General features: G+C 68.7%; 57 protein-coding genes (2 of these 57 only partly in view). 37 read left to right on the plus strand and 20 right to left on the minus strand.

Going from position 1 to position 56,157, the window contains the following annotated elements; all coding sequences use genetic code 11:
* Together Q1A87_RS00300 and Q1A87_RS00305 are read right to left on the minus strand one after the other, a co-directional pair.
* On the minus strand, positions 1 to 407 hold the 5' portion of the coding sequence (locus Q1A87_RS00300; protein WP_299645873.1) for a hypothetical protein. 331 nt of this gene lie to the left of the window's left edge; the window shows 407 of its 738 coding nt (coding positions 1–407); it begins with the start codon at positions 405 to 407; its stop codon lies off the left edge, out of view.
* A 119-nt stretch (positions 408 to 526) separates the two neighbouring features.
* Complete coding sequence (locus Q1A87_RS00305) at positions 527 to 2,818, minus strand: NADP-dependent malic enzyme (RefSeq protein WP_299645875.1); 2,292 nt, start codon at positions 2,816 to 2,818, stop codon at positions 527 to 529.
* A 141-nt stretch (positions 2,819 to 2,959) separates the two neighbouring features.
* Here Q1A87_RS00305 and Q1A87_RS00310 point away from each other — a divergent pair, with 141 nt between their 5' ends.
* The gene (locus Q1A87_RS00310) at positions 2,960 to 3,850 is read left to right on the plus strand and encodes a DMT family transporter (RefSeq protein ID WP_299645877.1); all 891 of its coding nucleotides are present in this window, start codon (positions 2,960 to 2,962) and stop codon (positions 3,848 to 3,850) included.
* Here Q1A87_RS00310 and Q1A87_RS00315 read toward each other — a convergent pair.
* Positions 3,831 to 4,487, minus strand: a complete 657-nt coding sequence (locus Q1A87_RS00315; protein ID WP_299645879.1) for an NUDIX hydrolase — start codon at positions 4,485 to 4,487, stop codon at positions 3,831 to 3,833. The genes Q1A87_RS00310 and Q1A87_RS00315 overlap by 20 nt on opposite strands.
* Positions 4,484 to 4,894 (minus strand): DUF983 domain-containing protein, encoded by a 411-nt coding sequence (locus Q1A87_RS00320; RefSeq protein ID WP_299645881.1) that lies wholly within the window; start codon positions 4,892 to 4,894, stop codon positions 4,484 to 4,486. Before Q1A87_RS00320 ends, Q1A87_RS00315 begins: the two co-directional genes overlap by 4 nt.
* Positions 4,895 to 5,076: 182 nt before the next feature.
* On the opposite strand from Q1A87_RS00320, the gene Q1A87_RS00325 reads away from it, so the two are divergent.
* The 4 genes from Q1A87_RS00325 to Q1A87_RS00340 are packed head-to-tail and all read left to right on the plus strand — an operon-like array spanning position 5,077 to position 6,940.
* A complete protein-coding gene (locus Q1A87_RS00325; RefSeq protein ID WP_299645883.1) occupies positions 5,077 to 5,580 on the plus strand; it encodes a hypothetical protein in 504 nt (167 codons plus the stop codon).
* Positions 5,581 to 5,625: 45 nt separating this feature from the next.
* Positions 5,626 to 6,204 (plus strand): sigma-70 family RNA polymerase sigma factor, encoded by a 579-nt coding sequence (locus Q1A87_RS00330; protein ID WP_299645885.1) that lies wholly within the window; start codon positions 5,626 to 5,628, stop codon positions 6,202 to 6,204.
* Positions 6,204 to 6,503 carry a hypothetical protein gene (locus Q1A87_RS00335; protein ID WP_299645887.1) on the plus strand — a complete coding sequence of 100 codons (300 nt, stop codon included), beginning with the start codon at positions 6,204 to 6,206 and terminating at the stop codon, positions 6,501 to 6,503. Before Q1A87_RS00330 ends, Q1A87_RS00335 begins: the two co-directional genes overlap by 1 nt.
* A complete protein-coding gene (locus Q1A87_RS00340) occupies positions 6,500 to 6,940 on the plus strand; it encodes a periplasmic heavy metal sensor (RefSeq protein WP_299645889.1) in 441 nt (146 codons plus the stop codon). Before Q1A87_RS00335 ends, Q1A87_RS00340 begins: the two co-directional genes overlap by 4 nt.
* A 12-nt stretch (positions 6,941 to 6,952) precedes the next feature.
* On the opposite strand, the gene Q1A87_RS00345 is transcribed toward Q1A87_RS00340, so the two are convergent.
* Positions 6,953 to 8,389 carry a diguanylate cyclase gene (locus tag Q1A87_RS00345; protein ID WP_299645891.1) on the minus strand — a complete coding sequence of 479 codons (1,437 nt, stop codon included), beginning with the start codon at positions 8,387 to 8,389 and terminating at the stop codon, positions 6,953 to 6,955.
* Positions 8,390 to 8,479: 90 nt separating this feature from the next.
* Between Q1A87_RS00345 and Q1A87_RS00350 the strand changes: the two genes are divergently transcribed.
* Complete coding sequence (locus Q1A87_RS00350; RefSeq protein WP_299645893.1) at positions 8,480 to 8,755, plus strand: DUF3572 domain-containing protein; 276 nt, start codon at positions 8,480 to 8,482, stop codon at positions 8,753 to 8,755.
* 160 nt (positions 8,756 to 8,915) lie between these two features.
* Here Q1A87_RS00350 and Q1A87_RS00355 read toward each other — a convergent pair whose 3' ends face one another.
* Positions 8,916 to 10,766, minus strand: coding sequence for an extracellular solute-binding protein (locus Q1A87_RS00355; RefSeq protein ID WP_299645895.1), 1,851 nt, complete (start codon positions 10,764 to 10,766; stop codon positions 8,916 to 8,918).
* 557 nt (positions 10,767 to 11,323) lie between these two features.
* Between Q1A87_RS00355 and Q1A87_RS00360 the strand changes: the two genes are divergently transcribed.
* The 19 genes from Q1A87_RS00360 (at position 11,324) to Q1A87_RS00450 (ending at position 27,113) form a co-directional block, all read left to right on the plus strand.
* Positions 11,324 to 12,097 (plus strand): 3-hydroxybutyrate dehydrogenase, encoded by a 774-nt coding sequence (locus tag Q1A87_RS00360; RefSeq protein WP_299645897.1) that lies wholly within the window; start codon positions 11,324 to 11,326, stop codon positions 12,095 to 12,097.
* A complete protein-coding gene (locus Q1A87_RS00365; protein WP_299645899.1) occupies positions 12,094 to 12,444 on the plus strand; it encodes a pentapeptide repeat-containing protein in 351 nt (116 codons plus the stop codon). Before Q1A87_RS00360 ends, Q1A87_RS00365 begins: the two co-directional genes overlap by 4 nt.
* Entirely contained in the window at positions 12,441 to 13,454 is a 1,014-nt protein-coding gene (locus Q1A87_RS00370) for a patatin-like phospholipase family protein (protein ID WP_299645900.1), read from the plus strand. The genes Q1A87_RS00365 and Q1A87_RS00370 overlap by 4 nt, the downstream gene beginning before the upstream one ends.
* Positions 13,455 to 13,522: 68 nt before the next feature.
* Positions 13,523 to 13,870, plus strand: coding sequence for a hypothetical protein (locus tag Q1A87_RS00375; protein WP_299645902.1), 348 nt, complete (start codon positions 13,523 to 13,525; stop codon positions 13,868 to 13,870).
* The gene (locus Q1A87_RS00380; RefSeq protein ID WP_299645904.1) at positions 13,867 to 14,250 is read left to right on the plus strand and encodes a hypothetical protein; all 384 of its coding nucleotides are present in this window, start codon (positions 13,867 to 13,869) and stop codon (positions 14,248 to 14,250) included. Before Q1A87_RS00375 ends, Q1A87_RS00380 begins: the two co-directional genes overlap by 4 nt.
* Positions 14,251 to 14,431: 181 nt before the next feature.
* Positions 14,432 to 15,763 (plus strand): NAD(P)-dependent oxidoreductase, encoded by a 1,332-nt coding sequence (locus tag Q1A87_RS00385; protein ID WP_299645906.1) that lies wholly within the window; start codon positions 14,432 to 14,434, stop codon positions 15,761 to 15,763.
* Positions 15,760 to 16,293: a hypothetical protein gene (locus Q1A87_RS00390; protein ID WP_299645908.1), complete on the plus strand. Its 534-nt coding sequence runs from the start codon at positions 15,760 to 15,762 to the stop codon at positions 16,291 to 16,293. The genes Q1A87_RS00385 and Q1A87_RS00390 overlap by 4 nt, the downstream gene beginning before the upstream one ends.
* 9 nt (positions 16,294 to 16,302) lie before the next feature.
* Entirely contained in the window at positions 16,303 to 17,091 is a 789-nt protein-coding gene (locus tag Q1A87_RS00395) for a DNA-formamidopyrimidine glycosylase family protein (RefSeq protein WP_299645910.1), read from the plus strand.
* 24 nt (positions 17,092 to 17,115) lie between these two features.
* Complete coding sequence (preA, locus tag Q1A87_RS00400; protein WP_299645912.1) at positions 17,116 to 18,420, plus strand: NAD-dependent dihydropyrimidine dehydrogenase subunit PreA; 1,305 nt, start codon at positions 17,116 to 17,118, stop codon at positions 18,418 to 18,420.
* 78 nt (positions 18,421 to 18,498) lie between these two features.
* Positions 18,499 to 19,140: a MarC family protein gene (locus Q1A87_RS00405; RefSeq protein WP_299645914.1), complete on the plus strand. Its 642-nt coding sequence runs from the start codon at positions 18,499 to 18,501 to the stop codon at positions 19,138 to 19,140.
* 160 nt (positions 19,141 to 19,300) lie between these two features.
* Positions 19,301 to 20,557 (plus strand): Zn-dependent hydrolase, encoded by a 1,257-nt coding sequence (locus Q1A87_RS00410; RefSeq protein ID WP_299645916.1) that lies wholly within the window; start codon positions 19,301 to 19,303, stop codon positions 20,555 to 20,557.
* A complete protein-coding gene (locus tag Q1A87_RS00415) occupies positions 20,554 to 20,802 on the plus strand; it encodes a hypothetical protein (protein ID WP_299645918.1) in 249 nt (82 codons plus the stop codon). The genes Q1A87_RS00410 and Q1A87_RS00415 overlap by 4 nt, the downstream gene beginning before the upstream one ends.
* A 16-nt stretch (positions 20,803 to 20,818) precedes the next feature.
* Positions 20,819 to 22,282, plus strand: coding sequence for a dihydropyrimidinase (gene hydA / locus Q1A87_RS00420; protein ID WP_299645920.1), 1,464 nt, complete (start codon positions 20,819 to 20,821; stop codon positions 22,280 to 22,282).
* Between the two features lie 311 nt (positions 22,283 to 22,593).
* Positions 22,594 to 22,926: a hypothetical protein gene (locus tag Q1A87_RS00425; protein ID WP_299645922.1), complete on the plus strand. Its 333-nt coding sequence runs from the start codon at positions 22,594 to 22,596 to the stop codon at positions 22,924 to 22,926.
* A 4-nt stretch (positions 22,927 to 22,930) separates the two neighbouring features.
* Entirely contained in the window at positions 22,931 to 23,704 is a 774-nt protein-coding gene (locus Q1A87_RS00430) for an ABC transporter ATP-binding protein (protein WP_299645923.1), read from the plus strand.
* A complete protein-coding gene (locus Q1A87_RS00435) occupies positions 23,701 to 24,129 on the plus strand; it encodes a GNAT family N-acetyltransferase (protein WP_299645925.1) in 429 nt (142 codons plus the stop codon). The genes Q1A87_RS00430 and Q1A87_RS00435 overlap by 4 nt, the downstream gene beginning before the upstream one ends.
* Positions 24,126 to 25,118: an ABC transporter permease subunit gene (locus Q1A87_RS00440; protein WP_299645927.1), complete on the plus strand. Its 993-nt coding sequence runs from the start codon at positions 24,126 to 24,128 to the stop codon at positions 25,116 to 25,118. The genes Q1A87_RS00435 and Q1A87_RS00440 overlap by 4 nt, the downstream gene beginning before the upstream one ends.
* On the plus strand, positions 25,115 to 25,942 hold the full coding sequence (locus Q1A87_RS00445) for an ABC transporter permease (protein ID WP_299645929.1): 828 nt from the start codon (positions 25,115 to 25,117) through the stop codon (positions 25,940 to 25,942). Before Q1A87_RS00440 ends, Q1A87_RS00445 begins: the two co-directional genes overlap by 4 nt.
* A 181-nt stretch (positions 25,943 to 26,123) precedes the next feature.
* A complete protein-coding gene (locus Q1A87_RS00450; RefSeq protein ID WP_299645931.1) occupies positions 26,124 to 27,113 on the plus strand; it encodes an ABC transporter substrate-binding protein in 990 nt (329 codons plus the stop codon).
* A 752-nt stretch (positions 27,114 to 27,865) separates the two neighbouring features.
* Here Q1A87_RS00450 and Q1A87_RS00455 read toward each other — a convergent pair.
* Entirely contained in the window at positions 27,866 to 28,744 is an 879-nt protein-coding gene (locus Q1A87_RS00455) for an NAD(P)-dependent oxidoreductase (RefSeq protein WP_299645933.1), read from the minus strand.
* 73 nt (positions 28,745 to 28,817) lie between these two features.
* On the opposite strand from Q1A87_RS00455, the gene Q1A87_RS00460 reads away from it, so the two are divergent.
* Positions 28,818 to 31,271, plus strand: a complete 2,454-nt coding sequence (locus tag Q1A87_RS00460) for a penicillin acylase family protein (RefSeq protein WP_299645935.1) — start codon at positions 28,818 to 28,820, stop codon at positions 31,269 to 31,271.
* On the opposite strand, the gene Q1A87_RS00465 is transcribed toward Q1A87_RS00460, so the two are convergent.
* The 9 genes from Q1A87_RS00465 to Q1A87_RS00505 form a co-directional block, all read right to left on the minus strand.
* Positions 31,249 to 31,800 carry an RSP_2648 family PIN domain-containing protein gene (locus Q1A87_RS00465; RefSeq protein WP_299645937.1) on the minus strand — a complete coding sequence of 184 codons (552 nt, stop codon included), beginning with the start codon at positions 31,798 to 31,800 and terminating at the stop codon, positions 31,249 to 31,251. The genes Q1A87_RS00460 and Q1A87_RS00465 overlap by 23 nt on opposite strands.
* Positions 31,797 to 32,999: an RSP_2647 family RNA methyltransferase gene (locus Q1A87_RS00470; protein ID WP_299645939.1), complete on the minus strand. Its 1,203-nt coding sequence runs from the start codon at positions 32,997 to 32,999 to the stop codon at positions 31,797 to 31,799. The genes Q1A87_RS00465 and Q1A87_RS00470 overlap by 4 nt, the downstream gene beginning before the upstream one ends.
* Positions 33,000 to 33,073: 74 nt before the next feature.
* Positions 33,074 to 33,211 (minus strand): RSP_7527 family protein, encoded by a 138-nt coding sequence (locus Q1A87_RS00475; protein WP_299645941.1) that lies wholly within the window; start codon positions 33,209 to 33,211, stop codon positions 33,074 to 33,076.
* Positions 33,212 to 33,337: 126 nt separating this feature from the next.
* Positions 33,338 to 34,108 carry an aldolase/citrate lyase family protein gene (locus Q1A87_RS00480; RefSeq protein WP_299645943.1) on the minus strand — a complete coding sequence of 257 codons (771 nt, stop codon included), beginning with the start codon at positions 34,106 to 34,108 and terminating at the stop codon, positions 33,338 to 33,340.
* 53 nt (positions 34,109 to 34,161) lie between these two features.
* Positions 34,162 to 35,358, minus strand: coding sequence for a flagellar motor switch protein FliM (locus Q1A87_RS00485; protein WP_299645945.1), 1,197 nt, complete (start codon positions 35,356 to 35,358; stop codon positions 34,162 to 34,164).
* A gap of 69 nt (positions 35,359 to 35,427) precedes the next feature.
* Complete coding sequence (locus Q1A87_RS00490) at positions 35,428 to 38,088, minus strand: ATP-binding protein (protein WP_299645947.1); 2,661 nt, start codon at positions 38,086 to 38,088, stop codon at positions 35,428 to 35,430.
* A complete protein-coding gene (locus tag Q1A87_RS00495) occupies positions 38,085 to 38,348 on the minus strand; it encodes a hypothetical protein (protein WP_299645949.1) in 264 nt (87 codons plus the stop codon). Before Q1A87_RS00495 ends, Q1A87_RS00490 begins: the two co-directional genes overlap by 4 nt.
* A complete protein-coding gene (locus Q1A87_RS00500) occupies positions 38,345 to 38,749 on the minus strand; it encodes a response regulator transcription factor (RefSeq protein ID WP_299645951.1) in 405 nt (134 codons plus the stop codon). The genes Q1A87_RS00495 and Q1A87_RS00500 overlap by 4 nt, the downstream gene beginning before the upstream one ends.
* Entirely contained in the window at positions 38,746 to 40,068 is a 1,323-nt protein-coding gene (locus Q1A87_RS00505; protein ID WP_299645953.1) for a short-chain fatty acyl-CoA regulator family protein, read from the minus strand. The genes Q1A87_RS00500 and Q1A87_RS00505 overlap by 4 nt, the downstream gene beginning before the upstream one ends.
* A 221-nt stretch (positions 40,069 to 40,289) precedes the next feature.
* On the opposite strand from Q1A87_RS00505, the gene Q1A87_RS00510 reads away from it, so the two are divergent.
* From Q1A87_RS00510 to aat, 9 genes are all read left to right on the plus strand, one after another.
* Entirely contained in the window at positions 40,290 to 41,663 is a 1,374-nt protein-coding gene (locus Q1A87_RS00510; RefSeq protein WP_299645955.1) for a substrate-binding protein, read from the plus strand.
* 150 nt (positions 41,664 to 41,813) lie between these two features.
* Positions 41,814 to 42,845 (plus strand): branched-chain amino acid ABC transporter permease, encoded by a 1,032-nt coding sequence (locus tag Q1A87_RS00515; RefSeq protein ID WP_299645957.1) that lies wholly within the window; start codon positions 41,814 to 41,816, stop codon positions 42,843 to 42,845.
* A 73-nt stretch (positions 42,846 to 42,918) separates the two neighbouring features.
* Positions 42,919 to 44,127: a branched-chain amino acid ABC transporter permease gene (locus Q1A87_RS00520; RefSeq protein WP_299646513.1), complete on the plus strand. Its 1,209-nt coding sequence runs from the start codon at positions 42,919 to 42,921 to the stop codon at positions 44,125 to 44,127.
* A 5-nt stretch (positions 44,128 to 44,132) separates the two neighbouring features.
* Positions 44,133 to 44,891, plus strand: a complete 759-nt coding sequence (locus tag Q1A87_RS00525) for an ABC transporter ATP-binding protein (RefSeq protein WP_299645959.1) — start codon at positions 44,133 to 44,135, stop codon at positions 44,889 to 44,891.
* A gap of 9 nt (positions 44,892 to 44,900) precedes the next feature.
* Complete coding sequence (locus Q1A87_RS00530) at positions 44,901 to 45,656, plus strand: ABC transporter ATP-binding protein (RefSeq protein WP_299645961.1); 756 nt, start codon at positions 44,901 to 44,903, stop codon at positions 45,654 to 45,656.
* Between the two features lie 81 nt (positions 45,657 to 45,737).
* A complete protein-coding gene (gene acs, locus Q1A87_RS00535) occupies positions 45,738 to 47,687 on the plus strand; it encodes an acetate--CoA ligase (RefSeq protein ID WP_299645963.1) in 1,950 nt (649 codons plus the stop codon).
* A 249-nt stretch (positions 47,688 to 47,936) separates the two neighbouring features.
* Complete coding sequence (gene accB / locus Q1A87_RS00540; RefSeq protein WP_299645965.1) at positions 47,937 to 48,431, plus strand: acetyl-CoA carboxylase biotin carboxyl carrier protein; 495 nt, start codon at positions 47,937 to 47,939, stop codon at positions 48,429 to 48,431.
* Positions 48,432 to 48,434: 3 nt separating this feature from the next.
* Positions 48,435 to 49,781 carry an acetyl-CoA carboxylase biotin carboxylase subunit gene (accC, locus tag Q1A87_RS00545; RefSeq protein WP_299645967.1) on the plus strand — a complete coding sequence of 449 codons (1,347 nt, stop codon included), beginning with the start codon at positions 48,435 to 48,437 and terminating at the stop codon, positions 49,779 to 49,781.
* 70 nt (positions 49,782 to 49,851) lie between these two features.
* Positions 49,852 to 50,496: a leucyl/phenylalanyl-tRNA--protein transferase gene (aat, locus tag Q1A87_RS00550; protein ID WP_299645969.1), complete on the plus strand. Its 645-nt coding sequence runs from the start codon at positions 49,852 to 49,854 to the stop codon at positions 50,494 to 50,496.
* On the opposite strand, the gene Q1A87_RS00555 is transcribed toward aat, so the two are convergent.
* Together Q1A87_RS00555 and Q1A87_RS00560 are read right to left on the minus strand one after the other, a co-directional pair.
* Entirely contained in the window at positions 50,454 to 50,834 is a 381-nt protein-coding gene (locus Q1A87_RS00555; RefSeq protein ID WP_299645971.1) for a DUF2155 domain-containing protein, read from the minus strand. The genes aat and Q1A87_RS00555 overlap by 43 nt on opposite strands.
* The gene (locus Q1A87_RS00560; RefSeq protein ID WP_299645973.1) at positions 50,831 to 51,208 is read right to left on the minus strand and encodes an NADH:ubiquinone oxidoreductase subunit NDUFA12; all 378 of its coding nucleotides are present in this window, start codon (positions 51,206 to 51,208) and stop codon (positions 50,831 to 50,833) included. The genes Q1A87_RS00555 and Q1A87_RS00560 overlap by 4 nt, the downstream gene beginning before the upstream one ends.
* A gap of 179 nt (positions 51,209 to 51,387) precedes the next feature.
* On the opposite strand from Q1A87_RS00560, the gene Q1A87_RS00565 reads away from it, so the two are divergent.
* Positions 51,388 to 53,916 carry a hypothetical protein gene (locus tag Q1A87_RS00565; RefSeq protein WP_299645975.1) on the plus strand — a complete coding sequence of 843 codons (2,529 nt, stop codon included), beginning with the start codon at positions 51,388 to 51,390 and terminating at the stop codon, positions 53,914 to 53,916.
* A gap of 3 nt (positions 53,917 to 53,919) precedes the next feature.
* Here Q1A87_RS00565 and Q1A87_RS00570 read toward each other — a convergent pair whose 3' ends face one another.
* Positions 53,920 to 54,267, minus strand: coding sequence for an ArsC/Spx/MgsR family protein (locus tag Q1A87_RS00570; protein ID WP_299645977.1), 348 nt, complete (start codon positions 54,265 to 54,267; stop codon positions 53,920 to 53,922).
* Between the two features lie 154 nt (positions 54,268 to 54,421).
* Between Q1A87_RS00570 and Q1A87_RS00575 the strand changes: the two genes are divergently transcribed.
* Positions 54,422 to 54,631, plus strand: coding sequence for a cold-shock protein (locus Q1A87_RS00575; RefSeq protein WP_299645979.1), 210 nt, complete (start codon positions 54,422 to 54,424; stop codon positions 54,629 to 54,631).
* A gap of 84 nt (positions 54,632 to 54,715) precedes the next feature.
* On the opposite strand, the gene Q1A87_RS00580 is transcribed toward Q1A87_RS00575, so the two are convergent.
* On the minus strand, positions 54,716 to 56,157 hold the 3' portion of the coding sequence (locus tag Q1A87_RS00580) for an acyl-CoA synthetase (RefSeq protein WP_299645981.1). The gene runs 463 nt beyond the window's last position; 1,442 of the gene's 1,905 nt are visible here — the last part of the coding sequence; the start codon falls outside the window, past its right edge; the stop codon is at positions 54,716 to 54,718.

The raw sequence follows: 56,157 nt of genomic DNA on the forward strand, positions 1-56,157 counted from the left end.
GTCAGCGCGATCGACTTCTCCCAGACCGGGGTGTCGTGAAACAGGATCTTGGTGCTCAGGATGCCTTCGCTGGTGAACCGCTTGTCGGCGTCGAACTCGCGGGCCGCCATGAACAGGAGCGTCACCGGGATCGGCCAGAACGGCCTCGGACGCTTGATGAGATAGAGCACGATGGCGGCGAGATAGCCCAGCATCGAGAGCGCCTCGATGCCGCCGCCCTCGCGCGTCAGCGTCTCGTCCTCGGCGAGGATCGCGAGGTCGGTCGCGATGACGGCCCCGGCGAGGACGAGGCAGACGACAAGGCAGAAGACGGCTTCGGTCACGGCGGACATATGCCGGTGGATCATGGTGGGAACGACCTTCCGGATCGGGCTGGCAGGCGGACCGGCACGGCGCATGAAGCGCATGGTCCCGATCGTTGCGGCGGCCCTGTCTCAGAGATTGCCGCAGCGCGTCAAGCCGGTAGGTCGCGAAGGGGACAGCCGTGACCTATCGCCCACGCGCCACCCTTGGGACGTGATCCGCCCTAGCCGTAATGATCCACCGGCGTCCCGGCCAGCGCGCTCACGTTCAGGAGACCCCGCGTGGTGATCGAGGGGGTCACGATGTGCGCCTTGTTGCCCATCCCCATCAGCAACGGCCCGACCTCCAGTCCGCTCGCGCGGGCCTTCAGGATGTTGCGCGTGGCCCCGGCCGCGTCGGTGGAGGCGAAGACGAGGACGTTGGCCGGTCCCTCCATCCGCCCCTTCGGCAGGAACCGCGCCCGCAGCTCGGCGTCGAGCGCGGCGTCGGCGTTCATCTCGCCCTCGTACTGGAAGTCGAGATGCATCTCGTCGAGCAGCGCCAGCGCGGCGCGCATCGTCCGACCGCTGTCGGAATCGAGATTGCCGAACTGCGAGGCCGAGCAGAGCGCCACCCGCGGTTCGATCCCGAAGCGGCGGACGTGGCGGGCGCAGGCCACGACCGTCTCGGCCACCTGCGCGGGCGTGGGACGTGCGTGGACATGGGTGTCGGCAATGTAGAGCGGCCCGTCCTCGAGGATCATCAGCGACATGGCGCCCACCGGGTGCAGGTCGCCCTGCCCCAGGACCTCGGTCACGTAGCGCAGGTGCCACAGGAACTGCCCGAACGTCCCGCAGATCAGGCTGTCGGCCTCGCCGCGCGCGACCATGACCGCGCCGATCGCGGTGGTGTTCGTGCGCATGATCGCCCGCGCGATGTCAGGCGCCACGCCGCGCCGGGCCATCAGGGCGTGATAGGTCTCCCAGTAATCGCGGTAGCGCGGATCGTTCTCGGGATTGACGATCTCGAGGCTCGTTTCCGGGTCGAGGGTCAGGCCCGCCCGCGCGATCCGGGAGGCGATGACGTCCGGACGCCCGATCAGGATCGGGATGTCGGTCATTTCCTCGGTCATGGCCTGCGCGGTGCGGAGCACGCGCTCGTCCTCGCCCTCGGCGAAGACGATGCGGCGCTGCGCGTCGGCGGCCGCGGCGAAGACCGGTCGCATGATCATCGAGGACTTGAAGACCGACGCGTCGAGATTGGCCTTGTAGGCCGCCAGATCCTCGATCGGCCGGCGCGCCACGCCGGATTCCATCGCGGCCTCCGCGACGGCGGCGGCGACCACGCCCATCAGGCGCGGATCGAACGGCTTGGGGATCAGATAATCGGTGCCGAAGGTGAGCTGCTCGCCCTGATAGGCGGCGGCGGTCTCGGCGGAGGTCGTGGCGCGGGCGAGCGCGGCGATCCCCTCGACGCAGCCGATCTTCATCGCCTCGTTGATCTCGGTCGCGCCCACGTCGAGCGCGCCGCGGAAGATGAAGGGAAAGCACAGGACGTTGTTGACCTGGTTCGGGTAGTCGCTCCGCCCCGTCGCAATCAGCGCATCGGGGGCGGCGGCCTTGGCGACGTCGTAGGCGATCTCGGGGTCGGGATTGGCCAGCGCGAAGATGATCGGGCGCGGCGCCATCTTCGCCACCATCGCCGCCGTCAGTATGTTCGGCCCGGACAGGCCGAGGAACAGGTCCGCATCCTCGATCACGTCGCCCAGCGCACGCATCGGCCCGGGCTGTGCGAAGGCGGCCTTGTGGGGAGTCATGTCCACGTCCCGGCCTTCGTGGACGAGGCCGTGCAGGTCGAGGAGGTAGACGTTCTCCCTCTGCACGCCGAGCGTCAGCAGCATGTTGAGGCAGGCGATGCCCGCCGCCCCGCCCCCGGTCGAGACGACCTTGATGTCTTCCCACCGCCGCTCGGTCAGGCGCAACGCGTTCAGCGCGGCGGCGCAGACGACGATGGCGGTGCCGTGCTGGTCGTCGTGGAAGACGGGGATGTTCATCCGCTCGCGGCAGAGCTTTTCGACGACGAAGCAATCGGGCGCGCGGATGTCCTCGAGATTGATCGCGCCGAAGGTCGGCTCGAGCGCGCAGACGATGTCGGCCAGCCGCTCGGGGTCGGTCTCCTTGAGCTCGATGTCGAAGCAGTCGATGCCGGCGAACTTCTTGAAGAGGACCGCCTTGCCCTCCATCACCGGCTTCGAGGCCAGCGCGCCGATATTGCCGAGGCCCAGAACCGCGGTGCCGTTGGTGACGACGGCCACGAGGTTGCCGCGGGCGGTATAGTCGGCGGCGTCGTCCGGGTTCGACTGGATCGCGATGCAGGCCTCGGCCACGCCGGGCGAATAGGCGCGCGAAAGGTCTCGACCGTTGGCGAGCGGCTTGGTCGCGCGGATCTCCAGCTTTCCGGGCTTCGGGAACCGGTGGTAGTCGAGCGCGGCCTGCCGCTGCGCCGCGTGGTGCTCGTCCGTGTCGCGTTCGTTCATCGGTCCCCCTCCCCTTGCCGGGCTTTGACACCTGCCTAGCACCGAAGCCGAAGAGCCGGCCAGAGAGGATTGCGCCCGCCGCCCCGGGGCCCCCGCGATCGGGGCTGGCGCGGGCCGCGGCGCGCGTGCCAGAGGAAGCGCATGTCGCTCTGGGTCGCTGCCACGCTCCTCGCCGCGTCCGTCCAGGCGCTGCGGTTCCTGCTGCAGAAGCGGCTGTCGGTCGGAGGCCTGTCGCCCGCGGCCTCGACCTTCGCGCGCTTCGTCTACGCGCCGGCCGCGGTGGCGCTCGGGCTGGCGCTGTGGGTGGGCCTCGGCGGCGCGCTGCCCGCGATCCGGCCGGGCTTCTGGCTCTATGCGGTATCGGGCGGGGTCGCGCAGATCCTCGCGACCATGTGCGTCGTCGCCCTGTTCGCACGGCGCAACTTCGCCGTCGGGATCGCCTTCTCGAAGGTTACGGTGCTGATGACGGTGGCGACGGGCTTCCTCGTCCTGGGGGAAACGGTGACGCTCGCGGACCTCGCGGCGATGTCGGTGGGCCTCCTGGGCGTCCTCGTCCTCTCGGTCCCGGCGGACGGGGGTTGGCAGATCCTCAACCGCGCCTCTGCCCTGGGCCTTGCCTCGGGCGCGTTCTTTTCGATCTCGGCGGTGGGCTACCGGGGCGCGTCGCTGCTGGTCGCGACCGACGTCGCGATCTTGCGGGCGGCGGTGACGCTCTGCCTCGTGACGCTCGTGCAGACGGTCCTGCTGGGAGGGTGGCTCCTCTGGCGCGACCGGGCGGGATTCACCGCCGTGTTCCGGCGCTGGCGGACGACGTCGCTGGTCGGGGCCACCTCGATGCTGGGCTCGCTGGGCTGGTTCACGGCCTATACGCTCCAGACGGCCGCCTACGTGAACGCGGTCGGACAGGTGGAGCTGATCCTGTCGCTCGCGATCTCCTGGCTGGTGCTGGGCGAGAAATTCTCCCGGCGCGAGCTCCTCGCCATCGTGCTGGTCAGCGTCAGCGTCGTCGCGCTCATCCTGCTGCAGGCGTGATACGACGGAAGTGCGAGGTCTCGCCGGAATTATCCAAGAACGGCACGCCCGCGCTCGTGCGCCCCGCCGCGATGGCCGCGACCTCGGCCAGCACGATCTCGGTGACGAAGGGCACGTCGAGCGCGCGCGCCTGACTCAGCGGCACCCATTGCAGTTGGGCGAGCTCGTCCTCGGCGCGGGAATGGTCGTCGAGATCGGTGGCGAGCGCGTCGGCATCGACGAGGAAGAACCGCGCGTCGAAGCGGCGTGGCCGCCCCGGCGGGGTGATCGCGCGGAACATGTAGCGCAGCGGCGCGGCGTCCGGCGCATGGCCGTCGAAGCCGGGCCAGTCGCACCCTGTCCCCGGCTGTCCCAACACCTGCCCCGTCTCCTCCACGAGCTCGCGAATGGCGGCGGCGGCCAGCGCCTCGGGCGGCGCGTCCGACCGGTCGCGGAGCGCGGCGTGAGTCTCGGCCGAAAGGGGTCGCGCGAAGACCGTTCCCGCGTCGGCCGGCTCCACCGCGCCACCGGGAAAGACGTATTTCGACGGCATGAACACCGCCCGCGCCCCGCGCTGCCCCATGAGGACGGCCGGCCCCGATTCCATCCGGCGAAGCAGGACGACGGTCGCCGCGTCGCGGATGGGCGCCTCGCTCACGACACGTCGCTGGGCGGGTCGCCGTGGCCGAAGCCGTGCATCCGTGCGGCCCATTGCACGCCGACGATTACGCCCTTGAGCCGCGGCAGGAACCATAGCGACAGGACGATCGAGGCGCCCATGAAGATCGCCATGAAGGTGAACGGATCGGGTTCGAACGCAACGAAGTACCACAGCATCCCCGGCCCGACGATATGCCCCACGATCAGGAGCGTCAGGTAGGGCGGGCCGTCATCGGCGCGATGGTGGTGCAGCGACTCGCCGCAATGCGGACACGTGTCGCGCACCTTGAGGTAGCCCGCGAACATCCCGCCCTCGCCGCAATTCGGGCAGCGGCGACGCCAGCCGCGCCAGACGGCCTGCGACATCTGGCGGTCCGTGTCGGGTTCCATGCGGGCATCGGTCATTGCGGTCCTCCGTCAACTCCATAGCTAGGTCGATGGCACACGACAGAAAAGGCGCAGAATCGTGCGGCCGCCGTGACATTCGTTTTTTTCGCCGTCGGGCGCGACGGAACGGCCGGCGACCCGCGTGGAAGGGGCATGCTGGTTCGGAGAAACGAGGCCGGCGGAAACGAACTGGAGACGACATGAAGAAGATTGCCCCTCTGGCCCTCGCCGTCGCGGCCGGGCTGTGCCTGTCGAGCCTCGCTGCAGAGGCACAGGGCCCCGCAGGCGCTCCCGACCGACCCGAATTCTCGGAGATCGACGCCGATGGCGACGGTACCGTCACGCAGGCCGAGCTCGACACGTTCCGTAGCGAGGTCCGTGCCGCGCGGATCGCCGAGGTGGACACCAATGGCGACGGGCAGATCGCGCGCGACGAGCTGCTCGCGAGCGAAGGGACGCGCCGAACCGCGATGGTCGATCGCATGTTTGCCGAACTCGACGCGAACGAAGACGGGCAGCTCGACGGCGCCGAACTCATCGCCCGGGTCGGGCTGCGCCCGGACCGGATGGGTACGGTCTTCGACCGGGCCGACGCGAACGACGACGGCGGCCTGAGCGCCGAGGAATGGGACGAGGCCGGCCTTCGCGGGCCGCATGGCGGGCCCGAGCGTGGACATCGTGGCCCGGCGCGTGGACATCATTGAGGCGAGAGGTCCGGGGCGCATCGCTCCGGGCCGACCGGAGGCCGCATGGCGGATGACGACAGGCTGCGGGCCGATCGGCTGCGCGAGGCCGAGCTTCTGGTCCGGGCGGGCCATGGCGAGGCCCGGGCGGCCGGCGCCCTCGTCGACCGGCAGGGGCCGCGGCTGATGGCTTTCGCGCTCCGCATGACCGGCGGCGACCGTGCGCTCTCCGAGGATATCGTACAGGAGTCGTTCCTGCGACTCTGGCGCAAGGCGGGCGACTGGGACGTGGACGGGCCGGCGCAGCTTTCGACATGGCTCGGTCGGGTGGCCGCGAACCTCGCCGTCGACGCCCGCAGGCGAGCGGCGCGCCAAGCCCCACTCGACGCGGCGGGCGACGTGGCCGACGCGGCGCCCTCCGCGCTTGCCGGCCTGATCGGGGCGGAACGGCGCACCGCGCTCGACGCCGCGCTGGCCCGCCTACCCGAACGCCAGCGGCAGGCTGTGGTCCTACGGCACGTCGAGGGCTATTCGAACCCGGACATCGCGGCGATGCTCGGATGCGGGGTGGAAGCGGTCGAGAGCCTGACCGCGCGGGGTAAGCGAAGGCTGGCCGAGCTTCTCGGGGATACGGGAGACGTATGATGCGCGAGGACGATCTCGACGACCTCCTCCGGGCGGCCCGTGACGACACGGCGCCGGTCCCCGAAGCCCTGCGCGTCCGCCTCGTCGCCGAGGCTGGTCATGAAGCGGCCCCGTCGAGGAGCCTGGGCCTGCGCGGCTGGCTCGGCGGATTGATCGGCGTGCCGAGCGCGGCGCTGCTGGGGCTCTGGCTCGGCGCGGTGCAGCCGGCGTTCGTCTTCGACGTCCTGCCGGAAACGCAATCTACCGTACTCCTGGACGAGGTCTTCGGCGCGGCCTGGATGCAGGGAGATGCAGGATGAACGGGCGTTGGACACAATGGGCGCTGATCGCGTCGCTGATGGTCAACGTGCTGGTCGCCGCGGCGGTGATCGGTGCGCTCGTCACGGGGGGGCCGGGCCATCGCGGCCCACGCGGAGGCGGCCCGCCGGAGATCGCCGCCCTCGCCCGCGGGCTCGACGACGAGACGCGCAGTCGGCTCTTCGACCGGCTACGGAGCAATCCGGACTTACGTGACGGACGGGAGCGGATGGAGGCGGCGCGCGGCGCGGTCGTCGCCGCCCTGCGCTCGGAGCCGTTCGACCGGGCCGGCTTCGAAGCGTCGATGCGAGCGCAACGCGACGTTCAGGCCGCGCTCGCCGGCAGCGGGATCGAGATCCTGGCCGGGATCGTCGCGGAACTGCCAGCCGCCGAACGCGCGACGCTGGCCGAGCGGGTGTCGCGAACCGGGCGGCGGTAACGCCGCGTCGGCTCAGACGACGGAAGCGATCCGCACGCGGTTCCGGCCGTCGCCCTTCGCCGAATAAAGCGCTTTGTCAGCCGTCTCGATTGCGCGGGATGCCGCGTCGTCACGGTCCTCCAGAAGCGCCACTCCGATCGACAGCGTCACCTGCAGGACTTCGCCACCGGGAATGGTGATGCGTAACTCCTCGACCGCGCTGCGCAGGCGCTCGGCGACGAAGCGCATCTGGTTGACGTCGGTGTCGGGCAGGATGGCGAGGAACTCCTCCCCGCCGATCCGGGCTACGAGATCCTCGTGCCGCAGGCTGTTATCGAGGGTCTGCGCCACCTTGGCGAGCACGATATCGCCCGCCGGATGGCCGTAGGTGTCGTTGACCTGCTTGAAGTGGTCGATGTCCATCAGCACGACGCCGGCCCGGATGCCCTGCGCGCGGCACCGCGTCGCCACGCGGTTCAGATGCGACAGGCCGTAGCGGCGGTTGTGCAGACCCGTCAGCGGATCGATCACGGCGAGCTTGAGGCCAGTGTCCAGCGTGTCGCGCATCTTGTCGGCGCGCTTCTTGCGGGCAAGTTGCGTGCGGATACGCATCGCGATCTCGTCCACCGGGAACGGGTGATAGCCTACATCGGCCGCGCCGAGGTCGAGCGCGGTCGCCGCACGTTCGCTGTCGCCCGGCGGCAGAAGGATGAGGAACGCCGCGTGGCGGGTGGCGGCACGGGAGCGCAACTCCGACATGAGGCGCAGGCCGTCGTTGCGACCGCCGAGATCGGCGTCGATCAGGAACAGGTCCGGCGCCGTCTCCGAGGTCATGGCGAGCGCGGCGTCGCGCCCGACGATCCGGACCGTCTCGCGAAAGAGCGGGCGCAGGCGGTCGCGCTGCAACGGAAGCCAGGTCGCATCGGGACCGCCGACGATGGCGATCCGCCCTTCGGTCAGCGGAGTGGCCTCCCCGGCGCCCGGCAGGGAGGGCGCGGTCTGGAACGATGCCTGGCCGCCGGCCTCGGCGAAGCCCGTCGCCACGGGCGCGGACATCTCGAGAAGCGCGCCGCTGCGGGCCTCGAACTCGCGCTCTTCCTCGCGGGCCCGCAGCAGCGACCGGACGCGGGCGAGCAGCGCCACCTCGTCCACCGGCTTCGACAGGAAGTCGTCCGCCCCGGCCGAGAGCCCCTCCATCCGAGCCTGCGTGTCCTCCGAAGCGGTGACGAGGATCACGGGAATCATCGCGGTCGCGGGGTTCGCCCGAAGCTTGCAACAGGTCTCGGCGCCGTTCATGTTGGGCATCATCATGTCCATAATGATGATGTCGATGCCGCCTGCCTCGGCGATCGCGAGGGCCTCCGCGCCGCTCGATGCAGGGACGACCTCGTAGCGTGCCGCGGAAAGCTTTACCTTCATCACGATTCGGTTCGTTGCGACGTCGTCGACGATGAGGATGCGACCCGACATTCAGTTTACCTGCGGTTTATCTTTTTGTTCACCTAATTAATCAGCCATGAAGGTTAACAAATGGTTTCACGAGGCTTGGAGGAGGTGCCCATGCGGCGGGATCATGCCGAGGTGATCGCCCTTGATGCATTGGGCTGGATGGCAGAGGCCGACCTGCTCGATCGGTTTCAGTCGGTTACCGGTTCCGACCGCAAGTCGATCCTCGCCGGGGCCCGCGATCCGGAGTTTCTCGGGGCCGTTCTAGACTTCGTGATGCTGGACGACGAATGGGTCACCGGATTCTGCGGCGCGCGCGGCTACAGCACCGAATCCTTCGCCGCCGCCCGGGCCGCCCTGCCGGGCGGGGACCTCCCGCACTGGACCTGACGGGAAGCGATCCCGCACCGGCGGCCCGCCACATTCCGGCACGGCGGACGAGAGGGCCGGGACGGTCTCGGTGATTCCGCCGCCCGGGCTTGCGTCGGGCCGTCCCGCAGCCCTTACGAGCCGGGCGCCGCCCTCACCGCATCGCGCCCCGGGGCCGACGTCATTCCGGACGGTCTTGGTCGAACCACCACACGTCGGGCTGGAAGTCGATCCAGTCGCCGTAGATCGGCAGGTCGTCGACCGGATATTTCAGATCCGCGTCGTGCGCGATCCAACTGACCGGGTTGTACCAGGTCGGCACGACGTATCGCCCCGCGGTCAGGACGCGATCGAGCGCGCGAACGGCTGCGACGTAATCCTCCTGCGTCTCGGCGGCGAGCATCGCGTCGATCATCGCCACGATGGCTGGGTCGTCGGCCCCCATCAGGTTGCGCGAGCCCGGCTGCTCCACGCCGTTCGGCCCCCAATAGGCGAGCTGCTCGTTGCCCGGGCTGAGCGAAAGGCCCCAGGAATACCAGACCATGTCGAAATCGTAGGCGTTCGTACGCTCGGTGAATTGCGCGCTGTCGACGGAGGCGGCCCGCGCGTCGATGCCCAGACGCTGCAGCGACTGCAGGTAGATGTCGACGATGGCCCGCACCTCGGAGGAGCCGTTCGGGACGAGGATGCCGATCGAGACCGGGCCGTCCGGACCGGTCAGCACGCCGTTCTCGACCTCGTAACCCGCCTCGTTGAGCAGCCGCGTCGCGTTGCGCAGGCCCCGGCGGTCGGACGCCTGCCCCTCCGTGCGCGACAGCGCGTAGCCCTCGATCGTGCCGGGCAGAAGATCGTCCGCCATCGGCTCGAGCAGCTCCGCCACGCGGCCCTCGGCCGGCCCCGGCTCCATGCCGAGCGGCGAGTTCGAGAAGTAGGAGGTGATGCGCGGCTGCGCGCCGTCATTGATGACGTTGTTGACGTATTCGAAGTTGAAGGCTTGGATCAGGGCTTCCCGCACGCGCCAGTCGTCGAAGGGCGCGCGGCGGGTGTTCATCACCAGTCCGGTCATTCCGCTCGGCCGTTCGTGCGGGATCACCGACAGGACGATTTCCCCGGATTGCACCGCCGGGAAGCCGTAATTGCGTGCCCAGGCGGAGGCGTTCGTCTCCCGCATGGAGGAAAGCTCGCCGGCCTTGAACGCCTCGAAATGCGCGGTGGCGTCGCCGAAGAACTCCATCCGGATGGTGTCGACGTTGTGCATGCCCTCCCGGAACGGCAGGTCGGCGCCCCAGTAACCGGGATCGCGTGTCAGCTCGACATAGCGGCCGGCATCGACATCGGAGATGATGTAGGGCGCCGAGGTGATCGGGCGGTTGTCGAGGCCCGAGCGGAAGAACGACCGCTCGTCCTCGGTGTAGGGCGCGGCCTTCATGATCGGGCGCATCCCAAGCGTCATCAGAAGCTCGCGGTCCGGCTCGGGAATGGTGAAGCGAATGCCGCGTTCGCCCACCGTCTCGACCGAGGAGACCTTGGCAAAGGCCGTCCGATAGCGGCCGTTCGCGCCCTCCTGGCCGAGGATGTTCCACGACCAGATCACGTCGTCCACGGTGACGAGAGAGCCGTCCGAGAACCGCGCGGCGGGGTTCAGAGTGAAGGTGATCGCAGTGTTGTCCTCGTTCACCTCCACCGAATCCGCCAAGAGCGTATAGAGCGTGAACGGCTCGTCGTAGGAGCGGCCGAGCAGCGTCTCGTAGGCAAGGAAGCGCAGCTGCCAGGGGACGTTGCCCTGCTGGATGTGCGGATTGAGGCTATCGAAACTTCCGACCTGGCCGTCCACGAAGGTCCCGCCCTTCGGCGCGTCGGGATTGACGTAAGGCAGATGGGCGTAATCCGGAGGCAACGCGGGGTCGCCGTAGAGAGCGACGCCATGCCCGTCGGCATGCCCTTCGACAGCGAATCCCCCTATGATCAATGCGATGGCAAACGAGCGAATCGAGTAGGTGATTCGTGCGAAACGATTGAGGTGCATTGTCATGCCCCTTCTAACAGCCTGTACAATTTGACCTTTATCAAAGGCATTTGGTCACGGGGACCGAAAGATTTGCTTGGACTCTGTTACGTTAACGTCTATACACGAATTACTGCTCGATAGGTTTCTTGCCTGTATGAAACCTGCCTCAATGACTGAACGCCGGCTTCGTGCCGGCGTTTTTTTTGGGGCGGACGTGATGCAGTCCGTACCTGCGTCGGTTCGCACGATCGGATTATGGGAACGTGCCTCCGTCTAGTCATCCTGCTGACGGCGTCCATCCATCTTCCGGTCGCCTCGGCGGAACCCCGCTATGGCGAAATCCCGGGTTTGCTCAGGGACCCGAACGAGTGACGCCGGTCCAAGACCATTCACAACGTTACTTCGGGCCCGCGAACTGGAGCCTCCCGGGAATCGACACGATGGCCGATTTCCCACGCCCTGATCCCGTATGATCTGCTGTTCGCGTCCTCGACGACTTACCGCACTGCGCCGCCTCTTTCCTTCGCACATGCAGCATCTATGCTGCACGGCGACTGAGGCGCATCGGGAAAGGGTCTGCCATGCCGCTCAAGGGAAAGACCGTCGTCGTGACGGGATCGAATTCGGGCATCGGGCTCGGCATCGCAACGAGCTTCGCGGAGGCGGGACTCGACGTCGTCCTGAACTCCTATACCGACACCGACGAGGATCACGCCTTGGCCGAAGGGCTGGCCAAGGCGCACGGCGTGACGGTCCGTTACATCCAGGCGGACCTTTCGAACGGCGAGGCGGCGCGGTCGCTCATCAAGCAGGCGGGCGCCTGCGACGTGCTCGTCAACAATGCGGGCATCCAGCATGTCGCGCCGATCCAGGATTTCCCGACCGCGAGTTGGGACGCGATCATCGCGATCAACCTGTCCTCCGCATTCCACACCACGGCAGCCGCCCTGCCGATGATGCGCGCGGCGGGCTGGGGCCGGGTCATCAACATCGCGTCCGCCCACGGGCTGACGGCTTCGCCGTACAAGTCAGCCTATGTCGCGGCAAAGCACGGGATCGTGGGCATGACGAAGGTCGTGGCGCTGGAGACGGCGGAGGAGCCGATCACCGCCAACGCCATCTGCCCCGGCTACGTGATGACGCCGCTGGTCGAGGGGCAGATCCCCGACACGATGAAGGAATACGGCATGGACCGGGAGACGGCGATCCGCGACGTCCTCCTCGCCCGCCAGCCGTCCAAGGAATTCGCCACCGTCGAACAGCTCGGCGGCACGGCGCTGTTCCTCTGCTCGGACGCCGCGGCGCAGATCACCGGAACCACGATCAGCGTCGATGGCGGGTGGACCGCGCTGTGACCGAGGATCTGTTCACCGGCGAAGAGGGCGACGGCGCCCTGCCCGAGCGGCTCGAGCTCACCGACAAGTTCCTCGACGGCTCGATCTTCACCCGTGTCAGCCTGAAGGACGCGGTCGTGGCAGACAGCCAGCTGCAGGCCGCGCGGGTGGACGACGTGAACGCGGAAGGGATCGCGTTCGAGAACGTCAATCTCTGCCGCGCCCGCTTCCACGACGTGAACCTCTCGGGCGCGACGATCGACGCGGCGAACCTGAAGGGCCTCGTCATCACGAACGCCGAGATCGAGGGCATGACGATCGACGGGATCGCCGTGTCCGACCTGCTGGCGCGGTGGCGCGACGGATGACGCCGAAGCGCATCAATCTCGCGCTGCAGGGCGGCGGGGCGCATGGCGCGTTCACCTGGGGCGTGCTCGACCGGCTGCTCGCGGACGAACGTCTGGAAATCTCGGGCATCTCCGGCACTTCCGCCGGCGCGCTGAACGGCGCGGCGGTGAAGGCCGGGCTCGCGCGGGGAAGCCGCAACCTTGCCCGCGAATGGCTGGAGGCGATCTGGACCGGCGTCGGCGCGTTCACCGACGAGGTCTGGGCCCCCTGGTTCGAGGCGTTCTCGCCGATGGCGGTCAGCTACGCCACCGAGCTGTCGTTGGGCTACCAGTTCATCGACGGGATCAGCCGCTCGATCAGTCCCTACATGACGAACAGCATGAGCCAGGACGCCTTGCGGCGCCTCCTGGCGGGGCTCGACTTCGAGGCTGTCTGCGCCGCGACGGGGCCGGAATTCCATATCTGCGCGACCAATGTGCGGACCGGGAAGATCCGGCTCTTCACCCGAAAGGCGATCACGACGGAGGCCATCCTCGCCTCGGCCTGTCTGCCGACGCTGTTTCCGGCCGTGGAGATCGACGGGGAGGCCTACTGGGACGGCGGCTATACCGGCAACCCGGCGCTGTTCCCGCTCTTCGATCCGGCGTTGCCGCGCGACATCCTGATCGTGAACATAAACCCGCTGGTGCGGCCAGAACTGCCGGTGACGGCGCGCGACATCCAGAACCGGATCAACGAGATCAGCTTCAACACGTCGCTGCTGCGCGAGCTGCGGGCCGTCGAGTTCGTGCAGCGCCTCGTCCATTCGGGCAAGATCCCAGAGGGCTCGATGAAGGACGTGATCGTCCACATGGTCTCGGACGACCACCTGATGCGCCAGCTTTCGGTCGCCACCAAGGTCGTGCCGAACCCGATCGTCATCCACCAGCTCCGCAACGCCGGATCGGCGGCGGCCGAGGCGTTCCTCGACCGCGATTTCGACGCGATCGGGACGCATTCCACCGTCGACCTCCGCGAGATGTTCGTCTGAGCCGGGTCCATACCGGAACCCCCGTCCGCGGCCCGCGTTCTGCCGACACGCAACCACAGGAGGACCGTATGAGCCGCCAGGATTTCGAACAGGACTGGGTGCCGTACCGCGACGCGCTGATGAGCCGCTGGCCACAGCTGAGCGATTCCGACCTCGAGGATGCCGACGGCTCCACCGCCGAACTCGCCAAGCTTATCGCCGCGCACGAGGGAACGTCGCCCGGCGAGGCGCAGCAGGCGCTGCACGAATTCCTCGGCGGCCCGATGCCGGCCGATGCCTATGCCGACCCGACGCATGACGACGCGGCGGTGCGCGAAAGCGAGGGCTACATCCCCGCGGGCGAGGATGCGCTGGCGGACGACCGGCGCTTCGGCGACGACGACCGCGATGACAACCCGGTCGGACGGGACCGATGACACGGACGCTGACGATACTCCTCGCGCTGGCCGTCGCAGGTCCGGCGCTCGCCCAGCGTGTCGATCTGAACCGGACCTACGACCCTGATTACCTCTGGTACGACGGCCCGACGACCACCCGTGCGGGCGAGGCCCGGATGCGGATCGTCTTCGCCGGGCGCGAAGGACAGGCTGCGCTGACCCCGAACCAGTACTGGTACTACGAGCAGGTCTACCGCGAACACCTCGCGCGCTTCTCCTTCGCGATGCCCGTCGCGCAAGCCGCGCCGCGCGCCCGCCACGCGGCCTTCCGCGACGTCGTGCTGCGCTATCCGGACATGGCGGTCACGGGGTTCGACCTCGAACCGATCGACGGGGGGCGACTGGCCCCCTCTTTCTAGGCGGCGATCCCTGCAGGGGCGCTTCGAGCGGTGCCCTCGTGCCGCCCCGGCATCCGGCCCGATCCCCGGCGCGGCGCCTCATACCGGAAAACGTCGGGTCGCAAGCGGCGCGCCTGTCAAAACTCATGTTGCACGTCCGGACGCGTATGCCAGTGTATGCGCGACAGAGGACGAGGCGGACATGACGGAAACGATGCGGCTGGACGGAATACGCGCGGGACGGCTGGGGCCGGAGGATCTGGCGCGAAACTTCTCGGACCTGCATCCCCGCTTCACCGACCACGAGGCGCTGGTCGCCGCCGACCGGTGCTACTTCTGCCACGACGCGCCCTGCGTGACCGCCTGTCCCACCGACATCGACATCCCCCTCTTCATCCGCCAGATCGCGACGGGGATGGAGGACGCGGCGGCCAAGACCATCTTCGAGCAGAACATTCTCGGCGGCATGTGCGCCCGCGTCTGCCCGACCGAGACGCTCTGCGAGGAGGTCTGTGTCCGCGAGGTGGCCGAGGGCAAGCCGGTCGAGATCGGCCGCCTGCAACGCTTCGCCACGGATTCGATGATGGAAGCCGGGGAGCACCCCTTCGCCCGCGCCCCCGAGACCGGCCGGCGCGTCGCAATCGTCGGCGCCGGCCCCGCGGGCCTGTCCTGCGCGCATCGGCTGGCGATGCTCGGCCACGCGGTGACGATCTACGACGCGCGGGAGAAGCCGGGCGGCCTGAACGAATATGGCATCGCGCAATACAAGACGCCCGGCCGCTTCGCACAGGCGGAAGTGGACTGGCTTCTGAAGATCGGCGGCATCACGGTCGAAACCGGGCGGGCCATCGGCGAAGGGCAGACGCTCGAAGGGCTCCGTGCCAAACACGACGCGGTGTTCCTCGGCATCGGGCTCGGCGGGGTCGGCGCGCTCGGGCTCGAAGGGGAGGCGCTCGGCGGGACCGAAAACGCGGTCGACTTCATCGCCGCCCTGCGCCAGCACGAGGATCTGACGCAGCTTCCCATCGGGCGGAACGTCGTGGTGATCGGTGGCGGGATGACCGCGGTGGACGCCGCGGTACAGTCGAAGCTCCTCGGCGCGGAGAACGTGACCATCGCCTACCGACGGGCGCGCGACCGGATGCCGGCGAGCCGGTGGGAGCAGGATCTCGCGGCGAGCCACGGTGTCCGTCTCGTCTTCGGCGTCATCCCGCAAGCGTTGCACGGCAGCGACCGCCTGCGCGAGGTCGAGCTTGCCTATGTCGATCCCGACATGGCGCCAACGGGTGAGACGTTCCGTCTGCCCGCCGACCAGCTGTTCCGCGCCATCGGCCAGAAACTGGTGGCGGTGGAAGGGCTCTCGCTCGAGGGCGGCAAGATCGCCGTGACCGGCACGGGGCGCACCTCCGTGGAAGGTGTCTGGGCCGGGGGCGATTGCGCGGCGGGTGGCGAGGATCTCACGGTGACCGCGGTGGCGAAGGGACGCGATGCGGCGATGGACATTCACGCCGCCCTGACCGATGGTCGCGCATGAAAAAATCCAAGACAGTCACCCCGCCGAAACCCGCAGCCCTGACCGATAAGGAGCTTGCGGCCCGCAACGATGCCGCGCTCGCGCGCGTCGACATGATGGATGACCCCGCCAAGCTGCGGAACCTGATGGCCAATGCCGACCGTATGGGCGTCGAAAAGGTGCGCGACGCGGCCTTCCGGCGTCTGACCACCGTCCTCGCCAACGGGGAGCCCGGCAGCGTCGAGCATGATTTCTGGCAGACGATCCACGCCTTCGAGGAGCTTCTGAAGGACGCGCGCGGCAAGGCGGTGCGTCTGACCAAGACGCGGCAGAAGGTCACGCGTGTGGGCGAGCGCAAGACGCTCGCGGATTTCGCCGAGGCTACGAAGGAGACGCAGGGCTTCGAGATGCTGATGGCACGGCACATGCCCGAGCTCACCGGCGAGGCGATCATCCTGCGCCATCCCGATGATTTTGACGCCGCGACCCGCGACGCCGCGACCGCCCGTCTCGAGGGCGCGGGGGTGGATGTCGCGACGCTCGGCGCCTGAGGCGGGTCGATGCCGGAACTGCCCGAGGTCGAAACCTTCCGGCGGCGTATCGACGCGGGCGCACTGAACCGGACGGTCGCGGAGATCCGGCCGGGGAACGACATTACTCATGTCGAACTGCCGGACGCCGCGGCGCGGGCGCGGTTCGAGGGACACCAGTTCACGCAGACCCGACGACACGGGAAATACATCTTCGTCGGTTCCGCCTCCGGCCCGTGGCTGAACCTGCACATGGGCATGTCCGGCTCGGTCCGGGTCTACGACACGGAGGACGGCGATCCGGATTACGCGCGGCTTGTCGTGATCTTCGAAGGAGATCGCCGGATGGCGTTCCGCGACCCGCGCAAGTTCGGCTGGGTCCGCGTGATAGATGACCCCGATGCCGAGATCGCGCGGCTCGAGCTCGGCCCGGACGCACTGGAGATTGACGCATCGCAGTTCGCCGATCGGATCGAGGGACGCGGCGCGGTAAAGTCCGCATTGATCGATCAGGCCAAGGTGGCCGGGATCGGCAATCTCTGGGCCGACGAGACACTCTACCAGACCGGCATTCATCCCGACACCCGCGCCGGCGACCTGTCCGGGAAACAACGCGGCGATCTGCACCGGACCTTCGGCCGCATCCTCAAGGCCGTCTGCGACGTCGACGCGCATTACGCCGAACTGCCCGATCCCTGGCTCATCCACCGGCGGAAGACGGGCCATGAATGCGGCCGCTGCGGCGGGACCATCGAAAGCAGGAAGGTCGGCGGCCGCACGTCCTTCTACTGCCCCGACCATCAGGAACGGGCAACCTGACAGACCGACTAGAGAGGTGACGCCATGGCCGACCTGACGACCGACTTCGTGGGCATCCGCAGCCCGAACCCGTTCTGGCTGGCCTCCGCGCCGCCGACGGACAAGGAATACAACGTCCGCCGCGCCTTCGAGGCCGGCTGGGGCGGCGTCGTCTGGAAGACGCTCGGGGCCGAGGGTCCACCCGTCGTCAACGTCAACGGCCCCCGCTACGGCGCGATCTACGGCGCGGACCGGCGGCTGCTGGGCCTCAACAACATAGAGCTCATCACCGACCGCCCGCTCGAAACCAACCTCGAGGAGATGGCGCGGGTGAAGGCGGACTACCCCGACCGTGCGCTGATCGCCTCCATCATGGTCCCCTGCGAGGAGGCGGCGTGGAAGGCCATCCTGCCCCGCGTGATGGAGACGAACGCCGACGGGATCGAGCTGAACTTCGGCTGCCCGCACGGGATGAGCGAGCGCGGCATGGGCTCCGCCGTGGGCCAGGTGCCCGAATACATCGAGATGGTCACCCGCTGGTGCAAGCAATACTACGACCGGGCGGTGATCGTGAAGCTCACGCCCAACATCACCGACATCCGCAAGCCCGCCGCGGCCGCGAAGAACGGCGGGGCCGATGCGGTGTCCCTCATCAACACGATCAACTCGATCACCTCGGTCGATCTCGACCTCATGTCGCCGATGCCCACGATCGACGGCAAGGGCAGCCACGGGGGCTATTGCGGCCCGGCGGTGAAGCCCATCGCCCTGTCGATGGTCTCCGAGATCGCGCGCGACCCCGAAACCCACGGCCTGCCGATCTCCGGGATCGGCGGCATCACCACGTGGCGCGACGCGGCGGAGTTCATGGCCCTGGGCTGCGGCACGGTGCAGGTCTGCACGGCGGCGATGACCTACGGCTTCCGCGTGGTGGAGGAGATGAAGACCGGCCTCTCCCGCTGGATGGACGAGAAGGGCTACGCCACGCTGGACGACGTCGTCGGCCGCGCCGTGCCGAACGTCACCGACTGGAAGCACCTGAACCTGAACTACGTGACCAAGGCGCGGATCGACCAGGATCTCTGCATCAAGTGCGGCCGCTGCTACGCCGCCTGCGAGGACACGTCCCATCAGGCGATCGGCATGTTGCCCGACCGGACCTTCACCGTGATCGACGCGGAATGCGTGGCCTGCAACCTGTGCATCGACGTCTGCCCGGTCGAGAACTGCATCGACATGGTGCAGCTCGCCCCCGGCGAGACCGACCCGCGCACCGGCAAGGTGGTCGAGGCCGAGCCCGCCGACTGGACGATGCATCCGAACAATCCGAGCGCGGTGGCGGCCGAATAGGCTGGAAGCGGACGACCCGCACGCTAGTCGGCCGAAACGGCCGCCCCGGCGGCCCGTCCTCCACAGGCGGATCGGAATATGGACGTATCCTCCCTCGCCCGGGAGTTCATCACGCTCTTCGTGGTGATCGACCCGATCGGCACCCTGCCCGTCTTCTACTTCGCGACGGCGGGCGTGCCGTCGCATTTCCACCGCCGGATCGCGATGCGCGCGGTGGCCGTCGCGGGCGCGGTGCTGATGCTGTTCCTGGTCGCGGGCCAGCTCGTGCTCGAGGCCCTGGGCCTCAGGTTCGGGTCGTTCCAGATCGCGGGCGGGATCATCCTGTTCCTCTTCGCGTTGACCATGATCTTCGGCGAGTCGAAGCCCTCGCGCGAGATCGAGGAAGCGGGCCGCGACCACATGGAGGGCGCGGTCTTTCCACTCGCCATGCCGTCGATCGCCTCGCCCGGCGCCATGCTGGCGATCGTGGTGCTGACCGACAATCACCGCAATTCCGTGCCCGACCAGATCGTCACCGCGATGCTGCTGTTCTCCGTCCTCCTTATCACGCTCGCCGTCCTCCTCGTGGGCGCGCGGCTCAAGAAGCTGATCGGGACGACCGGTGCCAGCGTGATCAGCCGGGTGATGGGGATCGTCCTGGCTACGGTCGCGGTCGATGCCGTCCTCGGTGGGTTCGAAGCGCTCGACGTGATGCGCCTGCCGCCGGGTGGTCCGCTTTAGGCGAAGATCGCGTCTTACGGCATTGTCTTCATTGCACTCTGCCGGGATCAATTCTTCCAGTTGAAGACAGAACCCGCCGTCACCCGGCGCGCGCCATTGACCTCCCCCGACCCCGTGGTAGCGTTCCCGTCAACGCACGTGTCGGACATCAGGAGAGCAGATGACAGCCGCAGGACAGAACCTCCGGATCGATCCCGACCGCCTGTGGGACAGCCTGATGGAGATGGCGAAGATCGGGCCGGGCGTGGCCGGCGGCAACAACCGGCAGACCCTGACGGACGCCGATGCCGAGGGGCGCGCGCTCTTCAAATCCTGGTGCGACGCGGCCGGGCTCGAGACCGGGGTGGACAAGCTCGGCAACATGTTCGCGACCCGCGCGGGCACGAACGCTGAGGCCGATCCGGTCTATGTCGGTTCCCACCTCGACACGCAGCCGACGGGCGGCAAGTACGACGGCGTCCTCGGCGTTCTGGGCGGGCTGGAACTGATCCGGACGCTGAACGACCTGAACATCCGCACGAAGCACCCCATCGTCGTCACCAACTGGACGAACGAGGAAGGCACACGCTTCGCCCCCGCGATGCTGGCCTCCGGCGTCTTCGCAGGCGTCCACACGCAGGACTGGGCGGAGGCCAAGACCGACGCCAAGGGCGCGCGCTTCGGCGATGAGCTCGACCGCATCGGCTGGCGCGGCGAGGAGGAGGTCGGCGCGCGGAAGGACCGGATGCACGCGTTCTTCGAGCTCCATATCGAGCAGGGACCAATCCTCGAAGCCGAGGGCAAGGAAATCGGCGTCGTCACCCATGGGCAGGGCCTGTCTTGGACGCAGGTGACGGTGACCGGCAAGGAGAGCCACACCGGCTCGACCCCGATGCCGATGCGCAAGAACGCGGGCCTCGCGATGGCCCGGCTTCTGATCGAGGTGGAGGAGATCGCCCTGTCGCACGCGCCCCACGCGGTCGGCGCGGCGGGCCATATCGAGGTCCACCCGAACTCGCGCAACGTGATCCCCGGCCGCGCGGTCTTCACCGTCGACTTCCGCTCCCCGGACCTCGCCGTGATCGAGGACATGGAGGCGAAGCTCGCCCAAGCGGCCGAGCGCATCGCCGGCGAGATGGACATGGAGATCGAACTCGAGAAGGTCGGCGGCTTCGACCCGGTCGCCTTCGACGAGGGCTGCGTGACCGCCGTAAGGATCGCGGCCGAGCGTCTGGGCTACAGCCACATGGACATCATCTCCGGCGCAGGCCACGACGCCTGCTGGATCAACCGCGTCGCGCCGACGGCGATGATCATGTGCCCCTGCGTCGACGGGCTGAGTCACAACGAGGCGGAGGAGATCACGAAGGACTGGGCCCGCGCCGGCGCCGATGTGCTTCTGCACGCGGTGCTGGAGACGGCGGAGGTGGTGTCGTGAACATCCGTTTCGTCGCGGCCGTCGCGCTCGCCCTCTCTGCCTGCGCCCCCTCGCCCAGCGGCCCGGTCCCCGACCCGCAGGACTACGCCATCACCGAAGCGCCCGTCCCCTTCGCCGTGCGACAGCTTCTGCCACGGGGCGTGGTCGACCGGGACGTGCGGGTGGCCGACAATTGCTACGGCTACGTGTTCCAGGGCCGGATCTACCCGGTCCTGAACCCGCGCGGCACGCAATACTGCATCTGATATTCGAGAGGGTTACATGTCGAAGGTCATCAAGAACGGCACGATCGTTACCGCCGACCGCCAGTGGAAGGCCGACGTCCTGATCGAGGGGGAGCGGATCGCGGAGATCGGCGAGAACCTGTCGGGCGACGAGACCATCGATGCGAGCGACGCCTACGTCATCCCCGGCGGCATCGACCCGCACACCCATCTGGAGATGCCCTTCATGGGCACGACCGCGACCGAGACCTTCGAGAGCGGAACCTTCGCCGCCGCCGCGGGCGGGACCACCATGCTCGTGGACTTCGTCCTGCCGGGCGAGGACAAGCGCCTGTTGCCCGCCATCGACGATTGGGACCGCAAGTCGAAGGACCAGATCTGCACCGACATCTCCTACCACATGGCGATCGTCGGCTGGAACGAGACCATCTTCGAGGAGATGGAGACGGTCGTGAAGGAACGCGGGATCAACACGTTCAAGCACTTCATGGCCTACAAGGGCGCGCTGATGGTGGAGGACGACGAGATGTTCGCCTCCTTCAGCCGCTGCGCCGAGCTCGGCGCGCTGCCGCTGGTCCACGCCGAGAACGGCGACGTGGTGGCCGCGCTCCAGCAGAAGTTCCTGGCCGAGGGCAATACCGGACCCGAGGCGCATGCCTATTCCCGTCCCCCCGAGGTCGAGGGCGAGGCCGCGAACCGCGCCATCATGATCGCCGACGCCGCGGGCACGCCGGTCTACATCGTCCACGTTTCCTGCGAGCAGGCGCACGAGGCGATCCGGCGCGCGCGCCAGAAGGGGATGCGCGTCTACGGCGAGCCGCTGATTCAGCACCTGACGCTCGACGAGAGCGAGTACTTCAACCACGACTGGCAATACGCCGCCCGCCGCGTCATGTCCCCGCCCTTCCGCTCAAAGGCGCATCAGGACGGGCTCTGGGCCGGGCTCGCCTCGGGCTCGCTACAGGTCGTGGCGACCGACCACGCCGCCTTCTCCGATGAGCAGAAGCGCATGGGGCTGGACGATTTCACCAAGATCCCGAACGGCACCGGCGGTCTGGAGGAGCGGATGGGGATGCTCTGGACGCGCGGCGTGGAAACCGGACGCCTGACGCCCGAGGAGTTCGTCGCCGTCACGTCCACCAACATCGCCAAGATCCTGAACATCTATCCGATGAAGGGCGGGATCGTCGTGGGCGGCGAGGCCGACATCGTGGTCTGGGACCCGTCGATCCACCGCACGGTCTCGGTCGCGAACCAGAAGTCGATCATCGACTACAACGTGTTCGAGGGCATGGAGCTCCGCGCCGCCCCCCGCTACACGCTCTCGCGCGGCGAAGTCATCTGGGCCCACGGCCAGAACTCGCAGCCGCAGCCCGGCCGCGGCAAGTTCGTGCGCCGGCCCGCCTTCGCGAGCGCGCATACCGCGCTGTCGAAGTGGAAGTCTCTGAACACCCCGCGCAAGATCGAGCGCGACCCGCGGAACATTCCGGCGGGGGTTTAATGGCCGCTGATAGATATATTCAGACACGCTACAGTCAATACATTTACCAATCGGACCGGTCGATAGCGACTATGGTTCACGTTAGCGATCTAGCAACAGCCGCAGAAAAGCTCATGTCGTGGCCCAGTGAGGACGCGTCGGAAATCGCGAAAAGAAATGGTCCTTATTTAAGTACAGGGTCCGGTAGGGTAGACATCGATTCATTCAGGCCTTTATGCCTACGTCTTAGTTTAGAGAGCTCGGTTGTTGCGTCGCTTGTAGTTGGCAAGAATCCACCTGTCGATGCGCGCGGAGGTGTTCGGATACCAGCCTTGGAAAAAGAGATCGATCAGCCTACAGCAAATACAATAATTGCGCGTTCTATTATTGTCGAACAATTTGAACTTTTCAAGGAATTCGCGACGTGCGCTGGTGTTCCTTTCAATTTGAAATCTGCGAAAACCTACGACGGTATTTCGAAAGACTATCTCGCCCATCTCGTGCAATGTATTAACCGACGGAATGAGTTAGTCCATTATGACCAGTGTGTTCCTCCAAGTATCCGAGAGGGAGTGCAATACTACGTCTCATTACGTCAAATTGCAGGTGAAGCAATCGGTAAGCCCGAGCCTATGATAGATCGCCTAACTTATAAAACTAGTTGACTTAATGACAGTAATCTCTGCCCGTTCCCTCGACCTTACCTTCCAGACCGGCGACGGCGCCGTCCACGCGCTGTCGGGCATCAGTCTCGACATCGCCGAGGGCGAGTTCATCTCCTTCATCGGTCCCTCCGGCTGCGGCAAGACGACGTTCCTGCGTTGCGTCGCAGCCTTGGAGCAACCGACGGGCGGCAGCCTCACCGTCAACGGCATGACCCCGGACGAGGCCCGGCAGGCCCGCGCCTACGGCTACGTGTTCCAGGCGGCGGGGCTCTACCCGTGGCGGACCATCGGGCGGAACGTGACGCTGCCGCTCGAGATCATGGGCTACCCCAAGGCAGAACGCCGCGAACGGATGGAGCGCGTGCTGCGCCTCGTGGAGCTCGACCAGTTCGCGGGCAAGTATCCCTGGCAGCTTTCGGGCGGGATGCAGCAGCGCGCCTCCATCGCCCGGGCGCTGGCCTTCGACGCGCCGATCCTCCTGATGGACGAGCCCTTCGGCGCGCTCGACGAGATCGTCCGCGACCGGCTGAACGAGGAATTGCTGTCGCTCTGGGCCCGGACGAACAAGACCATGCTCTTCGTCACTCACTCGATCCCCGAGGCGGTCTATCTCTCGACCCGCATCGTCGTCATGTCCCCGCGACCCGGCCGCATCGCCGACGTGATCGAGAACCCCCTGCCCCGCGAGCGTCCGCTCGACATCCGCGACACGCCCGAGTTCCTCGCCGTCGCTCACCGCGTGCGGGAGGGGCTCCGCGAAGGCATGGCGGCGGCATGATCCGGTCCGCCGTGCCCGAGGACGCGCGAGCCTGCGCATCCATCCTCAACGACTGGATCGACGCGACGCCGTGGATGCCGCGCGTTCACCCGCCCGACGACGTGGAACGCCACTACCGCGAGAGCGTCCTGCCGCAGCAGCGCGTCTTCGTCGCCGAACATGACGGCCGGATCGACGGCTTCGTCGCGGTCGCCGCCGACGGCGAGACGGTGAGCGGTCTGTACTTGGCCCCGGAGGCGCGCGGACGCGGCCTCGGCCCGGCGCTGCTCGACGCGGTGCGGGAGGGTCCGCAGCGGCTCTGGACGTTCCGGACTAACGAGGGCGCCCGGCGGTTTTATGCCCGCGAAGGTTTCCACGAAGTTCGGCAGACCGAGGGCGACAACGAGGAAGGTCTGCTCAACATCCTGTTCGGGCGCGGGATATGACCGATACGCCCCTCTCCGCCCCCGGCGCCAGCGTCGGACGCTCCGGCCGCGTCGCACTGCGCCGGCTCGGCGCGGGGCTCTGGCCCGTCCTCGTGGTGGTCGCGGCGCTGATCGCGCTCTGGTATCTGGCCTGCATCCCGATGAACGCGCAGGGCAGCCTGCTGGAGGCCGAGCGGGCGGAGATCGCCGTCACCCCGCCAACCGCGGCGGAGCGCCGGGACATGGGGGGCTTGGCGTTGACCGCTGCCAATCCGACCGTCGCCGCCGCGGGCGCCTTCGCGCAGGACCGTCCGCGCCTGCCCGCCCCGCATCAGGTCGTGGCCGAACTGATCGACAGCACGATCGGCCTCCGCCTCACCTCGAAGCGCAGCCTCGTCTTCCATGCAGGCATCACGCTCGGTCCCACGCTCCTCGGCTTCGCCATCGGCAGCCTCGCGGGCATTCTCCTCGCCGTCGGCATCGTCCATAGCCGGGTCATGGACCTGTCGGTCATGCCTTGGGCCATCGCCTCGCAGACCATCCCGATCCTCGCCATCGCGCCGATGATCATCGTCGTTCTGAACTCGGTCGGCATCCAGGGCCTGCTGCCGAAGGCGATCATCTCGGCCTACCTCTCCTTCTTCCCGGTCACGGTCGGCATGGTGAAGGGTCTGCGCGCGCCGGCCGCTTCCGACCTCGACCTGATGCGGACATGGAACGCCTCGACCTTTCGCACGCTTGTCTCGCTCCGGCTGCCGACCTCGCTGCCCTACCTCTTCGCCTCGCTCAAGATCGCCGTGGCCGCCGCGCTGGTCGGCGCGATCATCGGCGAGCTGCCCACCGGCGCGGTCCGCGGCCTCGGCGCGCGGCTGCTGGCGGGGAGCTATTACGGCCAGACGATCCAGATCTGGTCGGCCCTCTTCGCTGCAGCCATCGTCGCGGCGGCGCTGGTGGCGCTGATCACGGGGATCGAGCGGCTGACGCTGCGGCGGATGGGGCTCGCGCGGTGAAGGCGGTCGCCATCCTCCTCGTCTGGGCCGCACTCTGGAGCGCGAACGTGCGGCTCGCGCGGAGCCGGACGGGCGCGTGGCTGGCGCCGGCGCTCTTCGGCCTGACGCTCCTGATCCTGTGGGAGGGCATCGTCCGCCTGTTCGACGTCCCCACCGTGATCCTGCCCGCGCCGAGCCAGATCGCGGGTGCCGTTGCCGACAACCTGCCCATCCTCTTTGCGGATTTCGTGCAGACGGTGCTGAAAGGCGCGCTGACCGGATGGCTGATCGGCTGCGGGGCGGGGGTGCTGGCGGCGTTGCTCGTGGCGCGGTCGGAGTTTCTGCGGCGGGGATTGCTGCCGGTGGGGAACTTCGTGGCGGCGCTGCCGATCGTGGGAACCGCGCCAATCCTCGTGATGTGGTTCGGGTTCGGGTGGGAATCCAAGGCCGCGGTCGTGGTGGTGATGGTGTTCTTTCCGGTCCTCGTGAACACGGTGGCGGGGCTGGCGGACACGGGCGCGATGCAGCGGGACCTGATGCGCACCTACGGCGCGGCGGCGGGGCAGGAACTGCGCTACCTACGCATTCCCTCGGCTTTGCCGTTCATATTCAACGGCTTGAAGATCGCCACGACGCTCGCCCTGATCGGCGCGATCGTGGCGGAGTTCTTCGGCTCGCCGACGCAGGGGATGGGGTTCCGCATCTCGACCGAGGTGGGCCGGCTGAACCTGCCGATGGTCTGGGCGACGATCGTCGTGGCCGCCCTCGCCGGCAGCCTCAGCTACGGGGCGGTCGCGCTGCTGGAGCGGTGGCTGACCTTCTGGCACCCCTCGCAACGGCGCTGACCCGGCGTGTTACCGCTGTGTTATGGCCGTGTTACGGCCGTGGCACGGGCGTGGGACGGGACCGAAAGGCCGCTACCGCCGGCCCGACGTCGCGGCGGGCTGGCATATCGATTTCGGCGATGCCATGCTTCCCGGAGCGGCCCCGGAAGCGGGCCGGACTCGAACCGACAGGGATACGATCATGAGAACGATGTTCGCGACGGCCGCGCTGGCCACGGCATTCGCAGGTGCGGCTGCCGCACAGGACGATTCCGTCACGCTGCAGCTCAAATGGGTCACGCAGGCGCAGTTCGCGGGCTACTACGTCGCGCAGGAGGAGGGCTTCTACGCCGACGAGGGGCTCGACGTCACCATCCTGCCCGGCGGGCCTGACATCGCGCCGAGCCAGGTGCTCGCCGGTGGCGGGGCGGACGTGATGGTGGACTGGCTGCCCTCGGCGCTGTCGGCGCGCGAGAAGGGCCTGCCGCTGGTCAACATCGCGCAGCCGTTCAAGACCTCCGGGCTGATGCTGACCTGCTGGAAGGATGCCGGGATCGAGGGGCCGGAGGATTTCCGCGGCCGCACGATCGGCGTCTGGTTCTTCGGCAACGAGTATCCGTTCCTGAGCTGGATGAGCCAGGCGGGCATCCCGACCGAGGGCGGGGAGGACGGGATCACCGTTTTGAAGCAGGGCTTCAACGTCGACCCCCTGTTGCAGCGGCAGGCCGATTGCATCTCCACGATGACCTATAACGAATACAACCAGGTGCTCGAGGCCGGCGTCACCGAGGACGAGCTGACCACCTTCAAGTACGAGGATCAGGGCGTGGCCACGCTCGAGGACGGGCTCTACGTGCTCGAGGAGAACCTCGAGGACCCCGAGTTCCGCGACAGGATGGTCCGCTTCGTGCGCGCCTCGATGCAGGGCTGGAAATGGGCCGAGGAGAACCCCGAGGAAGCGGCGATGATCGTGCTCGACAACGACGAGACCGGCGCCCAGACCGAGGAGCACCAGATCGCGATGATGCAGGAGATCGCCAAGCTGACCGAGGCCACCGACGGCGCGCTCGACGAGGCCGACTACCAGCGGACGGTCGACACGCTCCTCGCCGGCGGCTCCGACCCGGTGATCTCGCAGGAGCCCGAGGGCGCCTGGACGCACGACATCACGGACGAAGCGCTCGCCGAGTAAGGATGCGCCGCGCCGCCCTCTCGGGCGGCACGGGATCGGGGCGGGCGGATGTCTTCGGAGCTTTCCGCTTTCAGAAACGCTTCGATAAGAGGCTGAGGCCGCGAGACTCGAAGCCGGGTCACAAAAGCCGGGTAACGATCCGTGGCTTTCCGTCCGGCCGTCAGGCCGGGCGGCCCCTGCCCGACCCCCAAGGAGAGAGCTCCGCCCCCGATCGGGGACTGCCTTCCCCGTATCGTTGCGATCCTAAAGCAGATACCAATTCAGCCCTCGTGTTCTCGACGGACGCTAAGCGCCGCCATTGGCTGCCCATATACGGATGTCCGCTGTGCGGACGAAAAGGACGTTCGGCGTTCTCCTCGACCTATTGTTCTCCGAGCAATCCCGCCTTGTGAAGTGCGGCACGAGCCCGAAATTGCAGTCGACCGCGCCGCTCTCTCTCCTCATCCGAACGTACGTCTTCGGCACGCCAATTCTCTGATAGCCATAGCAAATCATCGGGGTCCAGCCACAGGGGCACCCGGCCTTTCTCACGCTCTGACTGATCATCAGTTGGGACTACAGCGCGTGGCATCGGCTCTCCTCAAGTGTCTTCGTTGAGCGTGTAGCATGTGCATCGGATGTGAGTGCAATGGGCTCAAAGCTGACGAACGTCCTGTCGGCGACTAAGTCCCTTTCTTGCCCGCAATCGTCGACAGTTTCGAAAAAGGGGCGTTTAGACAAACACCCCTCTCCTATTGGGGAGCGGTCGCCGCTCACCCCTCGGACAGCTTCTCCAGCCGTGCCATCAGGGCGGAGGTGTCCCAGCGGCCGCCGCCCATCGACTGCACGTCCTTGTAGAACTGGTCGATCAGCGCGGTGGCGGGGAGGGGCGCGCCCATCGCCTCGGCCTCGGCGAGGCAGATGCCCAGATCCTTGCGCATCCAGTTCACCGCGAAGCCGTGGTCGTACTCGCCCGCGAGCATGGTCTTGTGGCGGTTGACCATCTGCCAGGAGCCGGCCGCGCCGCCCTGGATGACGTCGACCACCGCCTCGCCGTCGAGGCCCGCCATCTGTGCGAAGCGCATCCCCTCGCTCAGACCCTGCAGGAGGCCGGCGATGCAGATCTGGTTGACCATCTTGGTGAGCTGGCCCGCGCCGACCTCGCCCATGCGGCGCGCGAGCTTGGCGTAGGCGTCCATCACCGGCTCGGCGCGGTCGTAATCGGCCTGCGCCCCGCCGCACATGATGACGAGCTGGCCGTTCTCCGCCCCCGCCTGGCCGCCCGAGACCGGCGCGTCGACGTAGGCGATGCCCTTGCCGCCCGCCGCCTCGGCGAGTTCGCGCGTGACGCCGGCCGAGACGGTGGTGTGGTCGACGAAGAGCGTGCCCTCGCCCATGCCCGCGAAGGCGCCGTCCTCGCCCAGGCAGACGCCGCGCAGGTCGTCGTCGTTGCCGACGCAGGCCATCACGATCTCGCAACCCTCCGCCGCCGCGCGCGGGGTGGACGCATGGCTGCCGCCGTGCTTCCCTGCCCAGGCTTCCGCCTTCGCGGCCGTGCGGTTGTAGACCCGCACCTCGTGTCCGGCCGCGGCGAGATGCCCCGCCATCGGTGCGCCCATGACGCCCATTCCCAGAAACGCGATTCGAGCCATCCCGGCCTCCCTTTGCATCCGTGCGTTCCGGTGGTTAGACCGCCCGCGACCGAAGGGGTCAACAGGAGGTCGCATGGAGCGCGTGTTCCGCTGGACGTTCCGGATCGTGTCCGGCCTCATGCTCCTCGCGGGGCTGCTGATCGCCGGCGCGTTCTGGCTCGCGTCGCGGTCGTTGCCCGAATACGACGCGACGGAGCGGGTCGCGGGCCTCTCGGCCCCGGTCGAGATCGTGCGCAACACCCACGACGTGCCGCACATCTTCGGGGAAAGCGACGCGGACGTGTTCTTCGGGCTGGGCTACGCGCATGCGCAGGACCGGCTCTGGCAGATGACGCTGATGCGGCGGACGGCGCAGGGCAAGCTCTCGGAGTTGTTCGGCACGCGCAGCCTGCGGACCGACGAGCTGATGCGGCGGCTGGGTCTCTACGACGCCGCCGTGCGGAGCGTGGATGCGCAGGATGCGGAGACGGCCGCGATGCTGGAGGCGTATGCCGCGGGGGTGAACGCGCGGATCGACGTCATCAACGCGGATGCGTCGGGGCGCGGGGCGCCGGAATTCTTCCTGTTCGCGCCCGAGATCGCGCCGTGGCAGCCCGCCGACAGCATCGCGCTCGTCAAGCTGATGGCGCTGCAACTCTCGGGCCATGTCGGCTTCGAGGTGCGGCGGGCCCGCGCCTCGCTCGTCCTGCCCGGGGACCGGCTGCGCGACCTGCACCCGGACGTGCCCGGCGACGGCACGGTCGCGCTGGCCGCCGACCTGTTCCCGACGCTGACGCCCACGGATTTCGCCGCGGCCGGGCCGGACCCGTTCCTCTGGCCCGCGCCGCCGCCCGACCTCGCGGGCGCGTCGAACGCCTTCGCCGTCGCCCCGGACCGTGCGGCGGCCGGCGGGGCGCTGCTGGCGAACGACCCGCATCTGGGGCTGCAGGCGCCGACGCTCTGGTATCTCGCCCGGCTCGAGCTCGCGACCGGCGGTGCGATCGGCGGCACGCTCCCGGGCATTCCCTTCGTGCTGCTGGGCCGGACGCCGCACCTGGCCTGGGGGCTGACCTCCAGCTATCTCGACGATCAGGACGTGGTGATCGAGGAGCTCGATCCCGACGACCCGTCCCGCTACCGCACGCCCGACGGATGGGCGAAGTTCGAGACCGCGCGGAGCATCCTGCGGATCGCGGAGGCCGACCCGGTGACGCTCACCCTCCGGCGGACAGAGAACGGCCCGGTGCTGACGGGGCGGCAGTTCGACCTCGGCACCGTCACGCCGCCCGGGCATGTCGCCGCGCTGAACTGGACCGCGCTCTCGACCGAGGACACGTCGATGCGCACAGGGCTCGAGCTGATGCGGGCCCGGACGATCGAGGACGGGATCGCCGCCGCCCGCCATTTCGTCGCGCCCGCGCAGAACCTGACGCTGACCGACGGCGAGCGGGTCGCGATGACGCTGATGGGCCGGCAGCCCGACCGCGACCCCGACCACCAGAGCCAGGGCCGCATCCCCGCGCCCGGCTGGATCGAGGCGAACCGCTGGCGCGGCCTGAAGCCGGCGGAGGACAACCCGGTCTGGGACGACCCCGAAGGCGGGATGCTGGGCAACACCAACAACAAGACGACGGACGCGCCCTTCCCCGACCATCTCAGCTTCGTCTGGGGCGACAGCCAGCGGGTGCAGCGGATGCAGCGGCTGATGCGGCAGCGCGACGTCCATACGCGCGAGAGCATGATCGAGGCGCAGCTCGACATCGTCTCCGGTACGGCACGCGCGCTGCTGCCGCTGATCGGACGCGACCTGTGGTTCACCGGCGCGGCCGCGGCCCCCGGCACGCCGGAGCGGCGCCGCGAGATCGCGCTGGAGCTTCTGGCCGCGTGGAACGGCGAGATGTCGGAGCACCTGCCCGAACCGCTGATCTACGTGGCCTGGATGCGGGCCCTGCAGGACCGGCTGATCCGCGACGATCTGGGACCGCTCGCCGACGAATACACGCGGATGGAGCCGCTCTTCCTGGAACGCGTGTTCCGCGACGTGGACGGCGCCGCGGCCTGGTGCGACGTGATCCGGTCGCGGGAGACGGAGACCTGCACCGAGATGGCGCGGCTGGCGCTCGACGACGCGCTGCAGTTCCTCGAGGAGGAATACGGCGCGGCGGTGGAAAGCTGGCGCTGGGGCGACGCGCACGAGGCACGGCACGACCACCCGGTCCTGGGCGACGTGCCGGGGCTCGGCATGGTCGTGAACATCCGCCAATCCACGTCCGGCGGGGACAACACGCTTCTGCGCGGACGCATCGCGGGCGTCCTGCCGGAGCCGTTCGTCAACGTCCACGCGGCGACCTATCGCGGCGTCTACGATTTCGCCGATCCCGAGAGCAGCGTGTTCATCACGTCCACCGGGCAGTCGGGCCACCCGCTGTCACCGCATTACGACGATCTGGGGGAACTCTGGCGGCGGGGCGAATACATCCCAATGACGCTCGATCCCGAGCTCGCCCGCGCCGGGGCGGTCGGGATCACCCGTCTCGTTCCGCGCTGAGCGCCTTCGCGAGCCGCGGCAGGCGGGCGCGTTTCAGGAGCGGGCGAAGCGGCATCGCCTCGCCGGAGAGCCGTTCCGCGGTGGCGCGCACGGTCTCGACATCGGCGGCCATGCGGTCGGGGTCGGTCTGCCAGAGGTCGAGGAGGAAGACGTCGGGCGAGCGGAGCCGGATGCCCTCCTCGGCCACGTCCCACTTGGGGAAGTCGCGCAGGTTCAGCGTGACCAGAACGTCCGCCCCGGCATCCGAGGCGGCGGCGAGGACGTGGACGTCGTTCGCGTCGGGCAGATACATCCGCGCCTCCGTCCCCTGCCCCGGGCGCACCTCCGCCTCCGGGAAGGCCGCGCGCAGGAGCGCGATCTCGCCGCGGGCGACCACCTCGCCGCCCTCGATCTTCCGGGCCGCCCGCGCCCATTCCTCCAGCACGCGCGGCGACCAGAGCGGCCGATAGAGCCCGGCGCGCGCGCAGCCCACCAGGATCTCGCGCAGCACCGTCGGATAGAGGACGCAGGCGTCGAGGAACGCCTTCACGGCAGGAGCCGGAAGGTCAGCGCCTTGAGGTAGCCGCTCTCGGCGAGCTGAGGATGGACCGGATGGTCCGGCCCCGCATAGCCGGTCCGCACGAGTTGCGACGACCGACCCGCGCGGCCGATCCCGCGGATGCAGGCGGCGTGGAACTTCGACAGTTCCGCCGCATGGCTGCAGGAGCAGAGCGTGAGATAGCCGCCGGGGGCCACCAGCGGCGCGGCGAGGCGCGCCACCCGTTCGTAGGCGCGCAGGCCAGCCGTCAGCGCGGACTTCGCCGGCGCGAAGGCGGGCGGGTCGGCCACCACGACCTCGAAAGTCGCTTCCTCCCCGGCCAGCGCCGCCATGATTTCGAACGCGTCGCCCTTGCGCGTGGCGAAGGCCGCGGACGCCCCCATCCGGTCGGCCCCCTCTGCCGCGAGGTCCAGCGCCGGGGCGGAGCCGTCCACCGCCAGCGCCGAGACGGCGCCGTGGGCGAGCGCGGCCAACCCGAAGCCGCCGACATGCGCGAACACGTCGAGCACGCGTGCGCCCGTCGCGAGTCCGGCGACGAATGCATGGTTCGGCCGCTGGTCGTAGAACAGGCCCGTCTTCTGCCCGCCGGTGAGATCCGCGATATAGGTCGCGCCGTTCATCTCCACCGGCACCGGCGCGTCGAGCCCGCCGGCGAGCCACCGGCTCTCCGCGTCCAGCCCCTCCGTCGACCGCGCCCGGCCCGTCGCGTTCAGCAGGACGTGCCGGATCCCCAGCGCGGCGAGCCCGGCGACGAAATCGTCCAGATGCGCCTCCGCCCAGACGGCGTTCGGTTGCAGGACGGCGGCGTCGCCGAACCGGTCCACGATGACGCCCGGCAGCCCGTCGGCCTCGGCGTGGACGAGGCGGTAGAACGGCGCGTCGTAGAGGCGGTCGCGATGCCCGGCGGCCATGCGCAGCCGGGCCGCGATCCACGCCGCGTCGATCGCCGCCTCCGGATTGCGGTCGAGGATACGGGCCGCGATGCGCGACTCCATGTTGATCGCCGCCAACCCCAGCGGCGCCCTGTCGGCATCGGTCAGGACGGCGATCGTACCGGCATCGATCGCCCGCGTCCGCCGGTCGGCCACGACGTCGTCGCGGTAGACCCAGGGGTGGCCGTGACGCAGGCGGCGGGCGTCGGCCCCGGGCTTGAGGCGAAGGACGGGGCGGGGTGCAGCGGTGTCGGGCATGGTTCCCTCTAGACCGCCCCCCCGGACATGCGAAAGGCCCCGAACGGGGCCCTTGCAAACTTATCGCAGGCGGATCAGGCGTGCGCGGGCCGTGCGAAGAGGCCGCGGAGGCGGGTCGCGAAGGTCCGGCCCAGTTCGCGCATGTAGGCGGCACGCATGGCGCGGGCTTCGAGTTCGTACTTGTGAACGTCCAGATATTGATGATCGGTCATGGCGGGCTCCGTAGGTCTGTCGCGACGGGGTTGTCCGCCGCTTCCGTTGACCCAGAAGTATGCCGCGGTGCGGCATATCACAAATGCCGGTCCGGAAACGCCCCTATGCGCTGAGCGCAAGAAGCTTTACGAAAGGTTTCGGACGGCCTGCGCCGTCTCGCGCGCGCCCTGCAGGATCCAGCCGTGCTCGGAGGAGACGACGAACATGGTGAAGCCGTGCTTCGCCCAATCCGCCGCCATCCCGACATTCGGAACCCAGGTGACGAAGGTCTTGCCGTTCTCCGCCGCGGCGCGGCCGACACTTGCGATCGCCGCGGGCAGATCCGGGTTGTCGAGGCTGTCGTGCCCGTAGGCGACCGACAGGTCCGACGGCCCGATGAAGAGCCCGTCCAGCCCATCCACCGTCGCGATCCCCCCGGCCGCGTCCACCCCGACCGGCTCCTCGATCTGTCCGAGCACGACCGTCTCCTCGCGCGACCGGGCCAGAAGATCGGGCATCCGTTGCGTGGTGTAGCCGGCCCAGCGGGTCGAGCCGGCATAGCCCCGTCCGCCCATGCCGAACCGTGCGGCGCGCGAGACCGATTCCGCCTTCGCGACGCCGTCCACGTGCGGGACGACGATGCCGGTCGCGCCCATGTCAAGCACGTCGAGGATGCGGGCGGGGGCGCCGTCCTGCACGCGCACGAGGACGGGGAAGTCATGGGCGCGCGCGACGGCCAGGCAGGCATCCATCGCGCCGCGGTCGAACGGCGCGTGTTCCGCGTCGAGCACCGCGAAGTCGAGGCCGGACAGGATCAGGACCTCCATCACGGCGACGTTGGGCGTCTTGACGAAGGTTCCGGCCAGACGCTCGCCTGCCCGCATCCGCGCCCGAAGCGCCCGCCTCTGCTCCGCCATGTCCGGTCCTCCCGCCCGACAGGTTGCAGAGGCGCGGGCGCGGCGCAAGCCCGTCAGGGCAGGTCGGGCAGGTCGGGCAAGTCAGGCAGGTCGGGCAGATCCGGCAGATCCGAGGTCCCGGGCGAGCCGGGCAAATCCGGCAAATCCGGCAAGTCCGGCAGGTCGCCGAGCGCCCCCTCCGCCCCCGGATCGGACAGGCCGAGCGCCGGGGCCGATCCCGGCCCTCCTGCGGCGATCGCGCCGGCGCCGAATTCCGGGTCGTGCCCGGCCTCGGCCGCGTCCGTATCGCCGGGAAGCGCCGCGATCTTCACCGCACGCACGCCGTTGAGCTGCCCCAGCCGCGCCGAGAGCGACGCCCCGCGCGGCAGGCGCGCGCGACCGGGGATGGTGACGCCGGAGGACCCACCGTGCAGCGACAGTCGGCTCAGCGCGTTGGCGTCGATCGGGATCAGGTCGCCGACCTTCATCGTCACCAGCCGCGACAGCGGCAGGCGCACCGGCGGCAGCACCGCCTCCAGTCGCACCGGCGCCTCCATCGCGGCGGCCTCCATCGCCGGCGCCCATTCGCCGCGCGGGTCCGGCTCGTCCGCGCTGGCGCGGGCCGCCGCATCGAAGGGCAGGACGAGCGAGAGGCCCGCCTGGCGATGCCCGTCGCCGAGCTCGATCTCGAGGTCGACTCGGAGATAGTTCGCCGCGGTCAGGATCAGGCCGAGCGAGGCCGGCCCGGCGATGAAGCTGCCGGCGCGCAGCGCGCCGGGGCACGGCTCGCTCGAATCGGCGCGACGCAGCGCGCGGACCTGATCGAGCAGGGACAGCACGAAGGGCTGCGCGAGCGCCGCGTCGATCCGCGTCGGCCGACGCGCCGGCCGGCCCGGCCCCTCGACCCGGCCGATCGTCTGGACCTCGATCAGCGCGTCGGTCAGGGCCGGGTGGAGGACGAACAATCCGGTCCGCGCCGCGAGCGCCTCCGGGGACGAACCGCCCGGCGCGGTCGCGTCGTAGCCGTCCGGGTCGAGGAGCAGGCAGAGCGCGCGGGCGTCGAACCCGTCGAATGCAGCGTCCGCGTCGACGCGCCGGGCCGTGCGCTCCCCCGTCGAGAGGCCGAGACCGTCCATCCTGTCGGCCACGCGCAGGACGCCGGTGGCCATCGCCCGGGCGAGATCGGACTCGGAGACCAGCCCGGTTTCGGCGACCGCCGCGTTCGGCGCGGCCATCCGGCGCAGGAGGTTTGTGTCACGTTCTGCAGACATCGGGCCTCGAGGGATTCTCTCGCGGCTCTCTCTGCGCGATCGACGTTAACAAATCTTTTCCCGTGCCGTTCATTCGGCCACCGCGGCCTGCGCCACCATGCGCGGCAGCCGCACGCGGAACGTGGTGCCGCGCCCCACGGCGACATAGGCGATGCCGCCGCCCAGCCGCGCCATCACCTCCCGGCAGATCGCCAGGCCGAGTCCGGCCCGGCCGGTTGCGGACCTCTCGCTGAGGCGCGCGAACTTCTCGAAGATCAGGTCCCGCGCGTCCGGCTCGATGCCGCCGCCATTGTCGGTGAAGTCGACCGTGACCGCCTCGGCGACCGCGACCCGGATCGACAGCGTCGGCCGCGCCGCGTCGCAATACCGGGCCGCGTTGGTCACGAGGTTGATGAAGACCTGCGCGAGCCGGTCGGGGTCGGTCTCGACATGCACCGCCTCCGCGACCGGATCGCGGTCGATATGCAGGCCGGTCTCCCCGGAGGCCGCGAGCGCGCGATCGATCACGTCGCGCAGGCTCACGGCGACGCGGTCGAGCACGACCTGCCCGGATTCGAGGACCGACAGGTCGAGCAGGTCGTCGAGCAGGCGCGTCAGGCGGCGGCTCTCCTCGAGGATGATGCCGGCGTAGCGGGCCCGGTCCGTCTCCGGCACGTCCTCCTCGCGCAGGATTTCGGAGAAGGCGCGGATCGAGGTCATCGGCGTGCGCAACTCGTGGCTGACCTGACTCAGGAACGCGTCCTTCTGCCGGCCGAGCGCGGTGAGCTTGGCGTTGGCCTCCCGCAGTTCCCGGGTGGTCCGCGTGAGCTCGGCGGACTGCGCCTCGAGCCGGGCGGAGTATTCCATGATATGCGCCGTCTCGTCGGCGACGGCCAGGAGGTCCTCGACCGAGACGGGCGCGTCGCCGGTGATCCCGCTGACCATCGCATGCGCGGTCGCGGCACCGACCGACCCCGAGAGGCGCCGCTCCAGCCGGTCGAGCAGTTCGGGCGTCGTCTCCGGCAGGTCGCGGTCCCGTCCCTGCCGGCGAGCCTCGCCGAAGAAGAAATCCTGCGCCTCGCGCGCGCCGAGGATGCGCTGCGCCATGATCAGGAGCTCGTCCGCCTGCGCGGTGCCGCCGCGATGACCGCGGGGCTGCGCCGTCCGGTCGAAGACATGCACGAAGCGCGGCGCCTGCAGACGCTCCATCGGCGTGGGCGACGCGACGAGGGAGACGAGGCAGAAGACGAAGGTGTTGAGGCCGAGCGACAGGATCACGGCCGTTACCAGCGGGTCGCCGGTCATCCCGAAGAGCGAGGACGACCCGAGCCAGCCGATTCCGAACGGGGCCTCGAGCGCGGCGACCCCCGGCAGCAGGACCGGCAGCAGCATCGTCCAGCCCCAGATGGCGAAGCCGGTCACGATCCCCGCCGCCGCCCCGAGCCGCGTGGCGCCCGACCAGAAAAGCCCGAACGCGAGGGTCGGCAGCACCTGCGCGATGCCGACGAAGGAGATGAGCCCGATCGAGGCCAGCGCCGCCGTCCCGCCGGTCGTCCGGACGTAGAGGTAGCTCATCGCGAGGACGGCCAGGATCGAGATGCGCCGGGCGCGCAGCACGACGGCGCGCACGTCGCCCGAGATGCTGGCCCGCCCCTGCCCCTGCGCGGCGAGCCAGATCGGCATGACCACGTGGTTCGACAGCATCGTCGCGAGCGCGACCGAGGCCACGATCACCATCGACGTGGCCGAGGAGAAGCCGCCGAGGAAAGCGAGCAGCGCCAGCCCGTCGCGCCCCTCCGCCAGCGGCAGCGTCAGGACGAAGAGGTCCGGGTTCGACCCCGCCGGCAACCGCGCGAGCCCGGTCGCCGCGATCGGCACGACGAAGAGGCACATCGCCATCAGGTAGGCCGGGAAGGCCCAGCTCGCCGTCACCAGATGCCGCTCGTCGGTGTTCTCGACCACGAGGACCTGGAACATCCGGGGCAGGCAGATCACCGCCGCGCCCGACACCAGGATGAGCCCCGCCCAGCGGCCCGGCGTGGCGGTCCAGTCCGCCACCGGTCCCGCCGCGATCGCCGCCCGCGTCGCGCCGATGCCGTCGTTCAGGCCCCAGACGACGAAGGCGCCGACCGAGAGGAGCGCGAGGAGCTTCACCACCGCCTCGACCGCGATGGCGCTCACGATCCCCTCGTGCCGCTCGCCCATGTCGAGCCGCCGCGTGCCGAACAGGATGGTGAAGATCGCGAGCCCGACCGCGCACCAGAGCGCGAGCCCGTGCAGCTCCGACGCGTTGGTGCCTGGCGCCGCGAAGACGCCGAAGGCGAGCGTGATCGATTGCAGCTGCAGCGCGATGTAGGGTGTCGTGCCCACCACCGCGAGCAGCGTGACGATGACCGCGAGCGAGGTGGACTTGCCGTAGCGGCTCGACACGATGTCCGCGATCGAGGTCACCCGTTCGGCCCGTCCGATCCGGACGAGCTTGCGCAGGAACCACCACCATCCGACGAAGACGAGCGTCGGGCCGAGATAGATGGTCATGAACTCCAGCCCCGACCGGGCCGCGTAGCCGACCGCGCCGTAGAACGTCCACGCGGTGCAGTAGATCGACAGAGACAGCGTGTAGACCGTCGGTCCGCGCAGCCAGCCACTGCGACCCCGCGTGGACTGGCGCTCGCCGGCGAAGGCCACCGCGAAGAGGAACGCCACGTAGCCGAGGCAGATCGCGACCAGCAGGTTGAAGGTCAGCGTCACGACGGATCGTCCGCACCGCCCGGGCGCGCGTACCGGCGGGCGATCCAGAGCGCGAGGCCGATGAGCGCGAGCCACGAGGCGAAGAGGTACGTGAGCCACGGCACCGTCGCCCCGTCCCCGCCCGCCCCGTCCGACAGGACCAGATCGGGCAGCAGCACCAGCGCCGCGCCGAGGAAGGGCAGCAGGCGCGCCGCATCGATCACCCGCGCGCGCGCGCGCCGGCGGCGCTGCGCGTCGGTCGCGGGCGCGTGGCCGGTCACGTCGCGGCCAGGTCCCGCACCGCGTCGAGGATCTCGCGGTTGGAGAACGGCTTGGTCATGAACCGATTGACGCCGAGCGCCTCGGCCCGGGCGCGGTCCTTGGCCTGCCCCTTCGCGGTCAGCATCAGGACCGGGAGGTCGGGACGCGGGCCCGACCGGATGCCGGACAGGATGTCGAAGCCCGACCGGCCCGGCAGCATCACGTCGAGCACGACGACGGTCGGCGCATGCCGCGCCACGGCGTCGAGCGCGGTCGCCCCGTCGGAATGGGTCGAGACCTGCCAGCCGTCGCGCTGCAGGATGAAGCCCAGCGCCGTGGCGATGTTCGGCTCGTCCTCGATCAGGAGAACGCGGCCCGGCGGCCGCCCGCTCGCCGGGCCGGGTTCGGTCGTATCGGTCAAGCCTGGCCTCCCTCCGGTCGTGGCTCGGGCGGAGTGTTCATGGCGTCGTCCACCTTGTCCAGCCTCGCGGTCAGCACGCCGGGCTCCCGCCGGGCGGGACAGTCCACGCGCGGGCAGACCCGGCATCCCGGCCCGACGGGGATGGCGCGGCCAGATGCCGATGCGTCCGCGACCGGGGTCAGAAGCATCGTCGCCCGGACGATCGATGGTTGCCCGAAGCGCACGGGCGGGGCGAGCGTCGCGATGGCCTGAGCCTGCCAGGCCGCGCCGTCCGGCATCTCGATCGTCCTGTCGATCAGGTGGCCGGGCGCGGACAGTGCGGCATAGACCGGCCAGAGCGGGCAGCCCGCACCGACCGGCGACGGCGGAAACCCCGCCACGGGCTTGCGCCGCAGCACCGCCCCGGCAGCATCGCAGACCAACAGACCGCGGGCCGGATCCCGGGTCCCCATCCGGCGCAGGACGAGCGCGACGTCCCCCTCCGCCGCCTCGAACAGGTCGGCGGGCGTCTTCGCTGCCATCACGACGCTCCGCGGCAATCGCGCCGCATCCGCGGCGTCCCCGGCAAGAACGTCTGCCGCCATCTCCCGCGCGACCGGGTCGGCGATGCCGGCCACGAGATCGGGGATCGCATCCGCACCAGCATCTTCGAGGCGATCGAAACGATGCCCATGCGCGTCGAGGAAGCGTGCGACGGTCTCCGCGGGCAGCAGGTCCGTCTCCGCCAGCGCAGGCCGCGCGTCGAAAAGGCCCCGGACCATATCCGCCCGTTCGGCCAGCCGACGACTGTCCTCGTCCAGATTGACGTGGAACCGCGCGAGCCAGTTCGGGTCGATCTCCGGTGTCTGGGCGAGGATCGAGGCCATGGACCGAACGGCAGAGACCGAGGACATCAGCTCATGTACCGCCTCCGCGAGCGTCGGATCGTGGGTCAGACGGTCCGTGAGCGCGTCAATCCTGCGGCTCTGCGCCGCGTTCTCCTCCGCCTCCGACAGGAGAAGCCGCGCCCAGCCGGGATGCCGCCGCGCCAGATCGCCGGCCTGATCCAGCGCGCGCGCCTCCGTGCCGCGCAACCCCGCCAACGTCTGCAGCGCATCGACCAGCTCGGCATCCCCCTCCTCGGCGAGCGCCGCGCGATCGGTTCGGAGCGCCGCCGCGAGCCGGGACAGGAGCGCCCCGCCGATGGCCCGACGGTTGTGCTCGATGAGGTTCAGGTAGCTGGGCGAGATACCTGCCGTTGCGGCAACTTCCCTCTGCTTGAGGCCGAGCGCCAGACGCCGTTCCCGTATCCTGTGTCCGGTCGGTGTGGCTCTTGTCACGAAACCCCCTGATTTTCCTTCGATGCTGCAAGTGCGCGAGAATGAGTTTACAAATCTGTTTTTGTAAGTGTCATCTTCTTTACAAGAAAATGAAGCTTGTTGGATAGCTTGTTGAAGTCGGACGGATCCTCGCCGGATAATGTCTTCGATCCGTCGACAGGACGGACCACCGGCGGCCGATGGGAGAGGGTGCCGGCGACAAGAATACAGGGAGGGTCCTCATGACCAGATCGCACTTCACCCGGCGTGGCGTGATGAAGACAGGTGCCGCCACCGGCGCCGGTCTCACGCTGCCGACCATCTTCACCGGCGCATCCCGGGCGCAGGAGCAGGGCTTCACCAACGCGCCGACCGGCGACACGGTGACGCTCGGCTTCAACGTGCCCCAGACCGGCCCCTATGCCGACGAGGGCGCCGACGAGCTGCGCGCCTTCGAGCTCGCCGTCGAGCACCTGAACGGCGAGGGCGACGGCGGCATGCTGCAGACCTTCTCCTCGAAGGAGCTCGACGGCAGCGGCATCATGGGCAAGCGCGTCGAGTTCGTCACCGGCGACACGCAGACCAAGTCCGACGCGGCCCGCGCCGCCGCGCAGTCGATGATCCAGAAGGACGGTGCGGTCATGATCTCGGGCGGCTCCTCGTCCGGTGTCGCGGTCGCGGTGCAGGGCCTCTGCCAGGATGCCGGCGTGATCTTCATGTCGGGCCTCACGCATTCCAACGACACGACCGGCAAGGACAAGAAGGCCAACGGGTTCCGACACTTCTTCAACGCCTACATGTCCGCCGCCGCGATGGCGCCCGTGCTCGAGAGCCTCTACGGCACCGACCGGAAGGCGTACCACCTGACGGCCGACTACACCTGGGGCTGGACGCAGCAGGAATCGATCGCCGCGGCGACCGAGGCGCTGGGCTGGGAGACGGTCGAGAACGTGCTGACGCCGCTCGCCGCGACGGACTTCTCCTCCTACATCGCGCCGGTCCTGAACTCGGGCGCCGACGTGCTGGTGCTCAACCATTACGGCGGCAACATGGTCAACTCGCTGACCAACGCCGTGCAGTTCGGGCTGAAACAGGCGCAGGCCAACGGCAAGGACTTCCAGATCGTCGTGCCGCTCTACTCGGAGCTCATGGCGCGCGGTGCGGGCGAGAACATCGCCGGCATCCCCGGGTCGCAGAACTGGGACTGGAAGCTCGAGAACGAGCGCGGTTCGCGCTACACCGGCACCAATGCCTTCGTGCAATCCTTCGGCCAGAAATACGGCTTCCCACCGAGCCAGGCGGCCCACACCTGCTACGCGCAGACGCTGCTCTACGCCGACGCCGTGACACGCGCGGGCAGCTTCAACCCCTGCGCGGTCGTCGAAGCGCTCGAGGATTTCGAGTTCGACGGTCTGGGGAACGGGCCGACGCTCTACCGTGCTGCCGACCACCAGTGCTTCAAGGACGTGGTCGTCGTTCGCGGCAAGGAGAACCCGGACAACGAGTTCGACCTCGTGGAGATCGTCGAGGTCACGCCGACCGAAGCCGTCACCTACGAGCCGGATCACCCGATGTTCGCCGGCGGCGAACTCGGCGAGTGCAACCCCGGCGCCTGATCTGAGCCTGACCGGTCGCGCGGGGCGCGGCCGGTCCCCCGGGCAAACGGTCGGGCCACCGGCCGGTCACCGCCCCGACACCGGCCTTCCGGCGGGCGGTCCACGTACCCGCTCCGCCGATCCGGCCGTACCTTCAGGGATACCGTCCAAATGGAAGCCTTCCTGCTCCAGATCCTCAACGGGCTCGACAAGGGGTCGGCCTACGCGCTGATCGCGCTCGGCCTCACGCTCATCTTCGGGACGCTCGGCGTGGTGAACTTCGCGCATGGCGCGCTCTTCATGCTGGGCGCCTTCGTCGCCGTCACGATGAGCCGCCTGCTGCAGCTCAGCCACAAGGCGTCGGAGCCGTCGGGGACGGACTTCCTCGGCAATCCGCGCTACGAGGACGTACTCTACGTGCAGGACATCTTCGGCGCGGAGCTTGGACAGACGCTGGTCGACTGGGCCGTCCCGGTCTCGATCCTCGTCGCCATCCCGGTCATGCTGCTCATCGGCTTCGTGATGGAGCGGGGCCTCATCAAGCATTTCTACAAGCGCCCCCATGCCGACCAGATCCTCGTGACGTTCGGCCTCGCCATCGTGATTCAGGAAGTCATCAAGTACTTCTACGGCGCCAACCCGATCCCCACGCCGGCGCCCGACGCCTTCCGGGGCAGCTTCGACTTCGGCGTGCTGCTAGGCTTCGATCCGAACACGATCATCTATCCGTACTGGCGGCTCGTCTATTTCTTCTTCGCCGCGATCATCATCGCCGCGGTGTTCGCCTTCCTGCAATTCACGACCTTCGGAATGGTCGTGCGCGCCGGCATGGCGGACCGGGAGACGGTCGGCCTGCTCGGCATCGACATCGACCGCCGCTTCACCATCATGTTCGGCATCGCCGCCGCCGTCGCGGGGTTGGCCGGCGTGATGTACACGCCGATCAATCCGCCGAACTACCACATGGGCATGGACTTCCTCGTGCTGAGCTTCGTGGTGGTGGTCGTGGGCGGCATGGGCTCCCTGCCCGGCGCGGTGCTGGCGGGGTTCCTGCTTGGCATTCTCGAGAGCTTCGCCTCGACGACCTGGGCGACGACCGCGGTGCCGGGCATCAACCAGATCATCATCTACCTCGTCGCCATCGCCGTCCTTCTGACCCGTCCGAGGGGCCTGATGGGACGCCGCGGCGTGATGGAGGAGTGACGCCATGACCGACCAGACCGACTACACCCCCGTCGCCGCGCAGCTGCCCTCGCGCAGGGCGGCCCGCGACACGATCCTCGGGTTGACGCGCAAGGATTTCGGCCTTCTCACCGTCGTGATCGCGCTGACGATGCTGGCGCCGTTCCTACTCAACCCGTTCCCGTCGAACTCGGCCATGGCGCAGTTCAACGCGGGCTACCCGGACCTGATGCAGCGCTTCGTCATCTTCGGGATCTTCGCGATCGGCTTCAACATCCTGTTCGGGCTGACCGGCTACCTGAGCTTCGGTCACGCGGCCTTCCTCGGCGTGGGCTCCTATTCCTGCGTGTGGATGTTCAAGCTGCTGGGCTACAACGTCCTGCCGGGCATCCTGCTTGCGATCGTCGTCTCGGGGCTCTTCGCGCTGCTGATCGGCTACATCTCGCTCCGGCGTTCGGGCATCTACTTCTCGATCCTCACGCTCGCCTTCGCGCAGATGTCCTTCGCGCTGGCCTATTCCGTCCTGTCGAATCCGTCGTTCAACCTGACGAACGGCGAGACCGGCCTGCAGGTCTACACCAACGACCCGCAATGGTTGCAGGGCGACGGGCCCCGCGCGCCGCACATCTTCGGCCTTGCCATGCGGGAAACGGAGACGCTGTCCGTGGGGGCGTGGAACTTCCAGTTCAACGCCGGCTACTACCTCTGCGCCGTCGTTATGATCATCTGCTTCTACCTTTCCGTGCGCCTGTTCCGGTCGCCCTTCGGGATGATGCTGCGCGCGGTGAAGTCGAACCAGCAGCGGCTGAACTACACCGGCGTCAACGCCCGGCCCTACACGCTCGCGGCCTTCGTCATCTCGGGAATGTATGCCGGCCTCGCGGGCGGGCTTCTTTCGGCGATGGACCCGCTCGCGGGCGCCGAGCGGATGCAATGGACCGCGTCGGGGGAGGTCGTGCTGATGACGATCCTCGGGGGTGCGGGCACGCTGATCGGCCCGGTGCTCGGCGCGGGCTTCATCAAGTATTTCGAGAACATCTTCTCGAAGATCAACGAATCCACGTTGCATGCCTGGTTCGCCTTCCTGCCCGACGGACTGGAGGACGCGCTGGTGGCGATCGTCTATCCCTTCGTCGGCAAGGGCTGGCACCTGACGCTCGGGCTGCTCTTCATGCTGGTCGTGATCTTCCTGCCCGGCGGGCTGGTGCAGGGTGGAAACAAGATGGCCACGATCTTCCGCCGCGACCGCAAGGGCGGCGGGGTCGAGGACGACGCGGCGGCGCAGCGTCAGGCGGGGGAGTGAGCCGGATGGGCATTCTCGAGGTCAAGAACGTCGGTAAGCGGTTCGGAGGGCTTCACGCGCTCTCGGACGTGAACCTCTCGGTGGCTGAGAACTCGGTTCACGCGATCATCGGGCCGAACGGCGCGGGCAAGTCCACGCTCCTGAACTGCCTCGTCGGCAAACTCATTCCCGATACCGGCTCGGTCAGCTTCGACGGACAGTCGGTGCTTGGCCGCAAGCCGCACGAGATCAACCAGATGGGCATTTCCCGGGTGTTCCAGACGCCCGAGATCTTCGGCGACCTGACGGTACTCGAGAACATGATGATCCCCTGCCTCGCCAGACGCGACGGCGCCTTCGCCCTGCATGGCTACCGCGCGATGATGCGCGACCGGGAGATCGTGGACCGGGCCGAGCACATGCTCGAGGACATGCACATGATCGACAAGCGTGGCATGCATGCGGCCTCGATGTCGCGCGGCGACAAGCGGCGGCTCGAGATTGCGATGTGCCTCGCCCAACAGCCGCGCCTGCTGCTTCTTGACGAGCCGACGGCGGGGATGGCGCGCGCCGACACCAACAACACGATCGAGCTTCTCAAGCACATCAAGGACAGCCGGCCGATCACCATCGCGATCATCGAGCACGACATGCATGTCGTGTTCTCTCTCGCCGAGCGGATCACGGTGCTGGCGCAGGGCACGCCGCTGGTCGAGGACACGCCCGACAACATCAAGGGCCATCCGAAGGTGCGCGAGGCCTATCTTGGCGAGACGGAGCATTAGGGGGACGCGATGAACGTCAATCCGGCATTCGACGACGGGACAGGCCGTGACGCGACCGCGCAGGCCTTCTTCTCTGTTCGCGACATCCACGCCTATTACGGCGAGAGCTACATCGTGCAGGGGATCAGCTTCGACGTGCGGGAGGGCGAGATCCTCGCGCTCCTCGGGCGCAACGGCGCGGGCAAGACCTCGACGCTCAGGACCTGCGCGCGGCTCGGCAACCCCGAACTCAGGCAGGGCGAAATCTGGCTCGACGGTGACGCCCTGCACCGCATGAAGGCGCACGAGGCCAGCGCGGCCGGGCTGGGTCTCGTCCCGGAGGACCGGCGGATCATCCCGGGCCTGACCGTCGAGGAGAACCTCAAGCTCGCACAGATCGCCCCGCCCGTCGGCTGGTCGATCGAGCGCATCTACGAGCTCTTCCCCCGGCTCGGCGAACGCCGCCGCCAGGAGGGCGTCACGCTGTCGGGGGGTGAGCAGCAGATGCTGTCGATCGCCCGCGCGCTGGCCCGCGATCTGAAGCTGCTGCTTCTCGACGAACCCTACGAGGGTCTCGCCCCGGTGATCGTCGACGAGATCGAACGGACGCTCGGCGAGATCCGACGGAGCGGAATCACCACGATCCTCGTGGAACAGAACGCGGTCCGGGCGCTGAAGCTGTCGGACCGCGCCGTGATCCTCGACACCGGCGGCGTCGTGTTCGACGGGACCGCCCGGGAGGTGCTGGATAACGCGGCGCTGCGGGCCGAATATCTGGCGATCTGACCGCCGACGGACCGCCGTTGGCCGGGACTGGCACAGACTGCCCGGGACCGATAGCCCGGGCAGGGAATGAGGGAGATCATGATGCACGAAGACAAGACGTTCGAGCCCGATCCGGACTTTGCCGCCGGCGCGCATATCGACCGCGCGACCTACGAAGAGATGTATGCGGCCTCCGTGGCCGATCCCGAGGCGTTCTGGGGCGCGCACGGGAAGCGGATCGACTGGATTAAGCCCTACGGCACGGTCAAGAACACGTCCTTCGCGCCCGGCAACGTCGATATCAGGTGGTTCGAGGACGGCACGCTCAACGTCGCCGCGAACTGCATCGATCGGCATCTGGCCCAGCGCGGCGAGCAGACGGCCATCATCTGGGAGCCCGATGACCCGGAGGCGGAGGCGCAGCATGTCAGCTACCGCCAGCTGCATGCCCATGTCTGCAAGTTCGCCAACGTCCTGAAGGGGCTGGGCGTCGAAAAGGGCGACCGCGTCGTCCTCTACATGCCGATGATCCCGCAGGCCGCCTACGCGATGCTGGCCTGCGCGCGGATCGGGGCGATCCATTCGATCGTCTTCGCCGGCTTCTCGGCGGACGCGCTGGCCGCGCGGATCGACGGGTCGGAGGCGAAGGTCCTCGTCACCGCCGACGAGGCACCGCGGGGGGGCCGGAACACGCCCCTGAAGGCCAATGCCGACAAGGCGCTCGACAAGGCGTCGACCGACACGAAAGCACTCGTGGTCAAGCGCACCGGCGGCGAGATCGTGATGGTGGAGGGGCGCGACTTCTGGCTGCACGAGCTCGAGGCCGAGGCGTCGAACGATTGCCCGCCCGAGGAGGTGGGAGCGGAGGACCCGCTCTTCATCCTCTACACCTCCGGCTCCACCGGGCAGCCGAAGGGCGTCGTCCACACGACCGGCGGCTACCTCGTCTACGCCGCGATGACGCATCAATACACGTTCGATTACCACGACGGCGACGTCTACTGGTGCACCGCGGATGTCGGCTGGGTCACCGGGCACAGCTACATCGTCTACGGCCCGCTCGCCAACGGCGCGACGACTCTGATGTTCGAGGGCGTGCCGACATATCCGGATGCGGGCCGCTTCTGGGCGGTCTGCGAGAAGCACCGCGTGAACCAGTTCTACACCGCGCCCACTGCGATCCGCGCGCTGATGGGTCAGGGCAAGCGCCTCGTGGAGGGGCACGACCTCTCCTCGCTCAAGGTGCTGGGCACCGTGGGCGAGCCGATCAACCCGGAAGCCTGGTCCTGGTACAACGAGGTCGTGGGCCAGGGCCGTTGCCCCATCGTCGACACCTGGTGGCAGACGGAGACCGGCGGCCACCTGCTCACCCCCCTGCCCGGCGCGACGGCCACCAAGCCCGGCTCCGCCACCCTGCCCTTCTTCGGCGTGCAGCCCGCAATCCTCGATCCGACGACCGGCGAGGAGATCGCCGAAACTGCCGCCGAAGGCGTGCTCTGCATCAAGGACAGCTGGCCCGGCCAGATGCGGACGGTCTGGGGCGACCACGAACGGTTCGAGAAGACCTACTTTTCGGACTACAAGGGCTACTACTTCTCGGGCGACGGCTGCCGCCGGGACGCGGACGGCTATTACTGGATCACCGGGCGCGTCGACGACGTCATCAACGTCTCCGGCCACCGGATGGGCACAGCGGAGGTCGAGAGCGCGCTGGTGGCGCACCAGAAGGTTGCCGAGGCGGCGGTCGTCGGCTTCCCGCACGACGTGAAGGGTCAGGGCATCTATGCCTACGTCACGCTCATGGGCGGCGAGGAGCCGTCCGAGGATCTCCGGAAGGAGCTCGAGGCGTGGGTGCGCTCCGAGATCGGACCGATCGCCAAGCCGGACTGCATCCAGTGGGCGCCGGGCCTGCCCAAGACGCGCTCGGGCAAGATCATGCGCCGCATCCTGCGCAAGATCGCTGAGGACGATTACGGCGCGCTCGGCGACACCTCCACGCTCGCCGATCCGGAGGTCGTGGACGACCTGATCGCGAACCGCATGAACCGCTGAGGCGACGGAGGATCGCGGCGCTTCGCGCGCCCGCGTGATCGGACGCACCCGATCGCGACTTCGGATCGGCGCATGGGCCAACCCGCTCGACGCCCTGTCTACCGGGCCGGTCCGGACCGCGCCTCCGGGCCGCCGCGACCCCGGCGAGGCTGCGCCGTTCGCGCCACGCTACCGCAAAGCTGTGCGCCGGACGCTTCCCCTGACCCTTGGGACGCGTTAGGCCCCGGGAAACACGCAGCGGAGACGGCAATGACGAAGACCCATGACAGCGACGTCGCCTTCATCAAGGCGCTCGCGGAGCTTCTGCGCGAAAACGACCTGACCGAACTGGAAGTGTCGCGCGAATACGGCGAGGACGACGCCCTCAACGTCCGGGTCGCCCGTCAGATCGTTGCGGCGCCCGCCGCCCCGGCCCTGCAGCCGGCCGCGCCCCCGCCACCCGCGCCGCAGGCGCCGTCCGGCCCGGCCATGTCCGCGAGTGCCGCCGCCACGCAGGATCCGGCGCAGGATCCGGGCGCCGTGACCTCGCCGATGGTCGGCACCGCCTATCTCTCGCCCGAGCCGGGCGCCTCGCGCTTCGTCCAGATCGGCGACTCCGTGGAGGAGGGGCAGACCCTCCTCATCGTCGAGGCGATGAAGACGATGAACCAGATCCCGAGCCCGCGCGCCGGTCAGGTGAAGCGCATCCTCGTCGAGGACGGTGCGGCGGTCGAATACGGCGCCCCTCTCGTGATCCTGGCCTGAGCGATGTTCTCCAAGATCCTGATCGCCAACCGGGGCGAGATCGCCCTGCGCGTCGTCCGCGCCGCCCGCGAGATGGGCGTGGCGACGGTCGCCGTCCATTCCACCGCCGATGCCGACGCGATGCATGTCCGCATGGCCGACGAGTCGGTCTGCATCGGCCCGGCCTCCGGCGCGCAATCCTACCTCAACGTCGCGGCGATCGTCTCGGCGTGCGAGATCACCGGTGCCGAGGCGATTCATCCCGGCTACGGCTTCCTGTCCGAGAACGCCGCCTTCGTGCAGGTGCTCGAGGACCACGACATCACCTTCATCGGCCCCACGGCGGAGCATATCCGCGTCATGGGCGACAAGATCACCGCCAAGGAGACGATGCGGAAGCTGGGCGTGCCCTGCGTCCCCGGCTCCGAGGGCGGCGTGCCGGACCTGCAGACCGCCGAGCTCATGGCGGCGGAGATCGGGTTCCCGGTCATCGTCAAGGCGACGGCGGGCGGCGGGGGGCGCGGCATGAAGCTCGCCCGGAGCGCGGCCGACCTCGAGAACGCCTTTCGCACCGCCCGCAGCGAGGCCAAGGCCGCCTTCGGCAACGACGAGGTCTATATCGAGAAGTATCTCGGCACGCCCCGGCATATCGAGGTGCAGGTCTTCGGTGACGGCCGCGGACGCGCCGTGCATCTGGGCGAGCGCGACTGCTCGTTGCAACGACGTCACCAGAAGGTCCTTGAGGAGGCCCCCGGTCCCGCGATCACGCCGGAGCAGCGCGCCGAGATCGGCCGAACCTGCGCCGAAGCCGTCGCGCGCATAAACTATGCCGGCGCGGGCACGATCGAGTTCCTTTACGAAGACGGCAACTTCTACTTCATCGAGATGAACACCCGCCTGCAGGTCGAGCATCCGGTGACGGAGGCCGTCTACGGCGTCGACCTCGTGCGCGAGCAGATCAACGTCGCGGCGGGCCTGCCGATGTCCTTCATCCAGGAGGACCTGCGGCTCAACGGCCACGCGATCGAGGTCCGGATCAACGCCGAGAAGCTGCCGAACTTCTCGCCCTCCCCGGGCCGGATCACGCAGTACCACGCGCCCGGGGGCCTTGGCGTGCGGATGGATTCCGCGCTCTACGACGGCTACCGCATCCCGCCCTACTACGACTCGCTCATCGGCAAGCTGATCGTGCACGGCCGCGACCGGGATGAGGCGCTGGCCCGCCTGCGTCGGAGCCTGGGCGAGATCATCGTGGACGGCGTCGACACCACGATCCCGCTCTTCGCGGAACTGGTCGAGGACCCGGACATCAGGGCCGGAAACTACACGATCCACTGGCTGGAAGACTGGCTCGCGCGAAACCTTGCCTGACGGGCCATTTTGCCGTCCCGATCGACGCGACGCGCTTCCAAGCCGGAGGACCGGCACCTATCTTCCTGCCATGCCCCGCGACACGCCCGAGATCACGCCCGAAACGCTGCTGATGGCCTACGCATCGGGCATCTTCCCGATGGCCGAGGCGCGAGACGATCCCGAGATCTACTGGGTCGATCCGAAGCTTCGCGGCGTGTTCCCGCTCGACGGGTTCCGCCTGTCGCGCTCGCTGGCGAAGATCATCCGGCGAGGCGGCTACGAAGTGACACTGAACCGCGATTTCGCCGGCACTGTCGAGGCCTGCGCGGCGCGCGAGACGACCTGGATCAACACGCCGATCCGCCGCCTCTATTCGGAGCTTCACGCCGACAGGTACGCCCACTCGCTCGAGGTCTGGGTCGACCGGGCGCTGGTTGGCGGCGTCTACGGTGTCACCCTCGGCACTGCCTTCTTCGGCGAGTCGATGTTCTCCCGTCGTCGTGACATGTCGAAGGTGGCGCTGGCCTATCTCGTCACGCTGCTGCGGCAGCGCGGCTACACGCTTTTCGACACGCAGTTCCTGACCGATCATCTCGCCAGCCTCGGCGCGATCGAGATCCCGCGACGGCAGTACCACACGCTTCTCGCCGACGCGCTATCCCGACCTGCGCAACTGATCGGACCCGTGCCTCAATCCTCCGAGGTCATGCACCTGAGAAGCCAGACGTCGTAGCGCGGGTGCTCCAGCGCGTTGAGCGCCGGCGACGAGGCGACCATCCAGCCGGCGAAGAGCTCGGTCACGTCGCGGGAATCGACCACCTTGACGAGCCCGAACGCGTCGCCCGAGGGGTTGTTCGCCGGGTAGCGGCATTCCTGAAGCGTCACCTGAAGCGACCCGTAAGCCATCGTCTGGCCGGACGACATCTCGACATCGATGACCTCGCCCGACGTCCGGTCGAGCGTCCGCAGCACCGCGCCCGGCGCCGTCCGCGTGCGGACCGGGCCCTGCTGCGCAAGCGCGGGCAGGGCCAGTGCGAAGCCCAGCAGGCCGGCCAGAAGCGCGCGGATCACTCCGGGCTCCACGCCTCGTAATCGCTCTCGGGGGCCACGTCGGCACGCCTGAGGGAGCCCTTCCGGAAGAACGCCTCGTCCGAGCCGGTCATGTTCGCCTTGGGCGGCTTCTCCCAGCCGCGGCGCCTGAGCGGCACCTCGCTGGGCGGTTGCTGAATCGTGAAGTGCAGCCAGCCGTGCCATTCGGGCGGCACGCGGCTCGCATCGTTGTCGCTCGGATAGAAGACCCAGCGGCGCGAATCGTCGGCGTTGCGGTAGTAGATGTTGCCCAGATCATCGCGCGCGACCTCCTGGCCGTGCCGCCGGGACCAGACGGCCGTGCCGAAGCTCTGTCCGTCCCACCAGCCTACGAGGCGCTTGAAAAACCCGGCCATGTCGATCCTCCGCCCATGTCGGATCCCTCCTACACCCCGGGCCGCGACGGTCAAGGTCGGGGTGGCCTGCACAACTCAGGGCTGCGCGGGTTTACCTTGCACGACGTCCTGACCTAGACTTTAAGTCCCGCGCCGGACGCCTCTCGGGAGACGGCAAACCCACATGCCAGGCGGATTGCATGACCCCACGCATCGCGCTCGATCTCAGTCTCGACCATATCGCCATCCTGACCCGAAGCGAGGACGGGACCTGGCTGCGCGAGGGGATCGTGCCGCTCGAGGTCGACGACATGTCCGATCGTCTGGCGCGGATGCGCGCGCGCGCCTTCGCGCGGGTCGGCGAGGGCGCCACCTCGATCCTGATCCTGCCGGACAGCCAGATCCTCTACACTTCGCTCGAGCGGGACGACCGCGATCCACGGGCCACGATCCGCACGCACCTGAAGGGACGGACACCTTACGCCATCGAGGATCTCGCCTTCGACTTCGTCCGGAAGGGGGACCGCCTCCAAGTCGCCGTCGTCGCCAACGAGACGCTGAAGGAGGCCGAGACCTTCGCCGCCGATTACGGGTTCCGCCCCGTCCGCGTCGTTGCCGACCCCGAGACGGGCCTCTATCCCGACCGACCGGATTTCGGGCCGACCGGCATCGCCTCGGACTTGCTGGGCGGAGCGCGGGTCGTGCTCGATCTGGCGAACGGGTTCGCGGCGCGCCCCGCGCCTCCCCCGCCCGACGACGCCCCGCAGGACGAGAGTTTCGAGGCGGCCCTGGCGCGCGCCGAGACCGCCGCCCGATCCGACCCGCCGATGGCCCCGGCCGCCCCGCCCCCCACGCCGCCCGTTCCGGCGATGGCGGACGACAAGGCCGGCTCGCCAGAACCGGTCGCGCCCTCGGTCCCGAGCGCCGCACCGATGCCGCCGACGCCCGTCGGGGCCGCGGAAGAGGACGCGACGCCGGGAACCGCGTCGACAACCGCGGACATGTCGCCCGAAGCGGCATCCCGACCGGATGCAGCGGACGGGCCGAAACCTGCCGCACCCACGGCGGAGGCGGGCGAGGCCCGCGATCATTCGACGCCGGTTTCCGTGCAGGCCTCGCGCGACGAGGACGCGTCGGACGCGGACGCGGCCCCCGCCTTCTCGTCCCGCCGCCGGCTCGCGGCAGCGGCGACGTCATCGGTGGACATGTCCGGGTCGTCCCACCCGGACGGCGATACCGATGGAACGTCCGGGTCTGTCGGATCGAACATGTCGCCCGAACGATCGGTAGCAACCCGGGCACCAAGGATCGCCGCGCTTGGTCCGAACCCTTCCAAAGCGGACGAAGATCGGGCCGGGGCGTCAAGGCCGGGCCCCGGACGCATGGCGCTCGTCCTTACGGTCGGGTTGTTTCTCACCCTCGGCGCGGTCGGAATGTGGTCGCTCGTGACTCCGGAAGAGGAGGCCACGTCAATCGACGTCGCCAGCCCGCCCGTCGGGCAGGAGCCGGCCGCCGGTGCCGAGGAAACCGACCTCACGGAAATCCGTCCCACCGACCCGGATCCTACCGACGCGACGCCTGCAGCCGATCCGCTCGTCGGCCCGGATGCGGCGACGGATGAAACTGTCGCTGGGGAAAGCGATCGAGCGACGGAAGCCGAGGGCGTCGCGACGGAGGTAGAGACGGTTGCGGACGTCCCGATCCGGGGTCAGGCATCCGGGACGGGCCCTCCGGGCGCCACGAACGCGCCCGGCCCGGCGTCCCGCGCCGAGCCGATTGCAATCACGCCCCCTGTGATCGAGGCGGCCGACGACATCCGCGTCGCATCGAACGACCCGGCGGTAACGCTCGGCGATGCCGCGACCTTGCCCCGGGTCGAACGGCCGCGTGACACGTTTCGCCCGCGGACCGACCCGGCACCGGCAGCTCCCCAGTCCGAAAGCGACTCGGGTGCGCTTGTCGCGCCGAGCCTGGCAGGCACCCTCGCGCCCGGAGGCTATACCGTCGTCGCGGGCCGGCCCAGCCTCGTGCCGCCGCAGCGGCCGACGGATGCAGTCGAAGCGGAGGATGTTACGGAGGCCGAGCCCGAGCCTAGCGCGCCGGTGGGACTACGCCCCGTTCCGCGTCCGGACGGAATCGAGGAAAGCCTCGCGCCGACGCCGCCCGACGACGAACCGGACGACACGCGCGCCCTACTGCGCCCGCGCCCCCGTCCCGAAGCCATCGCGGCCGCGGCCCGGGCAGGGACCGATACCGACGCCGCCGTCGCCGAAGCGCAGCAATCCGCCGCGATCGCTGCGGCCGCGGCGGCCGCAGCGGCGTCGCTCGCCAGCCGTGCCGCGACCGCCGCGCCCGAGCCCGCCGCGCCCGATCCGGCCTCGACGCCCCAAGCCCTGACGCCACAAAGCCAGAGTGTCGCCGCGCGGCCGGCCACGAGTGCGACGCCCGCCCCGGCGGCGGTCAGCCGGCAGGTCATCCGTTCGACCGGCGGCAGCGTCGCCCGCGCCGCGACGCAGGCGAACGAGCTCCCCCTGCGTGAGACGAGCCTGATCGGCGTCTACGGTCAGCCCGACGCCCGTCGGGCGCTCGTGCGGCTGTCGAACGGTCGCTATGTCAAGGTGAAGGTGGGCGACCGGCTCGAGCGTGGCCGCGTGATCGCGATCGGCGAAAGCGAGCTTCGCTACCAGCGCAGTGGCCGGAACGTCGTGCTCGAACTGCCGCAGGGATAGAGGTCAGAGGCCAAACGCGGCGCGGGTCGCGTCGGTCCAGCCGAGATGCATCCCCTCGTCCGCCTCGATCAGAGGTCGCTTGATCAGGGTCGGATGCGCCACCATCAACGCCACGGGGTCGTCCGCCCGGTCCGCCTCCGGCAAGCGCCGCCAAGTCGTGGATCGCCGGTTCAGCAGGTCGGACCCGAACGCCGCCTGCCAGCCTGCCACTTCCGCCGCATTCGGGGCCTGTGATCGGAGGTCGCGCAGGATCACGTTCCGACCGGCTTCGCGCAGAACGGCACGGGCCGTCCGACAGGCGTCGCAGGTCGCCAGTCCGTGCAGCACGATCGTCGAGGGTGTCTTGACCATATATGTCCCTAAACGAGGTTCCCCTTGACGTAGCGCATCGACAGGTTAGCTGAAAAAGTGTGTTCGCCGGTTCGGGACCTAGCAATGCCATCGCGCCGTCGTCCACCACGCCGCCGCGATGTTGCGGGCGGGACGACACTAAGGAGACACGGGAATGGCCACTGGCACCGTGAAATGGTTCAACACCACCAAAGGCTACGGCTTCATCGCCCCCGATGACGGCGGAAAGGACATCTTCGTCCATATCTCCGCGGTCGAACGGGCGGGGCTGACGGGCCTCCGCGATAACCAAAAGGTCGAGTACGAACTCCGCGACGGTCGCGACGGCCGCGCCTCCGCTTCGGATCTCGTCGCGCTCGATTGAGCTGACATGACGACCTGACGACGGCTGCATCCCCGGATCGCAGGCCGACCTCTGGACGCCCGCGCAAGTGGGCGTCTTTTGTTGTCAGTTTCCTCCCCCGCTCCGGTCCGCCCATTGCCAGGGCGTCGTATAGTGACCCAGCACGTCGGTCACGGCCGCATCCTTGACCTCGCCGGTCCGCTCCAGTTCCGCCACCAGACCACGGGTTTTGTCCTCCACCACGTGCGCGACCGTCGCCGCAACGCCGGCATCGGCGAGGGCAGCATCGTAGACCCGCGTGATCGCACGACGGCGGAGGTCGGGCTTGAAGACCTTGCCGACCGCCGTCTTCGGAAGCTCGTCCAGAATCTCGATATGCTTCGGTCGTGCGGCGCGTTCCTGCACCCTCTCCTGGCAATAGGCGATCAGGTCTTCGGAGGAGACGGTCGCGCCGGAGACGAGCTCGACATAGGCGCAGGGAAGCTCGCCCGCGAAGGCGTCGGGCTGACCGATGGCGCCGGCCATGGCGACGTCCTCGTGGCCCGCCAAAGCCTCCTCGATCAGGGCGGGATCGATGTTGTGGCCGCCCCGGATGATGAGATCCTTGGCACGCCCGGTGATCCAGAGATACCCCTCCGCGTCCAGACGCCCCAGATCACCGGTCCGCAGATAGCGGTCGTGGTAGTAGAGCCCGTCGTTCTTGGAGGCGTCGGTATAGGTCCGTCCGGCATAGACGCCCGGCGAGGCGACGCAGATCTCGCCCACCTCGTCCACGGCGCAATCCCGCGGGCCGTCGCCGTCATTCGTGATGATCCGTACGTCCGTATGCATGAACGGAATCCCGACGGAGCCGATCCGCTGCTCGCCGTCGGGCGGATTGCACGAGACGAGACAGGTGCATTCGGTCAGGCCGTAGCCTTCGACGACCGTGACCCCGGACTTCGCCTCGAACCGCTTGAAGAGTTCCACCGGCAGTGGCGAGGACCCGACGAACGCGGTCTTCACGGTGCCGATCTCCGCGTCCACGGGCCGTTGCAGCATGGCCGCCATGGCCGTGGGCACGGCGATCACGAACGTCACCTTCCAGCGCTCGATCAGCTTCCAGACGTTGTCGAACACGCCCGCGCCCCGGTAGCCCTGCGGGGTCGGGAAGATCACGTGCGCGCCGGAGGCGATCGCGGCCATCAGGATCACGTGGCAGGCGAAGACGTGAAACAGCGGCAGCGGGCAGAGGATGTTGTCCTCTTCGGAGAAGAGGAGCCGCTGCCCGATCCAGCCATTGTAGATCATCCCGGAATAGCGATGCTGCGCGACCTTGGGCATGCCGGTCGTCCCGCCGGTGTGGAAATAGGCCGCGACGCGATCGCCCTCGGTATCTGGAAAGCTCAGATCCCGCGGCTGCTTCGCGAGGGCTTTCGTCCAGTCGAGCACCTTCGCCCCGTGCTCGACCTTCACTTTCGGGCGGATGAGCGGCACGACGAGGCGCTTCACACCCGTCAGGTAGCGGTGCAGGTCCACCTCAAGCACGGCCTCGACCTTCGGCGCCT

The organism is uncultured Jannaschia sp., assembly GCF_947494055.1.
In the GTDB taxonomy this organism is placed as follows: domain Bacteria; phylum Pseudomonadota; class Alphaproteobacteria; order Rhodobacterales; family Rhodobacteraceae; genus Jannaschia.

Bases quoted from the DNA above. Each gene is read 5' to 3' on its own strand.
- Q1A87_RS00305 (WP_299645875.1), bottom strand. From the start codon at position 2,818: ATGAACGAACGCGACACGGACGAGCACCACGCGGCGCAGCGGCAGGCC.
- Q1A87_RS00310 (WP_299645877.1), top strand. From the start codon at position 2,960: ATGTCGCTCTGGGTCGCTGCCACGCTCCTCGCCGCGTCCGTCCAGGCG.
- Q1A87_RS00320 (WP_299645881.1), bottom strand. From the start codon at position 4,894: ATGACCGATGCCCGCATGGAACCCGACACGGACCGCCAGATGTCGCAG.
- Q1A87_RS00325 (WP_299645883.1), top strand. From the start codon at position 5,077: ATGAAGAAGATTGCCCCTCTGGCCCTCGCCGTCGCGGCCGGGCTGTGC.
- Q1A87_RS00330 (WP_299645885.1), top strand. From the start codon at position 5,626: ATGGCGGATGACGACAGGCTGCGGGCCGATCGGCTGCGCGAGGCCGAG.
- Q1A87_RS00335 (WP_299645887.1), top strand. From the start codon at position 6,204: ATGCGCGAGGACGATCTCGACGACCTCCTCCGGGCGGCCCGTGACGAC.
- Q1A87_RS00340 (WP_299645889.1), top strand. From the start codon at position 6,500: ATGAACGGGCGTTGGACACAATGGGCGCTGATCGCGTCGCTGATGGTC.
- Q1A87_RS00345 (WP_299645891.1), bottom strand. From the start codon at position 8,389: ATGTCGGGTCGCATCCTCATCGTCGACGACGTCGCAACGAACCGAATC.
- Q1A87_RS00350 (WP_299645893.1), top strand. From the start codon at position 8,480: ATGCGGCGGGATCATGCCGAGGTGATCGCCCTTGATGCATTGGGCTGG.
- Q1A87_RS00355 (WP_299645895.1), bottom strand. From the start codon at position 10,766: ATGACAATGCACCTCAATCGTTTCGCACGAATCACCTACTCGATTCGC.
- Q1A87_RS00360 (WP_299645897.1), top strand. From the start codon at position 11,324: ATGCCGCTCAAGGGAAAGACCGTCGTCGTGACGGGATCGAATTCGGGC.
- Q1A87_RS00370 (WP_299645900.1), top strand. From the start codon at position 12,441: ATGACGCCGAAGCGCATCAATCTCGCGCTGCAGGGCGGCGGGGCGCAT.
- Q1A87_RS00375 (WP_299645902.1), top strand. From the start codon at position 13,523: ATGAGCCGCCAGGATTTCGAACAGGACTGGGTGCCGTACCGCGACGCG.
- Q1A87_RS00380 (WP_299645904.1), top strand. From the start codon at position 13,867: ATGACACGGACGCTGACGATACTCCTCGCGCTGGCCGTCGCAGGTCCG.
- Q1A87_RS00385 (WP_299645906.1), top strand. From the start codon at position 14,432: ATGACGGAAACGATGCGGCTGGACGGAATACGCGCGGGACGGCTGGGG.
- Q1A87_RS00390 (WP_299645908.1), top strand. From the start codon at position 15,760: ATGAAAAAATCCAAGACAGTCACCCCGCCGAAACCCGCAGCCCTGACC.
- Q1A87_RS00395 (WP_299645910.1), top strand. From the start codon at position 16,303: ATGCCGGAACTGCCCGAGGTCGAAACCTTCCGGCGGCGTATCGACGCG.
- preA (WP_299645912.1), top strand. From the start codon at position 17,116: ATGGCCGACCTGACGACCGACTTCGTGGGCATCCGCAGCCCGAACCCG.
- Q1A87_RS00405 (WP_299645914.1), top strand. From the start codon at position 18,499: ATGGACGTATCCTCCCTCGCCCGGGAGTTCATCACGCTCTTCGTGGTG.
- Q1A87_RS00410 (WP_299645916.1), top strand. From the start codon at position 19,301: ATGACAGCCGCAGGACAGAACCTCCGGATCGATCCCGACCGCCTGTGG.
- hydA (WP_299645920.1), top strand. From the start codon at position 20,819: ATGTCGAAGGTCATCAAGAACGGCACGATCGTTACCGCCGACCGCCAG.
- Q1A87_RS00430 (WP_299645923.1), top strand. From the start codon at position 22,931: ATGACAGTAATCTCTGCCCGTTCCCTCGACCTTACCTTCCAGACCGGC.
- Q1A87_RS00435 (WP_299645925.1), top strand. From the start codon at position 23,701: ATGATCCGGTCCGCCGTGCCCGAGGACGCGCGAGCCTGCGCATCCATC.
- Q1A87_RS00440 (WP_299645927.1), top strand. From the start codon at position 24,126: ATGACCGATACGCCCCTCTCCGCCCCCGGCGCCAGCGTCGGACGCTCC.
- Q1A87_RS00450 (WP_299645931.1), top strand. From the start codon at position 26,124: ATGAGAACGATGTTCGCGACGGCCGCGCTGGCCACGGCATTCGCAGGT.
- Q1A87_RS00455 (WP_299645933.1), bottom strand. From the start codon at position 28,744: ATGGCTCGAATCGCGTTTCTGGGAATGGGCGTCATGGGCGCACCGATG.
- Q1A87_RS00460 (WP_299645935.1), top strand. From the start codon at position 28,818: ATGGAGCGCGTGTTCCGCTGGACGTTCCGGATCGTGTCCGGCCTCATG.
- Q1A87_RS00470 (WP_299645939.1), bottom strand. From the start codon at position 32,999: ATGCCCGACACCGCTGCACCCCGCCCCGTCCTTCGCCTCAAGCCCGGG.
- Q1A87_RS00475 (WP_299645941.1), bottom strand. From the start codon at position 33,211: ATGACCGATCATCAATATCTGGACGTTCACAAGTACGAACTCGAAGCC.
- Q1A87_RS00480 (WP_299645943.1), bottom strand. From the start codon at position 34,108: ATGGCGGAGCAGAGGCGGGCGCTTCGGGCGCGGATGCGGGCAGGCGAG.
- Q1A87_RS00485 (WP_299645945.1), bottom strand. From the start codon at position 35,358: ATGTCTGCAGAACGTGACACAAACCTCCTGCGCCGGATGGCCGCGCCG.
- Q1A87_RS00510 (WP_299645955.1), top strand. From the start codon at position 40,290: ATGACCAGATCGCACTTCACCCGGCGTGGCGTGATGAAGACAGGTGCC.
- Q1A87_RS00515 (WP_299645957.1), top strand. From the start codon at position 41,814: ATGGAAGCCTTCCTGCTCCAGATCCTCAACGGGCTCGACAAGGGGTCG.
- Q1A87_RS00525 (WP_299645959.1), top strand. From the start codon at position 44,133: ATGGGCATTCTCGAGGTCAAGAACGTCGGTAAGCGGTTCGGAGGGCTT.
- Q1A87_RS00530 (WP_299645961.1), top strand. From the start codon at position 44,901: ATGAACGTCAATCCGGCATTCGACGACGGGACAGGCCGTGACGCGACC.
- acs (WP_299645963.1), top strand. From the start codon at position 45,738: ATGCACGAAGACAAGACGTTCGAGCCCGATCCGGACTTTGCCGCCGGC.
- accB (WP_299645965.1), top strand. From the start codon at position 47,937: ATGACGAAGACCCATGACAGCGACGTCGCCTTCATCAAGGCGCTCGCG.
- accC (WP_299645967.1), top strand. From the start codon at position 48,435: ATGTTCTCCAAGATCCTGATCGCCAACCGGGGCGAGATCGCCCTGCGC.
- aat (WP_299645969.1), top strand. From the start codon at position 49,852: ATGCCCCGCGACACGCCCGAGATCACGCCCGAAACGCTGCTGATGGCC.
- Q1A87_RS00560 (WP_299645973.1), bottom strand. From the start codon at position 51,208: ATGGCCGGGTTTTTCAAGCGCCTCGTAGGCTGGTGGGACGGACAGAGC.
- Q1A87_RS00565 (WP_299645975.1), top strand. From the start codon at position 51,388: ATGACCCCACGCATCGCGCTCGATCTCAGTCTCGACCATATCGCCATC.
- Q1A87_RS00570 (WP_299645977.1), bottom strand. From the start codon at position 54,267: ATGGTCAAGACACCCTCGACGATCGTGCTGCACGGACTGGCGACCTGC.
- Q1A87_RS00575 (WP_299645979.1), top strand. From the start codon at position 54,422: ATGGCCACTGGCACCGTGAAATGGTTCAACACCACCAAAGGCTACGGC.